The sequence below is a fragment of the Oleiagrimonas sp. C23AA genome (assembly GCF_011759385.1).
GTDB lineage: Bacteria > Pseudomonadota > Gammaproteobacteria > Xanthomonadales > Rhodanobacteraceae > Oleiagrimonas.
Window position 1 is genome coordinate 286488 of the sequence record NZ_JAARLY010000001.1, and the last position, 57671, is coordinate 344158.

Annotated in this window: 43 protein-coding genes, 1 tRNA gene and 1 pseudogene (1 of these 45 only partly in view); 26 read left to right on the forward strand and 19 right to left on the reverse strand. The window is 65.4% G+C overall.

The genetic code is table 11. From position 1 onward, the window contains the following. Positions 1-103: 103 nt before the first annotated feature. The 5 genes from HBF24_RS01270 to HBF24_RS01290 all read left to right on the forward strand — a co-directional run bounded on the left by HBF24_RS01270 (position 104) and on the right by HBF24_RS01290 (position 7660). The gene (locus HBF24_RS01270) at positions 104-655 is read left to right on the forward strand and encodes a GNAT family N-acetyltransferase (RefSeq protein WP_167167751.1); all 552 of its coding nucleotides are present in this window, start codon (positions 104-106) and stop codon (positions 653-655) included. A 122-nt stretch (positions 656-777) separates the two neighbouring features. Further along, entirely contained in the window at positions 778-4908 is a 4131-nt protein-coding gene (locus tag HBF24_RS01275) for a PAS domain S-box protein (RefSeq protein WP_167167753.1), read from the forward strand. A 57-nt stretch (positions 4909-4965) separates the two neighbouring features. Further along, positions 4966-5715 carry a ribonuclease I gene (locus HBF24_RS01280; RefSeq protein ID WP_167167756.1) on the forward strand — a complete coding sequence of 250 codons (750 nt, stop codon included), beginning with the start codon at positions 4966-4968 and terminating at the stop codon, positions 5713-5715. Positions 5716-5803: 88 nt separating this feature from the next. Further along, positions 5804-7075, forward strand: coding sequence for an MFS transporter (locus tag HBF24_RS01285; protein WP_167167759.1), 1272 nt, complete (start codon positions 5804-5806; stop codon positions 7073-7075). 99 nt (positions 7076-7174) lie between these two features. Beyond that, on the forward strand, positions 7175-7660 hold the full coding sequence (locus HBF24_RS01290) for a peptidylprolyl isomerase (RefSeq protein WP_167167763.1): 486 nt from the start codon (positions 7175-7177) through the stop codon (positions 7658-7660). A gap of 99 nt (positions 7661-7759) precedes the next feature. Here the strand turns inward: HBF24_RS01290 and HBF24_RS01295 are convergent, their stop codons facing one another. From HBF24_RS01295 to HBF24_RS01305, 3 genes are all read right to left on the reverse strand, one after another. Then, positions 7760-8182, reverse strand: a complete 423-nt coding sequence (locus HBF24_RS01295; RefSeq protein ID WP_167167766.1) for an organic hydroperoxide resistance protein — start codon at positions 8180-8182, stop codon at positions 7760-7762. A gap of 138 nt (positions 8183-8320) precedes the next feature. After that, the gene (locus HBF24_RS01300; protein ID WP_240922038.1) at positions 8321-8851 is read right to left on the reverse strand and encodes a C40 family peptidase; all 531 of its coding nucleotides are present in this window, start codon (positions 8849-8851) and stop codon (positions 8321-8323) included. 105 nt (positions 8852-8956) lie between these two features. Next, the gene (locus tag HBF24_RS01305; RefSeq protein WP_167167773.1) at positions 8957-9274 is read right to left on the reverse strand and encodes a hypothetical protein; all 318 of its coding nucleotides are present in this window, start codon (positions 9272-9274) and stop codon (positions 8957-8959) included. Between the two features lie 208 nt (positions 9275-9482). Here HBF24_RS01305 and HBF24_RS01310 point away from each other — a divergent pair, with 208 nt between their 5' ends. From HBF24_RS01310 to HBF24_RS01345, 8 genes are all read left to right on the forward strand, one after another. Then, positions 9483-10181 carry an ATP-binding cassette domain-containing protein gene (locus HBF24_RS01310; RefSeq protein WP_240922112.1) on the forward strand — a complete coding sequence of 233 codons (699 nt, stop codon included), beginning with the start codon at positions 9483-9485 and terminating at the stop codon, positions 10179-10181. Beyond that, entirely contained in the window at positions 10178-11701 is a 1524-nt protein-coding gene (locus tag HBF24_RS01315) for a glycine betaine ABC transporter substrate-binding protein (protein ID WP_167167776.1), read from the forward strand. Before HBF24_RS01310 ends, HBF24_RS01315 begins: the two co-directional genes overlap by 4 nt. Positions 11702-11710: 9 nt before the next feature. Beyond that, entirely contained in the window at positions 11711-12967 is a 1257-nt protein-coding gene (locus tag HBF24_RS01320) for an FAD-dependent oxidoreductase (protein ID WP_167167779.1), read from the forward strand. Positions 12968-13078: 111 nt separating this feature from the next. Continuing rightward, the gene (gorA, locus tag HBF24_RS01325; protein ID WP_167167782.1) at positions 13079-14422 is read left to right on the forward strand and encodes a glutathione-disulfide reductase; all 1344 of its coding nucleotides are present in this window, start codon (positions 13079-13081) and stop codon (positions 14420-14422) included. Positions 14423-14470: 48 nt separating this feature from the next. Further along, the gene (hutG, locus tag HBF24_RS01330; RefSeq protein ID WP_167167785.1) at positions 14471-15268 is read left to right on the forward strand and encodes an N-formylglutamate deformylase; all 798 of its coding nucleotides are present in this window, start codon (positions 14471-14473) and stop codon (positions 15266-15268) included. Between the two features lie 154 nt (positions 15269-15422). Continuing rightward, positions 15423-15611 carry a hypothetical protein gene (locus HBF24_RS01335; RefSeq protein ID WP_167167787.1) on the forward strand — a complete coding sequence of 63 codons (189 nt, stop codon included), beginning with the start codon at positions 15423-15425 and terminating at the stop codon, positions 15609-15611. Positions 15612-15691: 80 nt separating this feature from the next. Then, complete coding sequence (locus HBF24_RS01340) at positions 15692-16585, forward strand: NAD(P)-dependent oxidoreductase (protein ID WP_167167790.1); 894 nt, start codon at positions 15692-15694, stop codon at positions 16583-16585. A gap of 248 nt (positions 16586-16833) precedes the next feature. Then, on the forward strand, positions 16834-18666 hold the full coding sequence (locus tag HBF24_RS01345; RefSeq protein ID WP_167167793.1) for a GGDEF domain-containing protein: 1833 nt from the start codon (positions 16834-16836) through the stop codon (positions 18664-18666). A 5-nt stretch (positions 18667-18671) separates the two neighbouring features. On the opposite strand, the gene HBF24_RS01350 is transcribed toward HBF24_RS01345, so the two are convergent. Then, positions 18672-19853, reverse strand: a complete 1182-nt coding sequence (locus HBF24_RS01350) for an acetate/propionate family kinase (RefSeq protein WP_167167796.1) — start codon at positions 19851-19853, stop codon at positions 18672-18674. A 5-nt stretch (positions 19854-19858) separates the two neighbouring features. Next, positions 19859-21286: a bifunctional enoyl-CoA hydratase/phosphate acetyltransferase gene (locus HBF24_RS01355; RefSeq protein ID WP_167167799.1), complete on the reverse strand. Its 1428-nt coding sequence runs from the start codon at positions 21284-21286 to the stop codon at positions 19859-19861. Positions 21287-21508: 222 nt separating this feature from the next. Here HBF24_RS01355 and HBF24_RS01360 point away from each other — a divergent pair, with 222 nt between their 5' ends. From HBF24_RS01360 to HBF24_RS01385, 6 genes are all read left to right on the forward strand, one after another. Further along, complete coding sequence (locus HBF24_RS01360) at positions 21509-23917, forward strand: phosphoketolase family protein (protein ID WP_167167802.1); 2409 nt, start codon at positions 21509-21511, stop codon at positions 23915-23917. Positions 23918-23936: 19 nt separating this feature from the next. Next, entirely contained in the window at positions 23937-25448 is a 1512-nt protein-coding gene (locus HBF24_RS01365; RefSeq protein ID WP_343162681.1) for a thymidine phosphorylase family protein, read from the forward strand. Continuing rightward, entirely contained in the window at positions 25445-26365 is a 921-nt protein-coding gene (locus HBF24_RS01370) for a ribose-phosphate diphosphokinase (RefSeq protein ID WP_167167807.1), read from the forward strand. Before HBF24_RS01365 ends, HBF24_RS01370 begins: the two co-directional genes overlap by 4 nt. Further along, positions 26362-27792: an MBL fold metallo-hydrolase gene (locus tag HBF24_RS01375; protein ID WP_167167810.1), complete on the forward strand. Its 1431-nt coding sequence runs from the start codon at positions 26362-26364 to the stop codon at positions 27790-27792. The genes HBF24_RS01370 and HBF24_RS01375 overlap by 4 nt, the downstream gene beginning before the upstream one ends. Next, entirely contained in the window at positions 27776-30283 is a 2508-nt protein-coding gene (locus HBF24_RS01380) for a plasma-membrane proton-efflux P-type ATPase (protein WP_167167090.1), read from the forward strand. Before HBF24_RS01375 ends, HBF24_RS01380 begins: the two co-directional genes overlap by 17 nt. Before the next feature lie 89 nt (positions 30284-30372). Further along, positions 30373-34125, forward strand: a complete 3753-nt coding sequence (locus HBF24_RS01385; RefSeq protein ID WP_343162682.1) for a diguanylate cyclase — start codon at positions 30373-30375, stop codon at positions 34123-34125. Between the two features lie 59 nt (positions 34126-34184). Here the strand turns inward: HBF24_RS01385 and HBF24_RS01390 are convergent, their stop codons facing one another. Both HBF24_RS01390 and HBF24_RS01395 read right to left on the reverse strand, forming a co-directional pair. After that, a complete protein-coding gene (locus HBF24_RS01390; protein WP_167167813.1) occupies positions 34185-35456 on the reverse strand; it encodes a DUF4010 domain-containing protein in 1272 nt (423 codons plus the stop codon). A gap of 159 nt (positions 35457-35615) precedes the next feature. Continuing rightward, positions 35616-35690, reverse strand: a tRNA-Val gene (locus HBF24_RS01395). Positions 35691-35845: 155 nt separating this feature from the next. Here HBF24_RS01395 and HBF24_RS01400 point away from each other — a divergent pair. After that, positions 35846-36217 (forward strand): lipid-A-disaccharide synthase N-terminal domain-containing protein, encoded by a 372-nt coding sequence (locus HBF24_RS01400; protein ID WP_167167816.1) that lies wholly within the window; start codon positions 35846-35848, stop codon positions 36215-36217. Here the strand turns inward: HBF24_RS01400 and metH are convergent. The 3 genes and pseudogenes from metH to HBF24_RS01415 form a co-directional block, all read right to left on the reverse strand. After that, positions 36202-38913, reverse strand: a pseudogene (gene metH / locus HBF24_RS01405) (methionine synthase); the annotation flags it as partial. The gene HBF24_RS01400 and the pseudogene metH overlap by 16 nt on opposite strands. 132 nt (positions 38914-39045) lie before the next feature. Beyond that, a complete protein-coding gene (locus HBF24_RS01410; protein WP_167167821.1) occupies positions 39046-40134 on the reverse strand; it encodes a homocysteine S-methyltransferase family protein in 1089 nt (362 codons plus the stop codon). A 31-nt stretch (positions 40135-40165) separates the two neighbouring features. Continuing rightward, on the reverse strand, positions 40166-41092 hold the full coding sequence (locus HBF24_RS01415) for a metalloregulator ArsR/SmtB family transcription factor (RefSeq protein ID WP_167167824.1): 927 nt from the start codon (positions 41090-41092) through the stop codon (positions 40166-40168). 192 nt (positions 41093-41284) lie between these two features. Between HBF24_RS01415 and HBF24_RS01420 the strand changes: the two genes are divergently transcribed. Then, complete coding sequence (locus HBF24_RS01420; RefSeq protein WP_167167827.1) at positions 41285-42448, forward strand: acyl-CoA dehydrogenase family protein; 1164 nt, start codon at positions 41285-41287, stop codon at positions 42446-42448. Between the two features lie 85 nt (positions 42449-42533). On the opposite strand, the gene HBF24_RS01425 is transcribed toward HBF24_RS01420, so the two are convergent. The 7 genes from HBF24_RS01425 to HBF24_RS01455 all read right to left on the reverse strand — a co-directional run bounded on the left by HBF24_RS01425 (position 42534) and on the right by HBF24_RS01455 (position 49002). Further along, positions 42534-43043, reverse strand: a complete 510-nt coding sequence (locus HBF24_RS01425) for a hypothetical protein (RefSeq protein WP_167167830.1) — start codon at positions 43041-43043, stop codon at positions 42534-42536. Next, positions 43033-44103 (reverse strand): amidohydrolase family protein, encoded by a 1071-nt coding sequence (locus HBF24_RS01430; protein ID WP_240922040.1) that lies wholly within the window; start codon positions 44101-44103, stop codon positions 43033-43035. The genes HBF24_RS01425 and HBF24_RS01430 overlap by 11 nt, the downstream gene beginning before the upstream one ends. Positions 44104-44131: 28 nt before the next feature. Continuing rightward, positions 44132-46240 carry an FUSC family protein gene (locus tag HBF24_RS01435; protein WP_167167833.1) on the reverse strand — a complete coding sequence of 703 codons (2109 nt, stop codon included), beginning with the start codon at positions 46238-46240 and terminating at the stop codon, positions 44132-44134. 135 nt (positions 46241-46375) lie between these two features. After that, the gene (yeiP, locus tag HBF24_RS01440; RefSeq protein ID WP_167167835.1) at positions 46376-46939 is read right to left on the reverse strand and encodes an elongation factor P-like protein YeiP; all 564 of its coding nucleotides are present in this window, start codon (positions 46937-46939) and stop codon (positions 46376-46378) included. A 126-nt stretch (positions 46940-47065) separates the two neighbouring features. Continuing rightward, positions 47066-47833, reverse strand: a complete 768-nt coding sequence (locus HBF24_RS01445; protein ID WP_167167838.1) for an SDR family NAD(P)-dependent oxidoreductase — start codon at positions 47831-47833, stop codon at positions 47066-47068. Positions 47834-47933: 100 nt separating this feature from the next. Continuing rightward, positions 47934-48500 (reverse strand): GNAT family N-acetyltransferase, encoded by a 567-nt coding sequence (locus tag HBF24_RS01450; protein ID WP_167167841.1) that lies wholly within the window; start codon positions 48498-48500, stop codon positions 47934-47936. A 10-nt stretch (positions 48501-48510) separates the two neighbouring features. Beyond that, positions 48511-49002 (reverse strand): GNAT family N-acetyltransferase, encoded by a 492-nt coding sequence (locus tag HBF24_RS01455; protein WP_167167843.1) that lies wholly within the window; start codon positions 49000-49002, stop codon positions 48511-48513. A gap of 270 nt (positions 49003-49272) precedes the next feature. Here HBF24_RS01455 and HBF24_RS01460 point away from each other — a divergent pair, with 270 nt between their 5' ends. The 5 genes from HBF24_RS01460 to HBF24_RS01480 all read left to right on the forward strand — a co-directional run bounded on the left by HBF24_RS01460 (position 49273) and on the right by HBF24_RS01480 (position 55247). Further along, the gene (locus HBF24_RS01460; RefSeq protein ID WP_206064115.1) at positions 49273-50595 is read left to right on the forward strand and encodes an APC family permease; all 1323 of its coding nucleotides are present in this window, start codon (positions 49273-49275) and stop codon (positions 50593-50595) included. An 83-nt stretch (positions 50596-50678) separates the two neighbouring features. Next, positions 50679-51848 carry an acyl-CoA dehydrogenase family protein gene (locus HBF24_RS01465; protein WP_167167849.1) on the forward strand — a complete coding sequence of 390 codons (1170 nt, stop codon included), beginning with the start codon at positions 50679-50681 and terminating at the stop codon, positions 51846-51848. A gap of 7 nt (positions 51849-51855) precedes the next feature. Then, entirely contained in the window at positions 51856-52392 is a 537-nt protein-coding gene (locus tag HBF24_RS01470; RefSeq protein WP_206064116.1) for a GNAT family N-acetyltransferase, read from the forward strand. Beyond that, positions 52389-52913 carry a cupin domain-containing protein gene (locus tag HBF24_RS01475; RefSeq protein ID WP_167167852.1) on the forward strand — a complete coding sequence of 175 codons (525 nt, stop codon included), beginning with the start codon at positions 52389-52391 and terminating at the stop codon, positions 52911-52913. Before HBF24_RS01470 ends, HBF24_RS01475 begins: the two co-directional genes overlap by 4 nt. Before the next feature lie 54 nt (positions 52914-52967). Then, the gene (locus HBF24_RS01480) at positions 52968-55247 is read left to right on the forward strand and encodes a thiamine pyrophosphate-dependent enzyme (protein WP_167167855.1); all 2280 of its coding nucleotides are present in this window, start codon (positions 52968-52970) and stop codon (positions 55245-55247) included. Here the strand turns inward: HBF24_RS01480 and ubiM are convergent. Together ubiM and HBF24_RS01490 are read right to left on the reverse strand one after the other, a co-directional pair. Continuing rightward, positions 55244-56497, reverse strand: a complete 1254-nt coding sequence (ubiM, locus tag HBF24_RS01485; RefSeq protein WP_167167858.1) for a 5-demethoxyubiquinol-8 5-hydroxylase UbiM — start codon at positions 56495-56497, stop codon at positions 55244-55246. The two genes, HBF24_RS01480 and ubiM, sit on opposite strands and share 4 nt — an antisense overlap. Positions 56498-56599: 102 nt before the next feature. Next, on the reverse strand, positions 56600-57671 hold the 3' portion of the coding sequence (locus HBF24_RS01490) for a methyl-accepting chemotaxis protein (protein WP_167167861.1). It continues 548 nt past the right edge of the window; 1072 of the gene's 1620 nt are visible here — the last part of the coding sequence; the start codon falls outside the window, past its right edge; it ends in the stop codon at positions 56600-56602.

Genomic DNA, 57671 nt, shown 5'->3' on the forward strand with positions numbered 1-57671 from the left:
GGGAGGTTGGGCGCATAGTGTAATCGATCTGGCGTCTCGCCGCTGCGGAAATTTTCCCCCCGCCATCAGCGCTTGGCGCTGCGACCACGCTACAATCGTGTGCATGATGATCCAGAGCGAATACCGGACCGAGCGCACCCTCATCGCCCTGGCCGGGCCGGAGGATGCGCCGGCCGTGCAGCGCCATCGCCGGGCCAATCGCGATCATCTGGGGCCGTGGGAGCCGGCGCGCGAGGAAAGCTACTATTCGCTGGAGGCCTGCCGGCGCACCATTGCCGCCGGCATCGAGGCTGCACGCACCGATCGCGGTTATCCGCTGGTGGTGTTCGACTCGGCACGCACGCGTGTGCTGGGCACCTTCACCTTCGCCAACATCGTGCGTGGCGTGTTTCAGGCCTGTCACCTGGGTTACGGTGTGGCCGTCGACTGCCAGGGCAAGGGGCTGATGTTCGAGGCGCTGACGCGCGGCATGGGCATCGCCTTTCACGATCTGGCGCTGCGCCGGGTCATGGCCAACTACATGCCGCGCAACCAGCGCAGCGCACGTCTGCTGGAACGCTTAGGGTTCGAACGCGAAGGCTATGCGCGTGAATACCTTTGCATCAACGGAGCCTGGGAAGACCACGTGCTTACTGCGCGAATCCGTGATCGCTGACAGGTTTGAGACCCCGCGGGGTGGCCGTCGCTTACCTCAGCATGTAAAACCTTAGAGGTCATCGTGCGGCCTGTGCCGGGTCGGCGCGTTGATGCACGCAGCTGTATAGGAGACGCATCACGATGGATGCGCCGTTTCCCGACGACGAAGCCGAGCGCCTTCGCGCCTTGTACGCCCTGGGAGTTCTCGATACCGACGATGAGCCCGAATACTCGGCGCTGGCGCGTATTGCCTCCCTGACCACCGATATGCCTGTGGCCCTGGTGACCTTCATCGACGCGCGACGTCAGTGGCTCAAGGCCAATGTCGGTCTTCCCGGGGTGCAGGAGACCCCTCGCGATGTCGCTTTCTGCGCTCATACGATTGCACAGGAGGGTGTCTTTGAAGTGGTCGATGCCAGCGCCGACCCGCGTTTTGCCGACAACCCCATGGTCGCCGGTGATGCTCATGTCCGGGCCTACGCCGGTGCCCCGATCACGCTAAGGAATGGTCAGCGCGTCGGCGCGGTTTGTGTCATCGACCGTCAGCCCAAGCAACTGAGCGACCATCAGAAGGACGTGCTCCTTCAGCTGGCGGCCTCGGCCGCCAGCACGCTTGATGCGCGTCGCACCGCCTTGCAGTCGTCGGGTGGCCGTGGCGCGCATCTTCGGCGATTGCTGACGGCCAGCAACGATGCCGTGCTCAGTTGCGATAGTGTCCACCGCATCAGTTTCGTCAATGACAGTGCCTGCCAATTACTGGGCCTGAAAGAAAGCCAAATGCTTGGCCGTGGCCTGGACGCGGTGCTGTCCGAGGAGGTTCAGGCCGACCAGTTGGCCGAACACGATGAATGGCTGCAAAGCGGCACCGCCACGCGATATGAGGCATTGCTGGTGCCGCTCGATGGCCATTCCATACCCGTGACCGCCACCCTGGTGCCACATGTTTCCGGGGGCGGCAAGATCGATGGCGGATATACCAAGATCTATCGGGACCTTCGCCCCAGTCACAGCGTCATTCGCCAGATCGCGCAAAGCGAGGCCCGTTTCAAGACCTTGAGCGCGGCCTCGCCACTGGGTGTTTTCCAGTGCAATGCCGAGGGTGACTGCGAGTACGTCAATGCCCGTTGGCTGGAGATGGCGCAGCTACAGCGCGAGCAGGTGATGGGGCGCGGCTGGTTGTCACCGCTGCACCCTGACGATGCCCAGCGGGTACGTGAACGCTGGCGTCGGGCACGGGATGCGCGAGAGGAGTTTGCCGACGAGTTCCGTATTCGCCGGATCGATGGCGATGAGCGCCATGTGCGCGTACGCGTGCGCCCCTTGCTTGAGGAGACCAGCCAGCTCAGCGGCTTTGTGGGTACCGTTGAAGACATCACCGAGTCGCGCCGGGTGGCGCTCGAGTTGGCCCAAGCCAAGGACAGCCTGCGTCGCTTCTATGAAAGCACGCCGGCGATGCTCTACGTGATGGATCACAACGGCCATCTGGTATACGTCAGCGACACTTGGTGCGAGCGACTGGGCTACTCGCGCGAGGAAGTGCTGGGACGTCGATCCGTGGAGTTTTTCACGCAGCGCTCGCGAGAACACGCCGAATCGGTGGGGCTGCCGCATGTCTTCGCGCAAGGGTATGCCGAACGTCTGCCTTACCAGATGCTCGACCGCCAGGGCCGATGCCTGGATGTCGAATTGTCCGCCGTGCTGCATCGCGATGCCGAGGGCCATCCTCGTCACGTGGTGACCATCCTGGATGACGTGACCGAGCGCAAGCGCGCGGAGCGCGCGCTGAAGAGCAGTCACGAGCGGCTTGAATACATCATTGATGCGACCCGGGCCGGTACCTGGGAGATCAACCTGCGCACGGGCGAGGTGTTCTGCAACCATTACTGGGCGCAGTTGGCCGGTTACAGCCTTGAGGAACTGAGCAGCCTGACATTCCCCGATGGGTGGGCTGCGCTGATGCACGAGCAGGACTACGGGCTGGTGCGAGAGGTGTTCAACAAACATGTGGTGGAGCGCACCGACTTCTATGAGTGCGAGTTGCGTCTACGCCACCGTGACGGTCCCATGGTCTGGGTACTTGAACGTGGCCGCGTGGCGACGTGGTCGGCCGATGGCTGCCCCGAGCGGGTGTTCGGTATCCACCTCAACATTGATCAGCGCAAGAAGCAGGAAGCCCAATTGCGCAAAAGTGAGGCTCTCCTTGATCGTACCGGTCGCGTTGCCGGCATTGGTGGCTGGGAACTGGATCTGGACAGCCGGGAAGTGCAGTGGTCGGAACAGACCTATCGTATCCATGGTCTGGAACCGGGCTCACGTGTGCAGGTGAGCGAAGCCCTGCAGTTCTATGCCCCCGAAGCGCGCCCGGTGATCGAGCAGGCCTTGACCCGTTCCATGGAGACCGGCGAGGGCTGGGATCTGGAGTTGCCTTTCATCAAGGCCACCGGGGAGCGCGTATGGGTGCGCGCCATGGGGCAGGTACAGATGGAAAACGGCAGGCCGTCACGGTTGATTGGCGCCTTGCAGGATATCAGCGCCAGTTACCTGATGCGTCAGGAGCTGGCCCGCCAGCACGAACTTCTTGACGTGACATTGGCGTCCATTGGCGACGGTGTGGTGACCACCGACGCCAAGGGCCGCATCACCTGGATGAACCCTGTCGCCGAGCGGCTTAGTGGCTGGGTCCTGGATGATGTAGTCGGCCGTCCTCTCAATAGCGTGCTGCACATGATCAACGAGGAAACCCGTCGCGCAGCGTTGAATCCGGTGGATGTGTGTTTGCGCGAGAATCGTGCGGTCGGACTGGAAGAAATGACGGTGCTCATCGCGCGTGATGGCAGCGAATACGGCATCGAGGATTCGGCGTCGCCGATTCGCCGAGCCGATGGCGAGGTACTGGGCGCGGTGATGGTGTTCCACGACGTGACCGAGCAGCGCCGGCTGTCACGCGAGATGAGCCATCGCGCGCAGCATGATGCGCTCACCGGACTGCTCAATCGCACCGAGTTCGAGGCCCGCCTGGCCAGGCTTTGGAGCGGCATCGAGAGTGATTCGGCTACGCATGCACTGGCCTTCATAGACCTTGACCAGTTCAAAATCGTCAACGATACCTGTGGCCATGCCGAGGGCGATCGTCTGCTGCGACAGGTGGCCAAGTTGCTTACCTCGGCCGTGCGCCAGTCCGATACCGTGGCACGCCTGGGCGGCGACGAGTTTGCGGTGCTGATGCCGCGGTGCCCCCTGGAGGGCGCCGAACGGGTCGCGGCCACCATCTGCACCTTGGTGGACAACTACCGCTTTGCGCACGAGGAGCGTGTGTTTCGTGTCGGTGCCAGTATTGGTCTGGTCAGCGTCGACGCGCGTTGGGCCAGCGTGGCCGCCATCCAGCAGGCGGCGGATGCGGCCTGTTATACGGCCAAGGAAAACGGTCGTAATCGCTATGAGGTGTGGCGGGAGAGCGAGCAGTCACTGCGGGCGCGACATGGGGACATGCAATGGACCTCGCGTATCGAGCAGGCCTTGCAGGGCAACGCGTTTGAGCTCTACGTGCAACCCATTGTCGCCGTCGATGCGCTACATGGGCGCAAGAAACCCGGCGCCGATGCTTCGCGCATGGCCGAGGTTCTGTTGCGCCTGCCCGATGGCGAGGGTGGAGTGGCCGCGGCCGCCGCCTTCATGCCCGCCGTGGAGCGATTCCATTTTGCCTCTCGGGTCGATCGCTGGGTATTGAGCCATGTGCTGGAGTGGCTGGCTGCCGGCGACAGCGTCGAGGCGGTAACCATGCTGACGGTGAACATTTCCGGTCAGTCGTTGGGGGATCGGGCGTTCCACGCTTGGGCCCTGCAGATGCTGCGGGAGGCCGGAGCGGCCACCTGCCGGCGGCTGTGCATCGAGATCACCGAAACCGCAGTGGTGACGCATTTGGCCGATGCGGCGGAGTTTTTCTTGCAATGCAAGGAGCTGGGCGTTCGCGTGGCGCTGGATGATTTCGGCGCCGGTTCATCCTCGTTTGGCTATCTCAAACGACTCAAGGTGGATTTCCTTAAGATCGATGGCCAGTTCGTGCGCGGCATGGTGGACGACCCACTGGACGAGGTGGCCGTGCGCTGCTTTGCCGAGGCGGCCCGTGTCAGTAGGTCGCAGACCATTGCTGAATACGTCGAGACGCCAGCGGTGGTCGAGCGCCTGCATGCGGTCGGTGTCGATTTTGCGCAAGGGTATCTGCCGGGTCGCCCCATGCCCCTGACACAGTGGGCGCCGGGAGAGCAAGGCTGAGGCGTGGCGCTTTGTCCGGGGTGTTGTAACGTACGCCATTTGCAGCTGGATACGATCATGAACCGTGCCATTCGCGCCCTGGCGGCGCTCGCGTTGTGTTTCACCTTGGGTGTTGTGCAGGCGCAGCCGGACAAGGTGCCGATGCCGCGCCAGCACGGCGATTTTGATCACTACACGCTGGCACTGGCCTGGTTGCCGGGCATGTGCAATGGCCACTGCACCACCGCGCAGCCCACCGACGTGCGCCTGGGTATTCACGGCCTTTGGGCCTCGCGCCCGCAATCGCTGATTCGCGCCGGCGTGGTGCCGCCAACCTACTGGCGCCATGGCTGCGAGCTGCTCGGTGGTGATGCGCGTGTGGCGCTGCCGCTGGATGCCGCCCAGCGCAAGGCCATCAGCGCCCTGATGCCGCATTTTTCCGATAGCCTGCTGGAGCACGAATTTCACAAGCACGTGCAGTGCTTTGGCTTCAACGCGCCGCGCTTTTTCGCCTACGAAATCACCTTGCGCCAGCGCATTGCCGACAGCGCGTTTGGCCAGTATCTGGCCGCGCACGCCGGCAAGATGGTCACGCGCAAAGCCGTGCTGGATGCGTTCTCCAAAACCTTTGGCGTGCATACGCGGCGCGCCTTGCAACTGCGCTGCGAGCACGACAATGGCAACGCGCAGTTGGCGCAGCTGTGGTTTACCGTGCATCGTGAAAAGCTGGGCGATTTCCCCAAGGCTGCGGCCTTCATGATGTCGCCGCAGAAGCAGGGCAATTGTCCGGCACAGCTGCGCATTCCCGACTGGCCGTCGCGCGGCTGAGTGGCCGCCGATCATTGTTACCAGTGGCGCACAGCGCTTGCCGGGCGCTGTGCTAGCCTGCTTCGATCATCGACTTCAGGGGTAAGACGTGGCCTTGTTCTCGACCTTGCGTGAGCTTGACAGCGCGCAGCGCCACACCGTGCTGGCCAGCTTTCTGGGCTGGACGCTGGATGCGTTCGACTTCTTCCTGCTGGTCTTCATCATTGACAATATCGCGCACGATTTCGGTACCAAAACCACCGAGGTCACATTCGCGATCCTGCTGACACTGGCCGCACGCCCGATCGGCGCGCTGCTGTTCGGCCGGCTGGCCGATCGCTTTGGTCGCAAGCCGGTGCTGATGGTCGATGTGATCCTGTTTTCCGTGCTGGAACTGGCCAGCGCCTTTGCGCCCAGTCTGATGGTGCTGCTGGTGCTGCGCTTTTTGTTCGGCATTGCCATGGGCGGCGAGTGGGGTATCGGCGCCTCGCTGGCCATGGAAAGCATTCCCGCCAAGAGCCGTGGGCTGGTTTCGGGCTTGCTGCAAAGCGGCTACCCGTGCGGCTATTTCATCGGCGCGCTGGCCTACTGGCTGGTGGTGGGCGTGATGGGCTTCAGCTGGCGCGGCATGTTCGTGGTAGGCGCCTTGCCCGCGCTGCTGGTGCTGTATGTGCGCACCAAGGTGCCCGAGTCGCCGGTGTGGCAGGCCGGGCAGCGCCGGCGCGAGCGGCCCAATGTGTGGCAGGCCATGCGCGGGCACTGGGGCGTGCTGGTCTACATGATGATCCTGATGGGCGGCTTCAACATGTTCAGCCACGGCTCGCAGGACATGTATCCCACCTTCCTGAAATCGCAGCTGCACTTCGGCCCGGGCACGGTGTCGGCGCTGACGGCGATTCTTAACCTGGGCGCCATCGTCGGCGGGCTGACCTTTGGTGCGTGGTCGCAGCGCATCGGGCGACGCCGCGCCATCATCATTGCCGCGCTGGCGGCCTTGCCGACCATTCCGCTGTGGACCTACGGCAATGTCATCGGGCAGTGGCTGGGCCTGGCTGCGGGCGGGCAGATCGCTTTGCTGGCACTGGGCGCGTTCCTTATCCAGTTCATGGTGCAGGGCGCCTGGGGTGTGGTGCCTACGCATTTGAACGAGCTGTCACCCAACGATGTGCGCGGCACGCTGCCGGGCTTTGCCTATCAGCTGGGCAACCTGCTGGCCGCCGCCACGGCCACTGCGCAGGCGGCGCTGGCCGAATCCCACCACGGCAATTACGCCACGGTGATGGCGCTGTGGCTGGTGGGCGTGTCGCTGCTGCTGGCCATCCTTACCTGGCTGGGGCCAGAGCGCCACAACGCGCGCTTTGTGGAGTCGGTCGAAGCGTAACCTGGCGCCATCACGGCCGGGCAGGTGACGGCGCCCGCCGCGCCCGCTACCATGCCCGGCTTTAACGTTTCCCATAAGTTTCGGCGGAGAGTAAGCAGCATGAAGGCGTCCAAAGACAGCGTCGTTGAGTTCCATTACATCTTGAGCTCCGATGGCGAGCAGGTGGAGAACTCACGTGAATCGGGCCAGCCGCTGCTGCTGTTGCTGGGCCGCGGCCAGCTGATCCCGGGCATGGAGAAGGCGCTGGAAGGCCACGAAGGCGGCGATACCTTCACGGTGGAACTGGGCCCGGACGAAGCCTATGGCGAGCGTCAGGATGGCCTGACCCAGCGCGTGCCCAAGAAATACTTCCAGAACGCGCAGCGCCTGAAGGTGGGCGATGCCACCGTGCTGCACGTGAAGGAAGGCGGCCAGCGCATCGTCACCGTGCAGAAAGTCGGCATGACCACCATCGACGTGGACCTCAACCACCCGATGGCCGGCAAGACGCTGAACTTCGAGATCGAGGTGCTGAGCGTGCGCGAGGCCACCGAGGAAGAGCTCAAGCACGGCCACGCCCACGGCGTCGGCGGTCATCAGCACTAAGCATCAAGCGCTTCGCTGGCACACAGGTGCTGCGAAAAGCAAAAAAACGGGCGCCCGGCGTATGCCGCGGCGCCCGTTTTTATTGGCCTTGATGTCAGCCTATGGGGCCAGCGACACGTCCACATCGACATTGCCGCGTGTGGCGTGCGAGTACGGGCAAATATCCCGATGCGCCGCCTCGATCAGCGTTTGCGCCATGTCGTGGTCAACGCCGCCAATATGTACATCCAGGCGCACCGTCAACCCGAAACCCGAGGCTTCGCGCGGGCCAATGCCCACATGGCAGGTCACGCTGACATCGTCATGCTTGATGTTGCGCTGCGCCGCCTCGTAGCGCACCGCGCTCTCAAAGCACGCCGCATAGCCGGCGGCAAACAGCTGCTCCGGATTGGCTCCCTCGCCACCGGCACCACCCAGTTCACGCGGCACGGAAAGGTCCAGGTCAACACGGCCATCGTCACTGCGGACATGGCCCTCACGCCCGCCCTTGGCGGTTGCAGTCGCGGTATACAGCACCTTCATCACACAGCTCCTGACAGTGGACTAGGGGCCGAGCATAGCGCTGTCGGGTGGTCGGGTGCTTTGGTCGGGGTCAAGTCGGGGGCATGACGGCTAGAATTGGTCGCATCGTCCATGTCCGACCGATTCGGGCCATATGACTCACTCAATAATCCTTCGCGCGAAGGCGAAGTGCTTGCCCCAGTAGCGGTTGGTGAGGGTGTCCAGGCGCACGGTGCCGCCGCTGTTGGGGGCGTGCACGAAACGGCCGCGGCCGACGTAGATGCCGACGTGGCTGATGCGATGGCCTTCGGTGCGGAAGAACAGCAGGTCGCCGCTGGCCAGGCGGTTCAAGCGGTGCACCTTTTGCGTGTCCATGCGTGACATGGCGTGCGAGGTGCGCGGCAGCTTGATGCCGGTCATGGTGCGGTAGACGTAATCGACCAGGCCGCTGCAATCAAAGCCCGAATCGGGCGTGTTGCCGCCCCAGTGGTAGGGCGTGCCGACCAGGCTGATGGCGCGAAACAGCACGTCGTTGGCCTCTTTGGGCGAGGCGGCGGCGTGATCGGCGTGGGTGAAGGTGCGTTGCGGTGCGCGCGCGGCGTGATGGCGCGGTGCGCTGGCGCAGGCGGCCAGCAACAGGCAGGCGCCGGTGGCAGCCAGGCGCAGGACAGTCCCGGCACGCGCGCTCAAGAAGGGGCGAGTGGGGACGGTCGGGCCAGCTAACATCGCATCGATCCGGTGAGGGCTCAATGCGATGTTAGCTCCATCAGCGACTTACGGCAAACAGGTGGGGTATTACGCGAAGTTGGTTTCGCGTGCCGGGCTTTCCACCAGCGTGAGCTTGGGGCGGGACGCTGCGGGCGCTTCCATCATGGCGGCCTGGTTCTGCGCCATCAGCTCGTTTTCAAAATGATCGGCGCGCTGACGCGCTGCATCCAGCACCGCCGCCGGCAACGGCTCGCCGGAGACGATCAGCTGCGCCAGCAGACGCCGCTGATGGGCATCGAATTCCGGATCGCGACTGGCCTCGTCCAGCACACAGGCAAGCACGGCCAGCCATCCCGATTCGGGGTTGCGCAGGGCGAGCAGGGTTTCAAAAGTGGTCGCGGACATGGGCAGTGCTTGCTTGGGATCGTGGTGTAAGAAAAGCATAATGCATGCCATCGACGAATGATATGCATTCTTTGGCGCGTGGTTGTGCGCACCGGGCGGGCTCGGGATGATGCGGGAATGGAACCTGGACGGCGCCGCCATGACTGACAATGCATCGAGCGTGCCGATGTTCGAGCTGCGCGATGCCGGCAAGCGCTATGCGGGCCAGATGGCGCTGGCGCCGATGGATCTGCGCATCGAACGCGGGCGCACCACGGCGCTGATTGGCTCCAGTGGTTCGGGCAAATCCACCGTGCTGAAACTGCTGATGGGGCTGATCTGGCCCGATCGCGGGCAGGTGTGCATGGAGGGCTCGCCACTGACGCGCCGCGCACTGACCGCGCAGCGCCGGCGCATCGGCTATGTGATCCAGGAAGGCGGCCTGTTTCCGCACCTGACCATTGCGCAGAATCTTTCTCTGCAGGCACGCTCGGTAGGCTGGGCGGCGACGCGCATTCAGGCGCGTGTGACGTCGTTGCTGGACCTTGTGCGTCTTCAGGCTGACGTATTGCGTCGCTACCCGGCCGAGCTTTCCGGCGGCCAGCGCCAACGCGTGGCGCTGGCGCGCGCGTTGATGCTTGATCCACCCGCCTTGCTGCTGGATGAGCCGCTGGGCGCGCTCGATCCGGTGGTGCGCCACGACTTGCAGGACGAGCTGGCGCGCATTTTTGCCGAGCTGAAAACCACCGTGGTGCTGGTCACGCACGACATGGCCGAGGCTGCGTTTCTGGCCTCGCGCCTGGTGCTGCTGGAGGGCGGCCGTGTGCGACAGGATGGCAGCTTTGCCGATCTACGCGACCGGCCGGCCGATGCGTTTGTCAGCCGTTTTGTCGCCTCTGGGCGCGGCCTGCCGCAGGCGGACGCATGAGGCGCGCGCTGCATTGGGTGCTGGCGGCGTGCCTGGCGTTGGGTCTGGCTCTGGCGGCATCGGCGGCGACGGCGGCCGGCGCGCCGGTGCGCATCGGCTCCAAGGCGTTTACCGAATCCATTGTGCTGGGCGAAGTGGCGCGGCTGGAGCTGAAAGCGCACAGCATTGCGGCCACGCATCAGCGCAACCTGGGTGGCACGCGCATTCTGTGGAAGGCACTGCGTCGCGGCAGTATCGATGTGTACCCGGAGTACACCGGCACGCTGGTGCAGGAGCTGCTGCCCGGTGCGCCCTCCGATGCCTCACTGGCGCAGTTGCGGGCACGGCTGAAACGGTTGGGTCTGGGCATGTCCGCCCCGCTGGGCTTCAGCGACAGCTATGCGCTGGGCATGCCGCGCAAGACCGCTCGCCAGTTGGGTATCGAGCGCATCAGCCAGCTGCGCGCGCATCCGCAGGTGCGTTACGGGCTATCCAACGAGTTCATGGATCGCGAGGACGGCTGGCGTGGTCTGGCGCGCCGCTATGGCTTGCCCACCGACCACGTGCGCAGCCTGGATCACGACCTGGCCTACAAGGCACTGGCGGCCGGCGCCATCGACGTGACCGACGTCTACACCACCGATGCGGAAATTCCCTATCAGCACCTGCGCGTGCTCACCGACGACCGGCATTTCTTCCCGTCATACCGGGCGGTGTTTTTGTATCGGCTGGATTGGGCTGCCTCGCATCCGCAGGCCTTGGCCGCGCTCAACGGCCTGGGTGGGCGTATCGACGAGGCGGCGATGCAGCGCATGAATGCGGCGGTGAAGTTGGATGGGCGCAGTGAAACGGCGGTGGCCGGGGATTTTCTGGGCGTGAAGGCGGCCTCGGGCGAGGCCGGTTTCTGGACCCGGCTGGGGCGGCGCACGCTGGAGCATCTGGCGCTGGTGGCCAGTTCACTGGGCCTGGCGATCGTGATTGCCTTGCCGCTGGGGCTGGTGGCGGCGCGCTACCGGCGGCTGGGGCAGGGCGTGATGGCGCTGACCGGCGTGTTGCAGACAGTGCCGTCGCTGGCGTTGTTCGTGTTCATGATCCCGCTGTTCGGCATTGGCGCGGCGCCGGCGATTGCCGCCTTGTTCCTCTACAGCCTGCTGCCGATCGTGCGCAATACGCATGTGGGTTTGACCGGCATTGATCCGGCGCTGCTGGCCTCGGCCGATGCGCTGGGGCTGCCGCGACGGGTGAAGCTGTGGCGCATCGATCTGCCGCTGGCGCTGCGCTCGATCCTGGCCGGCGTGAAGGTGGCCGCGGTGATCAACGTCGGCACGGCCACGCTGGGCGCGTTGATCGGCGCCGGCGGTTATGGTCAGCCGATTCTCACCGGCATCCGGCTGGATGACATGGGGCTGATCCTGCAGGGGGCGATTCCGGCGGCGGTGCTGGCACTGGCGGTGCAGGGCATCTTCGAGCTGGTCGAACGCGGCCTGGTGCCGCGCGGTTTGCGACCAGCTCGGCCACGGCGTGCCCGTGGAAGCGGGTAGAATGGCCGCATGAGCGATTCAACTAGCGATGTCATCGTCATTGGCGGTGGCGTCATCGGGCTGAGCTGTGCGCTGTACCTGCTGAAAGCAGGGGCCAGCGTGCGCGTGATCGAACGCGCCCAGGTCGGCGCCGGCGCCTCGCACGGCAATTGCGGCACCATCACGCCCAGCCATATTGCACCGATTACCGCACCGGGAGCGGTCGGGCGCGCCTTGCGTTCGCTGTGGCGTCGCGATGCGCCGCTGCATGTCAGCCCGTGGCCCGATCCGGCACGCTTTGCCTGGCTGGCCGGTATGACCAAGTTCTGCAACTGGGCCGAGTTCTCGCGCATTGCCGAGGCACGCTCGGCGCTGCTGCAACGCTCGCGCACGGTGCTGGACGAGTTGCTGGAGATCGAGCAGATCGACGCCGGCATGCAGCGCACCGGCACCTTGTACGTGTACCGCGACGGCCGCCAGCTCCAGTCCGAGCAATGGCACGCCGAGTGGCTGCAGCGCCTGGGCACCGCCGTGCAGGTGCTCGATGGCGACGAACTGGCGGCGATGGAGCCGGCGTTGGCCGATGGCGTGGCCGGCGGCTTTTTCCACCCGGATGACGCCAGCCTGCGCCCGGAAAAACTGGTGGCGGGCCTGGCCGAGCGCGTGCGTGTGCTGGGCGGGCATATCGAGGAACGCATGCCGGTGCGCCACCTGCAGACGCGCTCGCGGGCGATCACGCGGGTCGATACCAAGCGTGGACGCTTCCGCGCCGAGCGCGTGGTGCTGGCCGCCGGTGCCTGGTCGCCCAAACTGGCGCGTCAGCTCGGGCTGCATTTGCCGATGCAGCCGGGCAAGGGCTATTCGCTGACGTTCTCGCCTTCCAGCCAGATGCCGCAGCGGCCCTTGTCACTGCGCGAGGCGTCGGTGTGCGTCACCGGCTGGAGCGATGGCCTGCGCCTGGGCAGCACCATGGAGTTTTCCGGCTATGACAAGCGCATGAACACGCGGCGGCTGGAGGCAATCCGACGCGCGGCGGCCACCTATCTGAAGGTGAGCGAAGGGCCCGAGTTGACCGAGCGCTGGTGGGGCTGGCGGCCGATGGTGCAGGACGAACTGCCGCTGATCGGCCCCAGCGCGCGCTGGTCCAATCTGATGCTGGCGACCGGTCACGGCATGTTGGGTATGAGCATGGCCGCTGCCACGGCCGAGCTGGTGGCCGGCTTGTGCGCCGGACCGGCGCCGCTGCTGGACCCCTCGCCATACGCGCCGTCACGCTTCGGGCTGTGACGCGGCGCAGGGCGACTTCACGCTGAATCGTCGCATCGGTTTGACTTCGCGCCTTTTAGCCTGCCTGCTGCATCAGTCAGCTGAGCCAGACGCAACGAGGAGCTTGAAAGGATGTCAGACCGCTTTGACCTGATTGTGCTGGGCGCCGGTTCCGGTGGCCTGGCCGCCGCTTTCCGTGCCGCCCGCCATGGCGCGCGCGTGGCCTTGCTGGAGCCCAACCAACTGGGCGGCACCTGCGTCAATGTGGGATGCGTACCGAAGAAGGCCATGTGGCACGCCGCGCAGATGGCCGAGGCGCAGCAACTGGCGGTCGATTACGGTTTCGACGTCACCCCTGGTCCGCTGGACTGGTCGGCTTTTGTGAAACGGCGCCAGGCGTATATCGCCAACATCCATGCCAGTTACCACAGGCGGCTGGCCGAGGCCGATATCGAGGTCATCGCATCGCGCGGTCGTCTGTTGGGGCAGGGGCGTGTTAAGGCTGGCGAGCGTACCTTGCAGGCGCCGCATATCGTGCTGGCCACCGGGGCGCATCCCAAGCGCCTGGATGTGCCCGGTTTCGATCTGGGCATGGTTTCGGATGACTTTTTCGATCTGGATGCCTGTCCGGGCAAGGTGGCCATCGTCGGTGGTGGCTACATATCGGTGGAACTGGCCGGCGTAATGCACACGCTGGGCGCTCAGGTGGACATCTACGCGCGCGGTCATCTGATGCATGGCTTCGATGCGGAAATGGCGCTGGCGCTGGGCGAATGCATGCGCGCGCAGGGCATCGACATCCACTACCAGTGCCAGGTCAGCAAGCTGATGCGCGAGGGCGATCAGTTGTTCATGAATTGCACCGCTGGCAACCGCCTGGGGCCGTATGACAAGGTGCTATGGGCGGTGGGGCGCGTGCCCAACAGCGACAACATCGGCCTGGAGAAAGCCGGTGTCGCCTGCGATGATCAGGGCCATGTGTTGATCGACACCTTCCAGAACACCGAGGCCCATGGCATCTACGCCATCGGTGATGTCACCGACCGGCTGGCGCTGACGCCAGTGGCCATTGCCGCCGGTCGGCGTCTGGCCGACCGCCTGTTTGGCGGCCGCCGCCAGGCGCACCTGGATTATCAGAACATTCCCAGCGTGGTGTTCGCTCACCCGCCACTGGCCGGTTGTGGCATGGCCGAGGAGGATGCGCGCTCGGTCCATGGCGAGGCGGTGAAGGTGTATCGCTCGCGCTTCACCCCGATGCATCTGTCATTGTCCGACCACGGCTACCAGAGCGTGTTCAAGCTGGTCTGCGTGGGCGAAGACGAACGCGTGGTCGGCGTACATGCGCTGGGCGCCGGAGCCGAGGAATTGATCCAGGGCTTTGCCGTGGCCGTGAAGATGGGCGCGCGCAAGGTCGATCTGGACGATACCGTGGCCGTGCATCCCACCTCGGCCGAAGAAATGGTGCTGATGCGCTGACGCACCGCATCAGGACGATGGTTGCCTGTCTGGTTAGACTTTATGCCCATGAACGACATCTACCACCTGCATCGCGGCACCGCGCCGCTGTTGATCAGCCTGCCGCACGACGGCAGCTTCATTCCCGAGGCCATCGCCGGGCGCATGCGCCCGGCGGCGCGGCGCTCGCCCGACACCGACTGGCATGTGGGCCAGCTGTATGCCTTCGCGCGGGAGCTGGGCGCCAGCATCATCGCGCCGACGCATTCGCGTTATGTGATTGACCTCAACCGCCCGGCCGATGGCCATGCGCTGTATCCGGGGCGGCAGGAAACCGGGCTTGTGCCCACGATCATGTTCGATGGCGAGCCGATCTATCTGGACGGCAGGGCACCCGATGCCGAGGACATCCGTCACCGTGTGGCGCACTACTGGCAGCCCTATCACGCCGCACTCGCCGGCGAGCTGACCCGCCTGCGCGCGCTGCATCCGCGCGTGGTGCTGTGGGAAGGCCATTCCATCCGCAGCCGCGTGCCGATGCTGTTCGACGGCCAGTTGCCGGACCTCAATCTGGGCTTTGCCGATGGCGAGGCCAGCGCCATGGACCTGCGTCAGGCGCTGCAGGACGTGCTCGATCACCAGCGCGGTTTCAGCCATGTCACCGATGGCCGTTTCAAGGGCGGCTACATCACCCGTCATTTCGGACGCCCGAGTGATGGGGTGAATGCCGTACAGATGGAAATGGCCCAGCTCAATTACATGGATGAAGAGTGTTTTGAGTATCTTCCCGAACGCGCGCAGAAGGTGCAGCCACTGCTGGGCGAGTTGCTGAAAACCTGTCTGAGGGTGATGGCAAGGCCGGCATGACAACAGCTTGAGGATTTGGTTCAACGACGGCGTGAAATTGGCGTGAATTTCGTTCAGCGCCGGTTGCCGATCAAGGCGCACATTAGCGGCGCCGCGCTACCCGAGACGTCGGGTTCCGACCGGGTCCGCGGCTCAACCTCGAGAGGTTTCAATCATGCGCAAGATTGCTCTGGCCGCCGCCCTGCTGATCGCGGGCCTGTCCCTGTCCGCCGTCTCCGTGGCCGCTCCGGCCGCCAAGACCGGCACCAAGGCGACCACGCATCACGTGGTGAAGAAGCATCATCACACGCACAAGCATCACGCCAAGAAGGCCGTCAAGGCCAAGACCGCGAAGAAGAAGTAATCGCGTAAGGTGTGAAAAAGCCCCGGGTGCCGCGGCGCCCGGGGTTTTTTTGTGCCTGATGGCCGGTCTATCCTGCGCTGATGATGAAAAGGAGCGGCATCGTACTGGTCACCGGTGCGGCCGGCCGGTTAGGCCAGGCGATGCTGATGCATGGTCTGGGTGGCTCCAGGCTGCATGGTGCCGATCTGGAGCCATGTACGGCCGGGGTAGAGCGTTGCGATATCACCCGTAGCGAAGATGTGGCGGCGGCGCTGGATGGCGTGCAGGCGGTGGTGCATGCGGCGGCGCTGCATGCGCCGCACGTGGGCCTGGTCAGTGAGCGGCGTTTCATGCAGGTGAATGTCGATGCCACGCGGCGTCTGTACGAGATGGCGGCCGAGCGTGGCGTGTCGCGCTTTGTCTTCCTGAGCTCCACGGCCGTTTATGGCGCCGCGGCCACGCCGACCGGGCGTGCCGGCTGGGTGGATGAGTCGCTCGATCCCAAGCCACGCACCATCTATCACCGCAGCAAACTGATTGCCGAAGCGTGGCTGCAGGCGCAATGCAGGAGCGGTGGACCTGCCGTGCGTATTCTGCGGGTAGCGCGATGTTTTCCCGAACCGGCCCATCTGATGGCGGTGTATCGTCTGCACAGGGGCGTGGATGCACGCGACGTGGCGCGCGCCTGTGCCATGTCGCTGGGCGATACGCTGGGTCCATTCCGGCGCTGGATCATCGCCGCGCCAACGCCGTTGCAGCGCTCGGATGTGCTCGAGCTCCACGCCGACGCGGCCACCGTGTTGGCACGTCGCGCACCGCGCCTGGTCATCGCCATGCAACGTCGCGGCTGGCCGCTTCCAGTCTCGATCGACCGCGTTTACGACGCCTCTCGGGTAGGGCGCGAGCTGGGCTGGCGCGCGCGTCATGGTGCCATTTCCGTCCTGCGTGATGCCGATCACTCAAACCCTCGTGTGCTGCCGCCGGTCGCGTGTTGACGCCGTTCTGTCATCACGCACCCGATGTTCTGTCATCGCCGCGACGCATACTCGCCACCGCACCACCCAAGCACATGGAAGGCCGGTTCCGGTGTTGTCCAAACGTTTTCAGCCGGGATCGAAAATGGCCGCCGAATGCCACCTTCAGATCGCGTCAGCGCGCGGTCAAGAAAGCGACTGGGTCCAAAAAACCACGCTGGACCTGCGTAACGACCACAACACCGCATGCCTGCCACAGGATGCTCTGCATGAGTCGGTTGCCGTCCAAGCCTATGGCACAGGGGCGTTCCATGCTTGACCGGGCACTGGATCCGGGGGCACTGACCGCTCATTTCCAACCGGTGATGCGCCTTCAGACCCGGGAGGTGGTGGCTTATGAAGGGCTGATCCGTTCCACACTGGCCGGCGCCACGCTGACGCCGGTCGATCTGCTGGATCTGGCGCGTTCGCGTGGTCGTCTGGCCGAGTTCGAGTTGACCGCGGTGCAGTGCATCGCCCACGCCTTTGTTGAACGCGCGTTGCCGGGCCGGCTGCTGGTCAACCTGAGCGCGCGGGTGATCCTGCGCGATGACCTCTGCGCTGAGGACGTGTTGGAGGCACTGCGTGTACCAGGCCTTGATGCCAGCCGGGTGACCATTGAGCTGACCGAGCGCGACGTGGTCGAAAATGCCGCCGAGCTGGCCCATCGCCTGGGCTTTCTGCGCGCACGCGGTGTGCGTGTCGCGCTGGATGATTTCGGCAATGGCCATTCCAACTTCGAGATGTGGAACGAGATTCATCCGGAGGTGGTGAAGATCGACCGCTACCTGATCCACGGCCTCTCGCGCAGTGCCGAGAAACTGGCCATCGTGCGTGCGCTGTGCAGTGTGGCCGAGACGCTGGGCGCGGACCTGATTGGCGAGGGCGTGGAGGACCCGGATGATCTGCGCATGCTGGCGGAACTCAAGATTCCTTACGCGCAGGGCTTTTTCATTGGTCGCCCGGCGAAGTTTCCGACCACGCTGACCGATGCCGAGGTGGCGCAGGCATTGTTGGCCGACAGCGTACCTGTGCCGCCTCGCCATCGCGGTCCGGTGACGGTGCGGCCACTGAAGGCCGAACACCTTTTGATCCGTGCGCCAGCGGTGACCGTGCGCCAGTGCAATCGCGAGGTCGCGGACATTTTCGTCGGCAATCCCAGCCTGCACGCGCTGGCGGTGGTCGACGAGGCGCAGCGTCCGGTCGGGTTGATCAACCGGCGCTATTTCACCGAGCGCATGGCGCAGCCGTTCGCGCGCGAGCTGTTCGATCGCAAGAGCTGTAGCGCCTTCATGCAGGCGCGACCCTTGGTGTGTGATGTCGAGCAGTCGCTGCAAAGCATGGAGGCGATCCTGCGCGGTGAGGACCAGCGCTATCTGTCCGATGGCTTCATCGTCACCCGGCAGGGCGGTTATGAAGGCCTGGGCACGGGGGAATCGCTGGTACGCCGGGTGACCGAACTGCGCATCGAGGCGGCGCGCTACGCCAATCCGCTGACCTTCCTGCCGGGCAATATTCCGCTGACCCAGCATCTGGCGCGTCTGTTGGCCGCGCGCCGGCCGTTTGCGGTGGCCTATTTCGACCTCGACCACTTCAAGCCCTTCAACGACCAGTACGGTTATTTCCGCGGCGACGAGATGATCCGCCTGCTGGCCGAGACCCTTACCGGACAGCACGTGGGGCGCGATTTTGTCGGCCACGTCGGCGGTGACGACTTTGTCATGCTGTTTCAGAGCCGCGACTGGCTGGAGCGTTGCCGGGCCATGCGCGAGGCGTTCAACGCGCGTGCGCTGGACCTGTTCGACGAGGCCGATCGCCAGCGCGGCGGCATCGAGGCCGAGGATCGCCACGGTCGCGGCAGCTTCTTTCCGCTGACCACGGTGTCGGTGGGCGCGGTATGTGTGAGCGATGTCTACCCGGACAATCCAGAAGCGGTCGCCAGCATGGCCGCGCAGGCCAAGCGCATTGCCAAGCGGCGTGATGACGGCATCCACATCGTCAGCCTGCGCAGCGAACTGCACGAGGATGCCGAGCCAAACGGCGCTGACGCGCTGGAAGTCTGACTGCGCTAGAGTGCCAGCACGCGGCGCGTCTCGGCGGCGATCATGTGCTCTTCGTCGGTGGCCATCACGCGGACCTGCACGCGTGAGTCGGGCGCGCTGATCAACACCTTGTGCGCTTGATTGGCCGTCTCGTCCAATTGCACGCCAAAGGCGCCCAGTGCGGCGCAGGTGCGCGCGCGTATCGGCGCGGCGTGCTCGCCGATGCCGGCGGTGAAGACAAGTCCATCCACGCCACCAAGCACCGCGACCAGGGCACCGATCTCACGCACCAGTCGGTACACGAAAAGATCCACGGCGCGTTCGGCGGCCGGATCGTGCGAGGCCAGCAACGTGCGCATGTCGGCATCGATGCCCGACACGCCGAGCAGGCCGCTGCGCTTGTAGAGCAGCTCCTGCACGTCATCGGCCGAGAGGCCTTCGTGCTGTAGCAGATACAGCACCACGCCGGGGTCGAGCCGTCCGCAGCGCGTGCCCATGACCAGCCCGTCCAGCGCGGTGAAGCCCATGCTGGTGTCCTGGCTGTGTCCATGGCGCATGGCGCAGACGCTGGCGCCGTTGCCCAGGTGCGCGACGATGACTCGCCCGGCCGCCAGCTCGGGCGCTTGCTGGCGCAGGCGTTCGGCGATGTAGGCATAGGAAAGGCCGTGGAAACCATAGCGACGCACGCCGTCCTGGTACATCGGGTCGGGCAGCGCGAAGCGCTTGGCGTGCTCGGGCATGGCGTGGTGAAAGGCGGTATCGAAACAGGCCACCTGCGCCAGTTTCGGGCGATGCGCGGCCACCGCGCGCACCGGCTCCAGGTTGTGCGGCAAGTGCAGCGGCGCCAATGGGACAAGCGCCTGGATAGCGGCGATCAGCGCCGGCGTCAGGCGTTGTGGGCGATCATGTTCGGGGCCGCCATGCACGATGCGATGCCCCACGCCGACCAGCCGGTCGCCGCCCAGGTGGCTGTCGCACCAGTCCAGCACGTGGCCGAGCAGGGTGTGAAAGCCGCTGCCGTGGTGGGCCCAGCGCTGCTCGTGCACGCAATGGCCATCGCGGTCGTGAACAGTCAGGTGCGGCGCCTGCGTGATCGATTCCAGCTGGCCGCGTGCGTGCAGGTCCAGCGCGTCGTTTGCGCCCAGTCCATACAGGGCGAATTTCAGGCTGGATGAGCCGGCGTTGAGGGTGAGCAGGGCGCGGGTCATGGGCGTCATGCCGCCTGCGGGGCGCGGTCGGCCCGGTAGGCCAGCATCACGCCGACCGCGCACGAGGCGATGCGGGTGCGTTCGTTGTCGGCGCGGCTGGTCAGCACGATGGGTACGCGCGCGCCCAGCACGATGCCGGCGGCGTCGGCGCCAGACAGCAGGATCAGCTGCTTGGCCAGTGAATTGCCGGCCTCCAGGTTGGGCACCAGCAGAATGTCGGCCTGACCGGCGACGGGCGAGATGATGCCCTTGTCGGCGGCCGCTTCCGGACTGACCGCGTTGTCGAAGGCCAGCGGGCCGTCCAGTACCGCGCCATGGATCTGACCGCGCTCGGCCATCTTGCACAGCGCGGCGGCATCCAGGGTGGAACTGAGCTGGGGGTTGACCGTTTCCACCGCCGAAAGCAGCGCCACGCGCGGCCAACCGATGCCGATGACATGGGCCAGGTCGATGGCGTTCTGCACGATGTCACGCTTGGCGGCCAGGTCCGGCGCGATATTGATGGCGGCATCGGTGACCAGCAGCGGGCGCGGGTAGCGCGGCACATCCATCAGGTAGACATGGCTCAAGCGTCGCTCGGTACGCAGCGTGCTGTCGTGCGCCAGCACCGCGTGCAGCAGCTCATCGGTGTGCAGCGCGCCCTTCATCAGCATGGCGGCACGGCCCTCGCGGACCAGTTGCACGGCGCGCCGCGCAGAGTCGGGCGCATGCTCGGCATGGATGATCTCGAAGCGGCTGATATCCAGCCCCGCTTCTTTGGCCGCCTGCTCGATAGCCGGTCTTGGGCCGACCAGAAGGGGGATGATCAGGCCGGCAGCATCGGCATCGACAGCGGCACGCAAGGCATGTTCGTCGCAGGCATGGGCAATGGCCGTGGCCACCGCCGGTAGTTCCTCGGCGGCAGCCAAAAGGGCGCGGTAGCGACGATGACGGCTCAGGTGCAGCTCCGGCAGCTCGATGCGCGGCCGGCGGATTTTCTCGCGGGGAGCGCGTACGCGCGCGGTACCGGTGATCACCGGCAGACCGTGCTGGTTCACGCAGCGGCAGGCCAGGGTCAGGTCGCCGTGCTTTTCCTCGCGAGCGGTTACCGTCACCGTGGCGGTGATGGTGTCGCCCAGGCCCACCGGGTGCACGAACTTCAGGTCCTGCGAAAGGTAAATGGTGCCGGGCCCGGGCAACTGCGTGCCCAGCACGTTGGAAATGAGTCCGGCTTCCAGCATGCCGTGCGCGACGATGTGATGGAATGGATCGTTGCGGGCGTAGTCGGCATCCAGGTGAGCCGGGTTCACGTCCCCGGAGATCATGGCGAACAGTTCCACGTCGCGCCGGGTAACCGTGCGCGAGACGCTGGCACTGTCGCCCACGGCGATTTCGTCGAAGGTACGGTTTTCGATATAGGCCGGCGGCTGGGCCGGTGTTGAGACAAGGCTCATGGCAGGTCCTGACGGGCGGGGTGGCGCATGGCAACAGAGCCGGACTCCGTCGCGGCACAAAGCGTAGGCATCGCGGCATGTGGGCCGCTTGATATGGGTCAACCGGAGGCGCGGTGACATGTCCTCAAATGCTGGACGTCTTCACACGATTGACTTGCGTCAATACAGGCGCCGGGGTCGCTGCGAACAATGGTCAGCACGCCCTCACTCCAGGAAATGACGATGTCCAGTCAGTCGCACCACACGCTCGATAAAGACGATCTTGCCTGGGTGGAACGCTGGTGGCGGGCCACCAATTACGTGGCGGCCGCGCAGATTTTCTTGAAAGACAATGTGCTGCTGCGCGAGCCGTTGGAAGCCGAACACATCAAGCCGCGGCTGCTCGGTCACTGGGGCACCAGCCCCGGCCTGAACCTGCTTTACACCCATTTGCTGCGTGCCGCCCGCGAGCATCAGCTGCACCCGTTGTTCGTGGCAGGCCCCGGCCATGGCGCGCCGGCGGTGCTGGCCAACGTGTGGCTGGAAGGCAGCTATGCAGAGGTCGAACCGTCGCTGGAGCGCAGTGCGTTGGGTCTGCACCGGCTGTGCCGGCAGTTTTCCACGCCGGGTGGGGTGTCCAGCCATGTCGGCCCGCACATGCCCGGCTCGCTGCACGAAGGCGGTGAACTGGGCTATGGCTTGCTGCATGCCTTCGGGGCGGTGTTCGACCATCCCGAGTTGCTGGCGCTGGCGGTGGTCGGCGATGGCGAGGCCGAGACCGGCCCGGCCAGCGGCGCCTGGAAGTCGATCCACTACCTCAACCCCGGCCGTGACGGTGCGGTGCTGCCGGTGCTGCACCTCAATGGCTGGCGCATTGCGGCGCCGACCGTGTTCGGGCGCATGGACGATGCCGCGCTGGTCAAGCACTTCGAGGGACTGGGCTATCGCGTGCTGGTGGTGGCCGGCGAGGAGCCGCAGGCCGTACACCAGGCGCTGGCCTCGGCGATGGACAGCGCCATGGCCGATATCAAGGCCATCCAGGCGCGCTGGCGTGGCCAGCAGGATGCGCACGAATGCACGCCGGGCTGGCCGATGATCATCCTGCGCACGCCCAAGGGCTGGACCGGTCCCAAGCAGGTGGACGGGCACCCGGTCGAAGGCAGCTTTCGCTCGCACCAGGTGCCGTTGACGCGCGCACGCTCCGATGAAAAACAGCGCCAGCAACTGGCCGAGTGGCTGACCAGTTACCGGCCCAAGGAATTGTTCGACGAGCACGGGCGGCCCCGTCCGGAGCTGCTGCAGGGGCTGCCTGGCGCCTCCTATTTGCCGGGCCGTTGCGCGGCCGCCAACGGTGGACGGCGCCGCGTCGACCTGAACCTGCCGGCGCTGGATACGGCGGCAGTGCGCGTGGACGGACCGGGACAGGTCGATGCCGAGTCCACGCGGGCTTTGGGCGTATGGCTGCGCGAGCTTCTGGTGGCCAACGCGCGCCATCACAACGTGCGCATGTTCTGCCCGGACGAATGGGCGTCCAACCGTCTGGATGCGGTGTTCGAGGTGACCGCGCGCTGCACTATGCAGCCGATCCGCGCCTCGGACGAGGCGCTCAGCCAGGACGGACGCGTCATGGAGGTGCTGTCCGAGCACTGCTGCGAGGGCTGGCTGGAGGGCTACACGCTGACCGGCCGCTACGGTCTGTTCGCCTGTTACGAAGCCTTTGCGCCGATTGTCGACAGCATGATCAACCAGCACGTGAAATGGCTGAAGGCCGCCAGCGAGGTGGCCTGGCGACGGCCAGTGCCGGGTCTGAATATCCTTTTGACCTCGCACACCTGGCGCCAGGACCACAATGGCTACAGCCACCAGGGGCCGGGCTTCATCGACAACGTGCTCAACCGCAAGCATCGCCACGTGCGTGTGTATCTGGCGCCCGATGCCAACTGTCTGCTGTCGGTGGCGCGCCACACCTTCGCCTCCAGTGATCGCATCAACCTGATCATCGCCGGCAAGCAGCCCATGCCGCAGTGGCTGCCGATTGAGCAGGCCGATGCCCATTGCGCAGCCGGTGCCTCGCGCTGGCACTTTGCCGAGGGCGGCAACGCCGAGTATCCGGAAGTGGTGCTGGCCTGCGCCGGTGACCTGCCGACGCTGGAAGTGATGGCGGCTGCCGACCTTTTGCGCCGCCATGTGCCCGGCTTTTCGTTCCGCGTCGTCAATGTGGTCAACCTGCTGGCGCTGGCGCATCCGCTGGATCATCCGGACGGCCTGGCCGAGGCCGAGTACGAGGCTTTGTTCGGGCAGCGTGAGCCGGTGCTGTTCGCCTTCCATGGGTATCCGCACGTGATCGACGGCCTGGCGCAGACCCGTGGCCATGGTGCGCGTTTTCACAGTGAGGGCTATCGCGAGGAAGGCACCACCACCACCCCGTTCGACATGGTGGTGCGCAACCGGGTCAGCCGTTATCACCTGGCACGCCAGGCGCTGGACCTGGCCGGTCGCGACGACGCGCCGGCACAGGCGCTGCGCGAACACTGCGAGCACCTGCTGGCCACCCACGAGGCGTATATCCGCGAGCATCTGGAAGACATGCCGGCGGTGACCGAATGGCGCTGGCCGCGCCACACCACGGCCGATGGCGCCGGCCATGTCTGAGGCGAAAGTGGAGTCGGTCGTGAATGCGACAGGTACGCTGCGCCCACGCCGGCTGGGCGTCGATACGCAGCACGAGGCAGTGGTGGTGCTGCGCGCCGATGCGCCGGTGTGCCGCGCCGAAGGCTTCGAGGCGCATGCGCGCGTCGAGGTCAGTTCGCCGCGTGGCAGCATCCTGGCCACGCTGTACATTCTGCACGCCGGCCAGATGCTGGACGAGGACGAGGTGGGCCTCTCCGAATCGGCATGGACGCAGCTTGATCCGCAACCGGGCGAGCGCCTGAGTTTTCGTCATCCGGTGCCCAGCGAGGCGATGAGCCACGTGCGCGGCAAGATCTACGGTGCCACGCTGGGCGAGGGCCAATACGAGGCGATTATCGGGGAAGTGGTCGCCGGTCGCCTGAGCAATGTCGACATGGCCGCGTTTCTGGTGGCCTGCGCCGACGGGCGCATGACGCCGACCGAAGTGACCGCGTTGACCCGCGCCATGGTCCACGGCGGGAGCCGCCTGAGCTGGCCGCATCCGCGCGTGGTCGACAAGCACTGCATTGGTGGCCTGCCCGGTAACCGCACCACGCCGATCGTGGTCTCGATCGTCACCGCGCTGGGACTGATCATGCCCAAGACCAGCTCGCGTGCCATCACGTCGCCGGCCGGCACTGCCGACACCATCGAAACCATGACCCGCGTCGACCTGGATCTGGAAGCGATGCGGCGTGTGGTCGAAGCCGAGGGCGGCTGCATGGTCTGGGGTGGCGCCATGGCGCTCAGCCCCGCCGACGACGTGCTGATCCGCGTCGAACGCATGCTCGATCTGGACAGCGAGGGCCAGCTGGTGGCCTCGGTGTTGTCCAAGAAGGCCGCCGCTGGTTCCACCGACGTGGTCATCGACATCCCGGTGGGCGACACCGCCAAGGTGCGCAGCCAGGCCGAGGCCCAGGCGCTGCTGACCGCACTGCGCCGCACCGCACAGGACATCGGCCTGAATCTGCACGGCCTGATCAGCGACGGCAGCCAGCCGGTGGGGTGTGGCATCGGTCCGGCGCTGGAGGCCCACGATGTGCTCGCGGTGCTGCAGAACCACCCGGAAGCGCCGGCTGATCTTCGCGCGCGGGCGCTGGATGTGGCCGCGGCGGTGATCGAGATGGGCGGGTTGGCGCAGGGCGCGGCGGCGCATGGGCTGGCCTTGAACGTGCTGGCCGACGGCCGTGCCTGGCGCAAGTTCCAGGCCATCTGCATGGCCCAGGGCGGGCTTCGCGAGCCCGGTCGTGCCAGCCAGCGACATGCCGTTTGCGCACCGACCAGCGGCCACATCAAGGCCATCGACAACCGCCTGCTGGCGCGCGTGGCCAAGCTGGCCGGTGCGCCGCACGTGGTCACCGCCGGCGTGTATCTGCACGCGCATGTCGGTGACGCGGTTCAGGCCGGGCAGCCAATGTTCGATGTCCATGCCGAATCGCGCGGTGAACTCGATTACGCGCTGGACTTCATCGGCCGGCACCCGGCCATCTTACATCTGGAGAGCGTTGCATGATCTGTTTGTACACGATGCCCGGCAACGCGCCGACGGCAGGGGCGCTGGCCGCCCACCTGGACGGCGACTATGCCGTGCGCTGCGAGCCGGTATCGGTGCATGCATTTCCCGATGGCGAGAGCATGGTGCAACTGCCGCCGCCGGCGCCGGACACTGAGGCGGTGCTGGTGTGCACGCTGGACCGGCCCGATACCAAGACGGTGCCGCTGCTGGCGGCGGCCGCCACGCTGCGAGAACTGGGCGCGCGGCGGGTCGGGCTGGTCGCGCCGTACCTGGCCTATATGCGCCAGGACAAGCGCTTTGCGCCGGGGCAGGCGGTCTCGGCGCGCAGCTACGCCGCGTTGCTGTCGGCGCATTTCGACTGGCTGGTGACGGTCGATCCGCACCTGCATCGCATTAAGCAGCTGTCGGAAGTCTACGCGCTGCAAAGTCGCGTGGTGCACGCCGCGCCGTACCTGGCCGAGTGGATCAAGGCGCATGTTCCCAGGCCGCTGATCATCGGTCCGGATGACGAAAGTGAGCAGTGGGCGCGCGATGTCGCCGCGCGCATCAACGCGCCGGTGCTGGTGCTGCGCAAGCAGCGCTTCGGCGATACCGATGTACGCGTGACGGTGCCCGAATTGGGTCACTATCCCGAACATACGCCGGTGTTGCTGGACGACATCATCTCCAGCGGTCGCACCCTGGTTGGTGCGCTAGAGCATCTGCGCGAGGCGCACAGCGTGCCGGCGGTCTGCGTGGCCGTGCACGGCCTGCTCGCCGGGGATGCCATGGCGCAGATCCGCGCCGCCGGCGCCGCGCAAATAGTCTGCAGCACCAGCGTGGCGCATGAAACGGCGCTCATCGACATCAGCGCGGCGCTGGCCGAGGGTGTGCGTGAGCTTGTGGCGCCGCGCGTCACGGAGGTGACGGCATGATCCGCTTCAGCAGCCACGGTGCGGCCAAGCAGGTCACCGGCTCATGCCATCTGATCGAAACCTCCCGCGCGCGGGTGCTGATCGATTGCGGCATGTTCCAGGGCAGCCGCGAGCTGGCCGAGGAAAACGCCGAGGGCTTCGGCTTCGAGGCCAGCAAGGTGGATGCAGTATTGCTGACGCACGCGCATCTGGATCATTGCGGACGCCTGCCGTTGCTGGTCAAGCGCGGCTTTCACGGGCGCATCCACTGTACCGCTGCCACGCGCGAGCTGGGTCGGCTGGTGATGCTCGATTCGGCCGGACTGCAGGAAGAAGACGCGCGCCGTGCGCAGCACCATGCCCGCGGTCGCAGCGTGCCCGGTCCGCTATACGGCACGCTGGATGCCCTGCGTACCATGGATCATTTTGCCGATCCGGTGGCCTACGGTCAGCGCCGCGAAGTGGCGCCGGGTATCTGCGCCACCTTCGTCAACGCCGGGCACATCCTGGGTTCCTCGTCGGTGTTCGTGGAGATCGAGGACGACGGTGAGCGCGTCACGGTGCATTTCTCCGGCGACCTGGGCAGTCCCGGCCGGCCATTGCTTGATGATCCCGTGCCACCCCCGCATACGCCAGATTATGTGGTCATGGAAACCACCTACGGTGACCGCAACCATCGTCCCTGGCAGGCCTCGGTGGACGAGTTTGTCGACACCATCCATGGTGCCTACGAACGCGGCGGCAACGTGTTGATACCGAGCTTTGCGCTGGAACGCTCGCAGGACGTGCTTTACGTGCTTTACCAGGCCATTGAGCAGGGCCGCCTACCCAGGCATCTGCCGGTGTTCCTGGACTCGCCGATGGCCATTTCGGCCACGCAGATATTCATGGATCATCCCGAGGCGCTGCGGGCCGGTTTCCGCGAGGAGCTGGCCAAGCGCGACCCGATGCAGTTGATGGGGTTGCACATGACGCGCGAGACGGCCGACTCGATGGCCATCAACCGCATTCACGGAGGCGCGGTGATCATGGCCGGCTCGGGCATGTGCACGGGCGGACGCATCCGTCATCACCTGCGCCAGAATCTGGCTGATCAAAATAACAGTGTGATCTTCGTCGGCTATGCCGCCCAGGGCACGTTGGCGCGCATCATCGTCGATGGTGCACGCAGTGTGCGTCTGTTTGGCGAAGAGATTCCGGTGCGTGCGGCCATCCACACCATCAATGGTTTCTCGGCCCATGCCGGGCAGCATGAATTGCTGGCCTGGCTGGATGCGTGCGGGCATCCGCGCGAGGTGTTCCTCGTGCATGGTGACTATGATCGCGGCATGCGCGCTTTTGGCGAGCAGTTGGACGCGCGCGGCCAGGAATGGCGCATGCCCGGTCACGGCGAGCCGATACGCCTGCACGCCCACCGCAAGGGAGGCGTCCGTGCCCATCACGATTGACACCAAGAAGGCCGAAAGCGCCTCGGTCGAAGAGACGCTGGCTACCCTTCAAACCACCGCCGACGGCCTGGACGGCCAAACCGCCCGTGCGCGTCTTGACGAATATGGGCCCAATCGCCTGCCGGAAGACCGACGCAGCGGTTGGCGGCGCCTGTTGCATTATTTCTGGGGGCCGATACCGGGCATGATCGAGGCCGCCGCGGTGCTGTCGGCACTGGTGCGGCACTGGGCGGACCTGGTGATCATCGTGCTGCTGCTGCTGTTTAACGCCGCAGTTGGCTTCTGGCAGGAGTACAAGGCTTCCAGCGCGCTCGACGCGCTCAAGCAGCAACTGGCGATGAAGGCACGCGTGCGCCGGGACGGTCAGTGGCAGGCCATCGATGCGGCCGAGCTGGTGCCCGGCGACGTGGTCAGCGTGAAGCTGGGCGATATCGTGCCGGCCGACATCAAGCTGGTGGCGGGCGATTACCTGAGCGTGGACCAGTCTGCGCTGACCGGTGAATCGCTGGCCGTGCAGCGTCGGCGTAGCGAGGTGATCTATTCCGGCTCCATCGCGCGGCAAGGGCAGATGCAGGGCGTGGTATACGCCACCGGCGCGCACACCTACCTGGGACGCACCGCGCAGCTGGTGCAGAAGGCTGGCGCGCCCTCGCATTTCCAGAAAGCGGTGCTGTCGATTGGTGACTACCTGATCTATATCAGCCTGGCGCTGGTCATTGTGCTGGTGGGTATCGAGCTGATGCGCGGCCTGCCGTGGCTGGAGCTGGTGCAATTCGCACTGATTCTGACGGTCGCTTCGATCCCGGTGGCGATGCCGGCGGTACTGTCGGTGACCATGGCGCTGGGCGCGCTCAATCTTTCCAAGGACAAGGCCATCGTCTCGCGGCTGGAGTCGATCGAGGAAATGGCCGGTGTCGATGTGCTGTGCTCGGACAAGACCGGCACGCTGACGCGCAACCAATTGACGCTCGGCGAGACGCAGCTGTTCGGCGTCGACAGTGCCGAGTGGCTGCTGCGAGATGCGGCCATGGCAAGCGAGGCCGATAATCCCGACGCCATCGACAGCGCCGTGTTTGCCGCCGTCGCCGACGGGCGCGTGCCGGAGGGCTATACGCTGGATCACTTCGTGCCGTTCGATCCGGTCAGCAAGCGCTCGCTGGGCGCCTGGCAGACACCCCAAGGCGGCACGCGCGAGGCGGCCAAGGGCGCGCCGCAGGTGATGCTGGATCTGGCCGGCGTTGACGCCGAGACGCGCCAGCGCGCGCAGGCCTGGATCGACGCGCAGGCCGAACGCGGCTATCGCACACTGGGCGTGGCCCACCGCGAGGACGCTGGCGCCTGGGTCTTCGACGGCATGCTGGCGCTGTTCGATCCGCCGCGCGAGGACTCGGCACGCACCATTGCCGAGGCCCGCGCACACGGCATCGAAGTGAAGATGATCACCGGTGACAACCAGGCGATTGGCCGCGAGCTGGCAGGTCAGGTAGGCATCGGGCGCAACATTCTGGCGGCCAACCAGGTGTTCGGTGCCGATGGCGCGGCGCCGGCCGATCTTGCCGAGCGCATCGATGCCGCCGACGGCTTTGCGCAGGTGTTCCCCGAGCACAAGTACGGCATCGTCAAGGCACTGCAGGCGGCCGGCCATCAGGTGGCCATGACCGGCGATGGTGTCAACGACGCGCCGGCCTTGAAACAGGCCGATGTGGGCGTGGCGGTATCCGGTGCCACCGAGGCCGCGCGTGCGGCGGCCAGCTTGATCTTGACCGCACCGGGCCTGTCCACGGTGGTCAAGGCGGTAGAAGAGGCCCGGCGCATCTTCGAGCGTATGAACGCCTACGCCGTGTATCGCATCACCGAGACCATCCGCATCATGGTGTTCGTGGTGTTGGCGATGCTGGCCTACAACATCTACCCGATCACTGCGGTGATGATCATCCTGCTGGCCTTCTTCAATGATGTGCCGATCATGACCATCGCCTACGATCGCACCGCGCTGGACCCCAAGCCGGTGCGCTGGGACATGCGCCGTGTGCTGAGTGCGGCCACGGCAATGGGCCTGACCGGCACTATTGGCAGTTTCCTGATGCTGTACGTGGCCATCGATTACCTGCACTTGCCCACGCCCAAGGTGCAGACCTACATCTTCCTGAAGATGGCCGTGGCCGGGCACCTGACACTGTTCGTTTCGCGCACCCGCGGCGCCTATTGGCGCAAGCCGTGGCCGGCGCCGGTGATGCTGTGGTCGGCCATTGTCACCAAGGTGGCGGCCACGCTGTTGTGCGCTTGGGGCCTGGGCCTGGTGGCGCGCATTTCCTGGGCCGAGATCGGCCTGATCTGGGGCTACTCACTGGTCTGGTCGCTGCTGACCGACTGGGTCAAGCGCGTGGTCTACCGGCATCTGGAGCATGTCGCTCCACGACACCGCGAGTTTCTAAGGACCTTGCAACATCCTTTTCACGCCTATGTCGGAGCGCGCCGGCGTAGGTCCTGATCGACGCCGGAGGCGCGAGCGCGGCGGCTGATTTATGATGACGCAGGGGCGCAAGGCTGCCCGCACACAAACACGCGTCGGGAGAAGCCGTGGACAGGGGCATATCTTCGGTCAACAGCGCGCACCGCGAGCGATTCTATCGCAGCGTGGCCGAGACCTTGGCCTTGCTGCACGCAGCCAGAGGACGGGATCGTCGTCAGGCGCTCGGCGAAGTCGCCGATGCATTGGCTTCGACCCTACAGGTGCCCCTGGTCTGGATCGGCTGGATCGACGCCGCAAGCCTGGCCGTGGAGGTGATGGCCGCCGCCGGCTCGGCCAAGGGCTATGCCGAGACCCTGCATCTGAGCCTGCGAGAAGGTAGCCCGGACGTCAGCAGCCCGCTGGCACAGGCGCTACGTGACGCGCGTGTACAGTTGGTCTCGGTTGACTCGCCCATCTTCGCACCCTGGCAGGCGTCGGCCAGACATTACGGCCTGGTGTCGTCCATCGTGGCGGTATCGGCGACCAATGAAGGCGGGCATATTTCGCTGGCCGTATACGCCGATGACCACAGTTGGACGCAGTCCCCTGATCTTGCCGACTGGGCCCAGCGACTGGTGTCCGAGATGGCACGATTCTGGGACCATCAGGCCCTGCTGGAGCGCGATCTTCGGCTGGGTCGTTACCGCGAGGCACAGCGGCGTATCCAGCGTGCCTTGCTGCGACAACCCGATCCCGACGCGGTGTTTCATACACTGGCCGAGCAACTGGTCAAGGTGGCCGGTGCTGCCGCCGTGGGCGTGTTCGTCGCCGAGGAAGGTCGCGAAACACTGGTGCGACGGGCGCTTGCCGGTCCCATGGCCGAAGCCATGGCCGGGCTGCCCGAGCCCGGAAAGACCAGCACGGACGCGGTTCCCTACATGCCCACGCAGGCATTCATGAGCGGTCAGGCAGTCGTCCGGGTCCGTCCCGGTAGCCGTGACGATGTGTCTGAAACCTGGAAGCACAGCGCTCTCAATACGATGGGCGCGCTGGGCTGCTGGCCGTTCTCCGGCGGCACCAACGGGGAGCCCGCTGGCGTCTTTGCGGTCGCCACCTACGAGGCCGATGCGTTCGATGGCGAGATGCACCATCTGTTCGACGAACTGGCCGAAGCGGCGGGGCTGGCCCTGGAACGGCACCGGCAACACCATGCGCTGGCGCAGGAGCGTGAGCGTCAGACCCAGTTTGCCTTGCACGATCCGCTGACCGGATTACCCAACCGGAGGGCGCTTGAGATCCACCTGGATACGGCGCTGGCAGAGGTGACCGCCAGAGGGCATGCGCTGGCGGTGGGTCTGCTGGATCTGGATGACTTCAAGCCGATCAACGACACCTACGGCCATGCTGTGGGTGACCGGGTATTGATCGGCATTGCCAAACGCTTGCAGGCAGCGCTACCGGCTCAGGGCTATGCCGCGCGACTGGGTGGCGACGAATTTGTGCTCGTGTTCGAGCTTGTTCATGGTGAGCTTGACCTGGACGTGTGGCTGGCACCTATATGGAAGGCTCTGCATCGGACGATCAGCATTGACGACAAATCGTTCGAGCTCTCGGCAAGTCTCGGTATTGCCCTGTATCCGGACCATGCCAGCGGCAGTGGTGACCAATTGTTGCGGTTCGCTGACCAGGCGATGTACCGCGTCAAGGCGGACAAGCAGCACCGATCCCAGTGGTGGTCGTTGCCACACGCCGGGGCTTCCGTGCCTGACCCGGAAAACGTGTCCGAGCCTGTCACCACGCCGCATGGCGCACATGCAGCGGCGGCGTTGATGCCGTGGACGGCGTGTTTTGAAGCCCTCGTGCCAACGCTTGTGGGTGATCTGGTCTCCTGGCTGGAGGAGCATGCCGGTGCGCAACGCGTACTCAAGGTTCTTCCCGACGAGGATCTGCAGCGGCTGAAGGCGTTGTTCGCGCGGCGTGTGCGGCAACTGCTGGCCGCCCGCGTGAACCTCAGACAGCAGCGTCGCCAGGCTTTTATTCTCGGCTGCATGTTCGCGGCCAGTGGCGTGGAGGAAGTCACGCTGCTGGAAGCGGCCGAGTATCTTCGCGACCTGGTAGCCAGCGCTTTTGGCGCAGCCACGCATCGCGATCGCCGGCCTGTGGGGATCGTTCTGCAACGGCTGGCGATGGAGCGACAATGGCAGATTGAGGGCATGCGCCAGCTGCAGCGCACGCGCATGCGCCTGCTGTCGCAGGTCAGTGCGTTGGCCTGGTCGGCCAGCAGCTATCTGGAGTTGATCCGGGGCGTGGTGGATGTCCTTATCCGGGATCCGGAGGCCTGTGCATGCACGGTCGGTCGTCCCGACGAAGCTGGCTGCCTGGTATACGAGGCTGTTGGTGGTGATGTGTTCAAGGCTTATCTCAGGGCAGTAGCCGCCGGCCAGGCCGCACCCATCAGCGTCAGGGAGAGCCTGGCGGGTGGCAGTGGGCCCAGTGGTCGTGCCTGGCGCAGCGCCAGTATTCAGCGCACTGGACACTACGCCAGCGATGCTGCCGCCAGTCCCTGGCGCGATGTCGCGCTGTCTCTCGGGGTGCGTTCCAACGTGGCGGTGCCGCTGTTTCGCAGTCCAGGGAAGCCCGAGGCGCTGTTGACGCTGTATTCCTCGTTTCCGGGCGGCTTCTGCAGTGACGATCAGCAGGCCTTTCTGGAGCAAGTGAAGACTGTGCTGGATCTGGCCTTGGCCAGGCTTTCGCCACGCCGGCATGAGGCTCAGCTGCTTCCTTTTGTGGTGCGTGATCGCTGGCGCCGCCTGTTGCCTACGCCAGCGCTGCAAATGCACTACCAGCCGTTGGTATGTCTTCGCCGTGGCCAGGTGATCGAGCTGGAGGCGCTGGCGCGGCTGCGTGACGAGAACGGCCAGTGGCTGTTGCCTGGGCGCTTTCTTCATGCGTTCAGTGAGGACGACCTGCTACTGCTGTTCGAGCGGGCGTTGCAGCAGGCCACCGCGTGCCGGCAGCGGCAGTTCGCCGCCGGGCGCGAGCTGGATATCGCCGTCAACCTGCCGGCTTCGGCACTGCATGATCGTCGTTACGTGCAGGCCGCCGAGAGGGTGTTGTCCGCCACGTCCTGCCCTCCCGGCGCCGTGCTTCTGGAGGTGCTTGAGTCGCCACTCAGCATGGATGAGGGGCGTGGCGATGTTTTCGGTGATGCCCATGAGCGTGAGGGATTGCTGGCACTGAAAGCGCTGGGCCCCCGGCTGGTGGAGGACGACCTGGGTTCGGGCTACAGCTCGCTGATCCGCTTGCGCCAATGGCCGTTCGACCGGGTCAAGATCGATCAGGCGATCGTTCGCCAGGTTCGTGAGGAACCCTTGCAGACATTGCGCTTTATCAGGCAACTGGTGCGGCTGGGGCATGAGTTGGACATGGAGGTCACCTTGGAGGGGCTGGAGAGTGCGGGGCTGGTGGAGGCGGCGCTGATTCTGGATGCGGATACCGGTCAGGGTTTCGCGCTGGCCCGGCCAATGCCGGAAGAACAGCTTGACCACTGGTTGCCCAACTTTCGAGTTCCATGGCATACGCAGAGGCCGGTGACCGCGATGGGCGCGCTTGCCTCGGCCGTGGTCTGGGAGGAGCGCCTGGTGGCACTGGCCTCTGAATCGGATCTGTGGGGGCGCTTTGCCGCCTCCTCATGTGGTGTCAGCGCATATCTGCGCCATCATCCGAGCATGGATGACGCGTTCCTGCACGCCCATGACGAACTGCATGCCCGTGCTGCCCATGGCCCAATGCACCCCGACTTCCGGCGCGCGCGCGACACATTCATGGAGCATCTGGTCGCGCAGGTAATGGCCGAAGAGCACACCCCCTGTGCCGACTGAGGCATCGCGTCAACGGCCATACAAGGGGGCAATACACAGCCACGCAGGAGTGTGGCGGCTCAGGTCAGGGCGACCCACAGCAGTGACAGTGCCAGCGTGGCCGCCAGCCACAGCGCGGCCGGAAGCATGCTGCGCTGCCGCGACAACACCATGGCGTAGCAGGCCTTGAGCAGGTTGTTGCTGCCGGCCGCCAGCACTATGGCACCGGCAATCATGGGGGTGCTGGCCCGCCCTGGGCTTCCCAGCAGCGACAGCACGAAGGGATCGATATCGGTAAACCCCACCACGATGCTGAGCACACGCAGGCCGGCGTTGCCGAAGTGCGCCGTCACATAGTGCGTAATGGCGGCAAAAAGCACGAACAGGGCGGCGAACACGAACGCCACCGAAAGCTCCAGCGGGTGGCGGGATACGGCGGGAGGGGCGCTGGTTGCATGCTGCCTTGTACGGCGCCACAGCAGGCCCGATACCCCAGCGGTCATCACAATCAGCAGCGCAAATGGCAGCAGTACCCGGCGTGCCAGCACCCACGAGCCGAGCATCAGCACAATGCCCCACAGCCGGACGTACATTACCGCGCTGGCGATGAGCACGGCTGACGGCGCCTGGGCCGCAGCCACGGCATCGTTGCGGGCCTGGCGTGCCAGCACAACGGTGGTCGCCGTACTTGAATAAACGCCTCCCAGCACGCCGGTCAGCAACATGCCGGCACGTGGAAACAGGTAGCGTCGAGCAAGATAGCCGGCGTAGGAGATACCGCAGACCACGACCACGGCCAGCCATACGCTCGAGAAGCTCAGTCCCGGCAGGCCGGGTAGCGGCTCCCTGGGCAGCAGTGGCAAAACCACACCGGCCAGCAGCAGGAACTTGGCGAAGGTAGCGCCTTCGGCGACCGGCATGGCATCAGAGAAGCGCCGGATGCGTGGCATCTCGGCCATGGCCAGTATCGGCCCCATGGTCAGCACCGCGACCAGCCACACCGGCTGAGTCAGCACCAGCGGTCCCATCAAGTAGGTGATCAGGGCCACGCACAGCGGCATAGCCGTACCGGCCTGGGCATTGCGGCTTCGGCTTGGTGGGTAGGCGGCCAGCCCCAGCCATAGCGCGGCGGACAGAAGACCCGCTCCATACAATAGGTGCGCGGGTCCATTGTCCAGTTGCCACAGCACAAAGCCGATAAGGCCCAGCAGTGAGAGCGTGCGGGTGGTGCCAAAACCCAGTGGCTGATCCTGCGCGCGTCGATAGCCATGCAGCTCAAGTCCCAGCACGAAACTCAGGACCAGGGTGACCACGCAGGGCACGAGAAGGCCGGGCAGGGCAGTGGGTGTCAAGCGATGGCTCCAGTCAGAGCGATGCGCGCCATGCGTATCGTACGCCTTCCAGTCTCGGCCGGCACTGTTCGCGCTGTCTTGCGCCAGCGCAAATGCAGGGTGGATACGTGCACTGGAAACGAAAAAAGCCCGGCAATGCCGGGCTTTTTTCTTGAATCTTGGTGGGCGGTACAAGGATCGAACTTGTGACCCCTGCCGTGTGAAGGCAGTGCTCTACCGCTGAGCTAACCGCCCCAAGAGAGCGCGCTATGGTAGGGATGGATTGTCGATCCGTCAACACTTTTTTGCTTGAATGGCTGCTGCGCGCCACGATGTCGCCTGACTCGAGTGTGGGTGCAAGCGAGAGTTGCTAGAATCGCGCGTTATTTTTCGTTAGCCGACTTGAGCCCATGGACTTTCTGCACCACGAATGGCAGCACATCATCAATGCGCTGCGTACCTTCGAGATTACGCCATGGAAAGCCATCGGCTTTCTTGGCATGGCCCTGTTCACCAGCCGTTGGTTCGTGCAGCTCTATTACACCCGCAAGCACAAGCGGGTGGTCATGCCGCTGGCGTTCTGGTGGCTGTCGGTGTGCGGCAGCATGATGCTTCTGTCTTATTTCACGTTCGGCAAGAATGACTCGGTCGGCATCATGTCGAACGTGTTTCCCGCCTTTGTGTCGGTCTATAACCTGATCGTGTTCTACCGCAGCGAGCGCGAACGCAAGATGGTCACCGGTCATCCGCGCAACGACGACAACACTCAATCCGGGTCGTAGTCGAGGTTCGGCGCCAGCCAGCGTTCGGCTTGTTCCAGGCTCCAGTCCTTGCGCCGGGCGTAGTCGGCTACCTGTTCGCGGGTCAGACGCCCGACCACGAAATACTGGCTGTCCGGATGCGAGAAGTACCAGCCCGATACCGCCGAGGCCGGATACATGGCAAAGCCTTCGGTCAGTTCGATGCCGGTGTTGGCGGTGGCGTCCAGCAACTGGAACAGCGTCGCCTTCTCGGTGTGGTCCGGGCAGGCCGGGTAGCCGGGGGCAGGGCGGATGCCGCGGTACTTCTCGGCAATCAGCGCGTTGTTGTCCAGCGTTTCGTCGGCATCGTAGCCCCAGTATTGGCGACGCACGCGCTCATGCATGCGCTCGGCGAAGGCTTCGGCCAGGCGGTCAGCCAGGGCCTTGAGCATGATCGATGAATAGTCATCGTGTGCATCCTCAAAGCGCTTCACATGCGCCTCGATGCCGAGGCCGGCAGTGACCGCGAAGCCGCCCACCCAGTCTTCGACGCCGGTATCTTTCGGCGCCACAAAATCGGACAGGCAGAAATCCGGACGCTCGGCCGGCTTGTCGACCTGCTGGCGCAACTGGTGCAGGGTGGTCCGCACCTTGCCATCGTCGCCATAGACTTCGATGTCGTCGCCGACACCGGAAGCCTTCCAGAAGCCGATCACGCCGCGCGCGGTCAGCCACTTCTCGGCGATCAGTGTGTCGAGCATGGCCTGGGCATCGCGATACAGCTCGGTGGCCTGCGTGCCGACGATGTCGTCGTTCAGAATGGCAGGGAAGCGCCCGGCCAGTTCCCAGGCGTTGAAGAACGGTGTCCAGTCGATGTACCGGCGCAGTTCCGCCAAGTCGTAGTTGTCGAAGACGGTAAGGCCTTTTTTGCGCGGCTTGGGCGGCGTGTAGGCGTTCCAGTCGCCCTGCCAGCGCTGGCCGCGGGCATGCGCCAGACTGACCAGTCGCTTGCCGCTGCCGCGGTTCTTGTGGCGCTCGCGCACCTCGGCGTACTCGGCGCGGATCTTGGTCATGAATTCGTCGACCAGCTCCTTGCTGAGCAGCGACTGGGCCACGCCGACCGCGCGCGAGGCGTCCTTTACCCACACCGTGGGCGCCTGATAGTGCGGCTCGATCTTCAGCGCGGTGTGCGCGCGCGAGGTGGTGGCGCCGCCGATCAGCAGCGGCAGCTCCAGACCCTGGCGCTGCATTTCCTTGGCGACCTGGCTCATTTCTTCCAGTGAGGGCGTGATCAGGCCGGACAGGCCGATCATCTGCGCGCCGTGCGCACGCGCTTCTTCCAGAATTTTCTGCGTGGGCACCATCACGCCCAGGTCGATGACCTCGAAGTTGTTGCAGCGAAGCACCACGCCGACGATGTTCTTGCCGATGTCGTGCACGTCACCCTTTACCGTTGCCATGATGATGGTGCCGTTGTTCTTGCCGGCATCGCCGGTGCGGCGTTTTTCTTCCTCGATGTAGGGGATCAGGTGCGCCACGGCCTTTTTCATCACGCGCGCCGATTTGACCACCTGCGGCAGGAACATCTTGCCGGCGCCGAACAGGTCGCCAACCACATTCATGCCGGCCATCAGCGGGCCTTCGATCACATCCAGCGGGCGGCTGGCGGCGACGCGTGCTTCCTCGGTGTCTTCGGTGACGTAAGCGTCGATGCCATGGACCAGCGCGTGCGAGAGGCGCTCGGCCACCGGCTTTTCGCGCCAGGCCAGGTTCTCGACCTTGACCTCGCCCTTTTTGGCCTTGAAGCGCTCGGCGATCTCCAGCAGGCGCTCGGTGGCGTCGGCGCGGCGGTTCAGCACCACGTCCTCGACGCGCTCGCGCAGGTCGGCGTCCAGGTCGTCGTAGATGGCCAGCGCGCCGGCGTTGACGATGCCCATGTCCATGCCGGCGGCGATGGCGTGGTACAGGAACACCGAATGGATCGCCTCGCGCACATGGTTGTTGCCGCGGAACGAGAACGACACGTTGGATACGCCGCCAGAGACATGGCTTTCCGGGAAGCGCCTGCGCAGTTCGCGCGTGGCCTCGATGAAGTCCACGGCGTAGTTGTCGTGTTCCTCGATGCCGGTGGCGATGGCAAAGATGTTGGGGTCGAAGATGATGTCTTCGGACGGAAAGCCCAGCTTGTCGGTCAGCAGGTTGTGGGCGCGCGTGCAGATCTCGATCTTGCGCTCGCGGGTGTCGGCCTGGCCGGTTTCATCAAAGGCCATGACCACCGCGGCCGCGCCGTATTGCATGATGGTGCGCGCGTGGGCCAGGAACTGTTCTTCGCCTTCCTTCAGCGAAATGGAGTTGACCACGCCCTTGCCCTGCAGGCAGCGCAGGCCGGCTTCGATGACTTCCCACTTGGACGAATCGACCATCACCGGCACGCGGGCAATATCCGGCTCGGAGGCGATCAGATTGAGAAAGCGCACCATGGCTTTCTCCGAATCGATCAGGCCCTCGTCCATGTTCACGTCGATGATCTGTGCGCCGTTTTCGACCTGCTGGCGCGCCACCTCGACGGCTTCTTCGTAGCGGTCTTCCTTGATCAGCGTGCGAAAGCGCGCCGAGCCGGTGACGTTGGTGCGCTCGCCGACGTTGATGAAGTTCAGGTCCGGGGTCAGGACCAGGGGTTCAAGGCCGGACAGTCGGGTATAGCGGGTCATGCAAGATTCCATGCGTTGAACGGACTGCGCGACGGCAGCGTGTAGCGATAGGGCAAGGGGTTTACCCCCTCCCGGCCTCCCCCTGTAAACAGGAGGAGGAGATGTCGCGCGTGCGCGGCGCGGTCGCGTGCTTGCCGTCGCGCCAAAGGGGCCATGGCCTCAAGCCGCCTCTGAGATGGCGCCGGGGGCCTTGCGCGGCGCATGATGCTTCACTGCGCCGGCGATGGCTTCGATGTGGCCGGGCGTGGTGCCGCAGCAGCCGCCGACCATGTTCAGAAGGCCGTCACGGGCGAAGCCTTCGATGGTATGGCCCATCTGCTCGGGGGTTTCGTCGTACTCGCCAAAGGCATTGGGCAGGCCGGCATTGGGGTGCGTGCTGATGCGGCAGTCGGCGATGTCGGAAAGCGCCTGGATGTGTGGGCGCAATTCCTCGGCGCCCAAGGCGCAGTTGAGGCCAATCGACATCGGCCGCACGTGCGCCAGCGAGACGTAGAACGCTTCGGCGGTCTGGCCGGAAAGCGTGCGTCCGGAGCGGTCGGTGATGGTGCCGGAAATCATCACCGGCAGGCGCGCGCCGCGCTCGCCGAACAACTGGTTGATGGCAAACAGTGCCGCCTTGGCGTTGAGCGTGTCGAAGACGGTTTCCACCATCAGCAGGTCGGCGCCGCCGTCGAGCAGACCGGCCGCCGCCTCGGTGTAGTTGTCCACCAGCTCACTGAAGCTGACGTTGCGAAAGCCCGGGTCATTCACGTCAGGCGAAATCGAGGCGGTGCGGCTGGTCGGTCCGAGCACGCCGATGGCAAAGCGCGGCTTGGCCGCATCCTTGGCCTCTTCGGCGGCGCAGGCAGCACGTGCCAGCTGCGCGCCCTCGCGGTTGAGCTCGTAGACCAGATGCTGCAGCTGATAATCGGACTGGCTGATGCGCGTGGCATTGAAGGTGTTGGTTTCGACCAGGTCGGCGCCGGCCTGCAGATAGGCACGGTGGATATCGGTGATGATGTCCGGCTGGCTGAGGCTCAGCAGATCGTTGTTGCCTTTCAGCTCGCAACCGCAGTCGGCGCCGTGCTGATGGTGCTGACTGTCGTAACCGTCGGCAAAACGCTTGCCGCGGTAGCCGGTTTCGTCCAGCTTGTGGCCCTGCAGCATGGTGCCCATGCCGCCATCCATGATCAGGATGCGTTGGTCCAGGGCCGCCAGTAGCGTGTTGGCGCGTTCCGGGCGGAGCCAGGGCAGTTGATGGTCGCTCATGGGAGAAGTCCGTCGGCGATAAAGGAAGGCGTTACTGCGGCTTTTGCGCCAGCAGGCACAACACTTCGAAATAGGGCGGCTTGCGCTCGCGCGAGATGCGCCCGCACTGCACCACGTGAAGGCCGGCCTGCGTGGCCAGCCCGGACAGTTCGTCCTCGGTGAAGCCCAGGTTGGTGTGATCGAACGGCTCGATGGCGGTGCGGTGGTCGTGTCGGGCCAGGGTCACGGCCAGCAGCCGCCCGCCCGGGCGCAGCACGCGCGCGGCCTCGGCCACGGCGTCGGCCGGGCGTTCGGCATAGGTGAGGGCGTGCAGCATCAGCACCAGATCGAAATCGCGTTTCAGATCCAGCGCATGCATGTCGCCCTGGTGCACCTGGACATTGGCAAATGGCTTCAAGCGCCGGCGTGCTGCCGTGGTGACGCGTTCGCTGGCGTCGATGCAGGTGATCGAGTGCGCATGCGGTGCCAGCAGTTCGGCGGTGACGCCATCACCCGAGGCGATATCCAGCACATCGCCGGTAGCCAGCAACTGCAGCAGCGCGCGGGCCAGGGTTTCCCAGGTGCGGCCCGGCGAGTAATGGCGCTCCATGTCGCCGGCCACGGTATCGGCCCAGCCTTGTTCGCTGGCGCGCTGGGCCAGCACCGCCGGCAGGCGCTCTTCGTCGGCGCGCAGCAGGGCGTCGTCGATGCTGGTGCGCAGCGCGACCAGCAGGGCGTTCTGGCTGGGGTCGAACTCGGCGTTGGCGCGATAATAGGCCGACACGCCGGCGCGGCGGTCACGCACCAGTCCGGCCTCCTTGAGCTTGGCCAGATGTGTGGACACGCGCGGCTGGGCCAGTTGCAGTACGCTGGCAAGTTCGGCCACGGTCAGTTCCTCGCGCTCAAGCAGCGCCAGCAGGCGAACCCGGGTCGGGTCGGCCAGCAGGCGCAGCAGCGCGGAGGCGGCAGACAGGTCCATTCGCATCCTTTTATCGCGATGTAGAGATATGAAAGGCTAGGCCGCGCGCGAAGCCCCGTCAAGCGACGTTTTGCCGACATGCATGGGCAGATGATCAAACGCGCGTTAGAATGGGCGGCTCCGACGCATACGTCGGATTCCAATAACGACTACCTGTACCTCGCCGCATGCCTTGCGGCGTCGGAGGACCCTATGGATTTCCGTTTTACCGACGACCAGCTTTCGATCCAGTCCATTGCGCGTGATTTCGCGCAAAAGCGCATTGCGCCGGTGGCCGCGAAATTCGATCAGTCCGGCGAATTCCCGCTGGAGAATATCCAGGAAATGGGTCAGATGGGCCTGATGGGCATCGAAGTGCCGGCCGAGTACGGCGGCGCCGGCATGGACCCGGTGTCCTACGCGCTGGCCATGATCGAGGTGGCCGCGGCCGATGCCGCGCATTCGACCATCATGTCGGTGAACAACTCGCTGTTCTGCAACGGCATCCTGACGCACGGCAGCGAAGAGCAGAAGCATACCTATGTGAAGGCCATTGCCTCGGGCGAGGCCATTGGCGCCTACGCGCTGACCGAGCCGCAGTCTGGTTCGGATGCGTCCAACATGCACACGCGTGCGGTCAAGAGCGCCGATGGCAGCCATTATGTGATCAACGGCAAGAAGAGCTGGATCACCTCCGGTCCGGTGGCCCGCTACATCGTGCTGTTTGCCATCACCAAGCCGGGCATCGGCGCCCGCGGTGTCAGCGCCTTCATCATCGATACCGAGGCCGAAGGCTTCCATCGCGGCAAGACCGAACCGAAGCTGGGCATTCGCGCCTCGGCCACCTGCGAGATCGAATTTACCGACTACAAGTGCCCGACCGCCAACCTGCTCGGCAACGAGGGCGAGGGCTTCAAGATTGCCATGGGTGTGCTCGATGCCGGTCGCATCGGCATTGCCTCGCAGGCGGTGGGTATTGCCCGTGCCGCCTATGACGCCACGCTGGAATGGGTACGTGAGCGCAAGGCCTTTGGGCAGCCGATCGGCTCGTTCCAGATGACCCAGGCCAAGATTGCCGACATGAAGTGCAAGCTGGACGCGGCCACCTTGCTCACGCTGCGTGCCGCCTGGACCAAGGGTGAGGCGGCGAAGAATGGCGGGCGCTTTGGCGCCGAGGCGTCGATGGCCAAGCTGGTGGCCTCCGAAGCGGCGATGTGGATTACGCACCAGGCGGTGCAGATCCACGGCGGCATGGGTTACTCCAAGGAAATGCCGCTGGAGCGCTATTTCCGCGATGCCAAGATCACCGAAATCTACGAGGGCACCAGCGAAATCCAGCGCATGGTCATCGCCCGCGGTGAAACCGGTCTGCGCTGACGTTGTACGGCTCCATATAAGTGCACGCAAAACGGCGAGCCTTCGGGCTCGCCGTTTTGGTATCGGCCGCGCGCAAAAAAGGGCGTTAGCGCGCCAGCGCCGCCGCCACCTGATCGCATCCGGCGTCGAAGTGGCTGGCCCATTTGTCCGGGCTTTTCAGCGGCCGGATGCAGGTCAGCTGCACAGCGTGGCCGGCGCGCAGGTAGTAGCGCTCGCGATAGATCTGCTCGACGCCGTTTTCGGTGGCTTGATAAACCAGCAGGTGGCGTTGCTTGCCACTGGCGCTGCGCTTGAAACCGGGCAGGGCCTGGGCGTGTTCGTGGGCGCTGGCGATGAAGTTCTGAAAGGCCGCGCGGTTGGGCGCGGCTTCGGCCTGCACGGTAATGCGCGGCAGCGTTTTCTGGCTGGCGCCGGACGGATCGGGTATCTGGAAGGCCATCATTTCTTCCTCGCCGTGGCTTTGCAGGATCAGCGTCCAGTCATCGGGCGTGGAAAAGTGCACTTGGTTGTCGACCATCGACCAGTCGTGCGCCAGCGTCAGCGGGCTGACCAGCATCAGGGCAACAACGGCGGCGAGCTTAGCGCTACGAGGCATCGGCAAGATTCCGGGAAGAGACGAAGCGGGAAGGATCCAGGCCCAGCCACTCGAGCGCCGTCCCGCTGAAAAGGCGCTCGCGGCCGCGTTGATTCAGATCGAGCGCCTCGATGCCCTGGCCGGGGTTCTGTTCGCCCAGCGGGAACGGATAATCCGTGCCCAGCATGACGCGATCTTCCCCCACGGCTTCGATCAGCCATCGCAACGCCCGATTATCGTGCACGCACGAATCGAAATACAGCCGTTGCAGATACTCGCGTGGATCGCGGTCGTTGTCGACTGCCACCAGGTCCGGCCGCATGGCAAAGCCGTGCGCAATGCGCCCCAGCGTGAACACGAAGCTGCCGCCACCGTGGGCCAGCATCACGCGCAAGCCGGGCAGGCGCTCCAACACGCCGCCAAAAATCAGGCTGCAGGCGGCGCGTGCTTGTTCGGCCGGCATGCCGACCAGCCACGGCAGCCAGTACTTGGGCATGGTCTCGCGGCCCATCATGTCCCATGGATGCACCAGTACCGCGGCGCCCAGTTCGGCGGCGGCCTGGAAAAACTCGAACAATTCCGGCGCGTCCAGGTTCCAGTCGTTGCAGTGCGAGCCGATCTGCACGCCGGAAAGTCCCAGCTCGCCGATGCAGCGTTGCAGCTCACGTATGGCCAGCGTCGGCGCTTGCAGCGGCACGGTGCCCAATCCGGCGTAATGATCGGGGTAATCGGCGCACACCTGAGCCATGTCGTCATTGAGAAAACGATGCAGTTCCAGTGCCTGTTCGCCGCGCGCCCAGTAGGAAAACAGCACCGGCACGGTGGACACCACCTGCACGTCGACACCGTGCTTGGCGTAGGCGGCGATGCGCAGTGCCGGATCGAAGGCGCTGTGCCACACTTCGCGGAAGAACTGGCCGTTCTTGTAGATCAGGTGGCGGCCATCGCGATGATGCATGACCGGAAAGCGCGGCTCATCGAAGCGGCGGGCCAGGTCCGGCCAGTCCCTCGGCAACAGGTGCGCGTGGGTGTCGATCTTGAGCATGCCATCGAGTGTAGGGGCAAGGACGCGCCGACTCATGGCGCAGCGCCGCAATTAAAGGGGCGTGTCAGTGCACCGCCTGCGAGGCGGGCAGAGGACTGTCGGCCGTATCCGGCGCGTGGCTGCGCGCCAGCACGTGGCCCAGGGTATTGATATTGTCGGTAAGGCGATCGCACAGGCCGCGCAGGGTGCCGATGTGTTCGTCGTCATCGAGTGCTTCGTCATCGTGCAGGGTGCGCGCCAGCTTGCGCTGACGGCTGCGAAGGTCCGGCAAGTTGGCCGCGTGACCGTCCACCAGGGCGTTGGCCAGCTCGCGTGTGGCCTCGACGCAGGCATCAATGAATGCCTGTGTGGCCGGGTGCCAGGGAACCTCGTCGGCCTCCTGGTGCAGCGCTTCCAGGTGCATGGCGGTGCGCACCAGGCGGTTGCCGTTGGCCAGCAGGCTTTGCGCCAGTTCCAGTGTGCGCGGCGGGGTACCCGGCTCATTGCGCAGCTTGCCCAGCGAGGCCTCGGCCTGGCTGCGCGCGGCGCGGGCGGCAGTGCGTGCCTCGCGCCGCTCTTCGGCCGGATCGGGCGCGGCCAGTGTGGCCAGGTAGTCGGCGTAGGCGCGCAGCATCTCGGCCAGCACCACGCGGATGCGTCGGCGCTCCCAGGTGGGCCACACGAGGTAGGCGGTCAGTGCGGCGATGCTGCCAAGCACCGTGTTGAGCGCGCGATCGACCACCGCTTCACCCGACGGTACGCCCTCGAAGGCCAGCAGGATCACCACGGTGCCGGTGAGTGCGGCCACGCCCACGCCGTAGTGTGCGGTGGCCAGGTAACGGAAGGCGAAACACAGCAGCGCCATCAGCGCCAGGTGGGCCCAGACATCGTGCGGCGACAGCGCCAGCATGGCGGTCGTCAGCAGCAGGCCGCCAATGGTGCCGACCACGCGCAGCAGGCCGAAGCTGAAGGTGGCGCCAAAGTCTGGGCGCAGCACGATGGCGGCGGTCATCGGCATCCAGTAGCCGTGCGGCAATTGCAGGATGCGCCCGGTAATAAGTGCCAGCCCCACACAGACCGCGCAGCGCAGCGCATGGCGAAAGGCCGAGGACTGCAGATGCAGATTGGCACGCACGGTGGCCTGCGCCGAGGTCATGCGCAGCGCCTTGGGCAGGCGCCGCTCGGCGGCACTGGCGCGCAGCTCGCCGCGGCTGCCGGCCCAGCGGCTGTTGCGCACCGCGGCGCCAAGCTGGCCGATCAGCGTATGCAGATGTCGGCCCAGCGGTCGGGGCAGCTGTTGCGCGTTACCCGCTTCCAGACGTTTCAGACGCTCCAGGGCGCGCTCGGCATGATGCGGCGGCTCGGCTTCGGTCAGCGCCTTGGCAATGCCCAAAAGCACGCGAGCGACGGCCAGATCCACCCGCTGGCGCGTACGCGTCTGGTGCGGCCCGATATCGGCCATGGCCAGCAGTTCCAGGCGCATGCGCTCGGCAAGTTCCAGTAGTACCACGAACGCTTCCATGGCGCGCCCGCGACCACTGCGGCCGAGCAGGGTCTGCTGCAACTCGGTCATGGACTCGGTCAGCGGCGGCGCGTCGCCGTCGCCGGGGCGCTGGCGCGCCATCGTCGCCAGGTCTTCATAGACGCGGGCCAGCGCATGACGTTCGGGACGGTAGCGTTGTAGCGGCCAGGCCATGATCGCCAGCACCGCCTGCAGCAGGCCACCACCCAGAATCAGCGCCGAGGCGCCCAGCGCGCGGGTGCCGGCCAGTGGTTCGGCGGCAGCGATGACCAGCAGGATCACGCTGATCATGCCGACGCGGGCAATGTTGGGGCCGAACAGCACCAGCAGCCCGCCCAAAAAGCTCCAGATCATCACCACCGGCAGCAGCCACAGGCTGTGCGTGCCGATCAGAAACCCGACCAGGCCCGACAGCGCGCCGGCCAGCGAGGCCAGGCCGATCATCAGCAGGCGCTGGCGATAGGGGCCGGGCTGATCGGAAAACATCACGTTCAGCGCACCGGCGCCCAGGCCCACGCCCACCTCGGCGTGGCCGCTGGCAAAGCCGAGGGCCAGCGGCAGCACGACCGCCAGCGTATTGCGCAGCGCTACGCGCAGCGGCACGTCCGGGCGCTTGAACTGGGTCAGTGAGGTGAGAAATGCAGTGCGAAGCGAATAGGAGCCGGCGGCCATGGGCGGCGAATGTCGTCGTCGGTGGGCTGGGGGAAGTGGCTTAATTGTGCGCCACCGCGGCTGTCTGTGCGCTGTAGATACGCAAAAGGGCCGGCCTTGCCGGGCCAGCCCTTTTGCGTGCGTGGTGGGCAGCGCTCAGGCGCGACCGGAGAACTCGCCCGTCAGCGTGTTCACGTTCACGCGCTCGCCAGTGGTGATGTATTCGGGCACCTGGATTTCCAGGCCGGTTTCCAGCGTGGCCGGCTTGGAGCGCTTGGTGGCGCTGGCGCCCTTGAGCTCCGGGGCGGTCTCGGCCACGGCGAGCACCACGGTGGAGGGCACCTGCAAGCCCACCGGCGCATCGTCGATCAGCTGCACGTAGCAGTCTTCCAGACCGTCGGTGATGTAGCCGGCGTTATCGCCCACCAGTTCCGGGGGCAGCATGTACTGAGTGTAGTCCTCCTGGTCCATGAACACGAACAGCTCGCCTTCCTTGTAGGAGAAGTTGGCCAGTCGGCGCAGCAATTCCACTTCCTTCAGGTCGTCGTCGGCACGCAGGCTGAGGTCGAACTTCTGCGCCCCGGGAATCGAATACATGGTGAAGCGGAAGGTGACATTGCCGCCGCGCGCGGTCGGAGCGCTGCGCTCGATGTCGCGAACCTGATACACGCTGGCGTTGTATTCGACGACGTTGCCTTTCTTGATATCGGAAGCTTTCATAGGAGCGAGGAGTGAGTAGAGAGAAGTGTGGAGTGAGAGGATAAGCGTGAAGAGCAGTGACGAGTGAGGGAGCGTGGGGGCAGCGAGCTTTCTCCCACTTCTCACTCCTCGCCACTCACTCCCGCTCTATTTGGGCGCCAGCCGAACCGCGCCGTCCAGGCGAATGGTTTCGCCATTGATATAGCGGTTGCCGAGTATAAAGGCCACCGTGTCGGCGTATTCCTCCGGCTTGCCCAGGCGCGAGGGGAACGGGATGGAGGCCGACAGCGATTCCTGCACCGCTTCAGGCATGCCATCGACCATCGGTGTCCAGAAGATGCCCGGAGCGATGGTGGCCACGCGGATGCCAAATCGCGACAGTTCGCGCGCCATCGGCAGCGTCATGCCGACCACGCCGCCCTTGGAGGCTGAATAGGCGGCCTGGCCGATCTGGCCTTCGTAGGCGGCCACGGAAGCGGTATTGACGATGACACCACGCTCGCCGTCCTCTCCTGCCTCGTTGTGCTGCATCTGGTCGGCGGCGGCCTTGGCCACGTTGAAGCTGCCGATCAGGTTCACGGTGACGGTGCGCGAGAAGGTGTCCAGCGGCATCGGCCCCTGCTTGCCCAGCACGCGCCCGGCGCCCAGGATGCCGGCGCAGTTGATCACGGTATTGAGCCCGCCCATGGCGTCCTTGGCGGCAGCCACTTGCGCGACCACCTCGGCTTCGCTGGCGACATCGGTGCGCATGAAGCGCGCCGCATTGCCCAGTTCGGCGGCCGCAGCCTCACCTTTTTCCTGGTTGACGTCGAACAGCGTCACCTGGCCGCCGTTGGCGACGAAGTGGCGCGCCACGGCAAAGCCCAGTCCCGAGGCGCCACCGGTGATGATGGCCTTGACCTTGTCGAGCTGCATGCGGACCTCCAATCAATTGCGGGTACGAGAAAGCCGGCCATTGTAGCCGTTTCATGCCAAATCGCGATGACGAGCATTCCAGTCGTGTGGTGCCGGTGGCTCAGCGGTTCAGGCTGGCTTGCCAATCCTCGCGTTCGGCCAGTTCGGCAAAGGCGATCACCGGTGTCGGCGGTGTGGCCGGCTCGGCCAGCTGCTTTTGCCACACGCCGACATCGTGCCATTGGCCCAGCTTGTAGCCGGCCTTGTACCAGGTGCCGGTGTGCACGAAACCGAAGCGCTCGTGCAGGGCGATGCTGACCTGGCCGGGCAGGGTGATCACGCTCAACGCCTGGGTGATGCCCTGCATGGCCAGGGTATCGAGCAGGGCGGTGTAGAGCCGGCGCGCCACCCCACGGCGGCGCGCGTCCGGATGCACATAGACAGAGGTTTCGCAGATCCAGTCGTAGGCGGCGCGGTCACGAAAGCGCGAGGCATAGGCGTAACCGAGCACGCGGCCCTGGTCTTCCAGCACCAGCCACGGATAGTGCGCCAGGCGATCGGCAACGCGTTGGCGCATGGCCTCGGCATCGGGCACCTGCGTTTCGAAGGTGATCACCGAGTCGGTGACGGTGGGCGCGTAGATGGCGGCGATGGCGGCGGCGTCGCCGTCGCGGGCAATGCGGATCATGCGGGCAGTCTCAGGCCAGTTCGCGCAGGTAATAGCGGTCGCAGGCAAAGTGCCCGGTATCGCCCAGCGGCGCTGCGATGGGCGTGAAGCCGGATTTCAGATACAGCGCCTTGGCGCCGTCCATGCCGGTCAGTGTTTCGATGTAGCAACGCGTGTAGTCCATGGCGCGGGCGGCTTCCAGGCAGCGCGCCATCAGCGCATGGCCGGCTCCCAGGCCCCGCAGTTCGCGCAGGAAGTACATCTTGCGCAGCTCGCAGGTGCCGTCACCTTGCCCGTCAAGCGGCGCGATGCCGGCGCCGCCCATGACCCGGCCATCCTTTTCCACCACGAAGTAGGCGCGACCGGGTACCTCGTAGGCGCCGTGCAAGGTGTCCACTTCCGGGTCGTGGATGGCAAACCCTGGGCCGTCGGCACCGAACTCGGGCATCACGGCGCGGATCACCGCGGCCATGGCGGCCTCGTCGGCGGGACGGATCGGGCGAATGGTGAAGGTGTCGGACATGGCGATTTGGGTTGTGCGGTGAATGTCGGCGGATGATGCGTGGGCCTGGCCTGTCGCGCGTCATCCGGAAAGGTCGAGGATCGGCATCATACGCCCGCCGCTGGCCGAGTGGGTGGCGTTTTTGCAGCTTGAACTTGAGAGCTCGGGCAAGATGTTGCGCGCGCCCAAATCACCGCGCAAATGCGCGAGTTTCTGGGGAACGTTGGCGTATCATGCCCGGCTTCGGCGCGCGTTCCTGGCGTGCCTGTGGAGCGGAACAAGGAGGCAAGCGTGTCGCAGCAGGCTGGACGGTCGGTGGGCCTTTGGGGCGCCATCGCCATTGGCGTGGGCGGCATGGTCGGCGGTGGCATCTTCGCGGTGCTTGGCGAGGCGGTGTCCATCGCCCACGGCGCCACGCCGCTGGCGTTTCTGGCCGGCGGCCTGCTGGCCTGGCTGACCGCGCTGGCCTACGCACATCTTTCGGTGGCGTTTCCCAGTCGCGGCGGCACGGTGGTGTTCATCGACCAGGCATTTGGCAACAACCTGCTTTCGGGCAGCGTCAACCTGATGCTGTGGTTGAGTTACCTGGTGACCATCGCGCTGTACGCCACGGCGTTTGCCTCGTATGCGGAAACCTTTTTCGCCTCCCCGCGTGCGCCGTGGCTGCATCATGTGCTGATTACCGCGGCCATCGCCTTGCCGATGCTGATCAACATCGCCAACGCCGGTCTGGTCAGCCGTTCGGAGACGGCCATCGTGGGCCTCAAGGTGGCCTTGATCGCGCTGGTGATCGTGGCCAGTGCGCCGTACGTGAAGCTAGGCCCGATGACGGCCACGCCGCCGTCGGCCTGGGGCGCGGCCATTCCCGCCGGACTTATTATCTTCGTGGCCTACGAGGGCTTTGAGCTGATTGCCAATTCGGCCGAGGACATCACCGCGCCGTCACGCACCTTGCCGCGCGCATTCATGGCCTGCGTGCTGTTCGTGGTCGCACTTTACGTGCTGATTGCGGTGATTACCGTGGGTACCGTGCCGGAAGCTCAGCTGCTCAAGGCCAAAGACTACGTGCTGGCGGTGGCCGCCGAGCCGGCGCTGGGCCACGCAGGTTTTATCATCGTGGCGCTGGCCGCCTTGCTGGCCACGTTCTCGGCCATCAACGCCACCATTTACGGTACCGCGCGACTGGGCTACGTGCTGGCCAAGGATGGTCAGTTGCCGCAGCGCTTTGCGCGCCAACGGGCCAGCACGCCCGTGACCGGCGTCATTGCCACCGCGCTGATCGCCATGGTGCTGGCCAACCTGATCGACCTGACCGACATCGCCATCATCGGTAGTGCCAGTTTCCTGCTGGTGTTCGCGCTGGTCGGGGCCAGCGCCTGGCGCCTGCGGGCGCGCATTGGCGGGCCGTCGTGGGTGTATGCACTAGGTGCACTGAGCTGCGCCGGTGCATTGGTGGTGCTGCTGATTCACACCTGGCGCGGCAATGCCTTTGGCGTGGTGGTGTTTGCGGCCTTCGCGCTGATTTCGCTGTTGTTCGAGTGGCTCTACGGGCGTTACGTGCGCGGGCATTTTCTGGGGCGTGCCTACGTGGGCTCAGACGACGCTGCCGCCTGAACGCGTGCTGCAGGGCGCCATGACCGCGCCCGGAGCGGGCGTCTACAATGGCGCGCTCGGCATACATCGAATGGGAATGACGCATGGCTGCACGGCTCGATCCGCTGGACCTGTACAACGTTCGCGCGCTGCTGACCGACGAGGAGCGCATGGTGCAGGACACCGTGGGGCGCTTTGTCGATGAGAAGGTGCTGCCGATCATCGGCGACTGTTTCGACCAGGGCCGTTTTCCGTCCGAGCTGATCCCCGAGATCGCCGGGCTGGGCCTGCTTGGCGCCACCATCCCCGAGGAATACGGCTGCGCCGGCATGAGCGGGGTCAGCTACGGCCTGATCTGCCAGGAGCTGGAGCGTGGCGACTCGGGCCTGCGCAGCTTCGCCTCGGTGCAAAGCTCGCTGTGCATGTACCCGATCTACGCCTATGGCAGCGAGGAGCAGAAGCGCCAGTACTTGCCGAAGATGGCTACCGGCGAGGTGATTGGCTGCTTCGGCCTGACCGAGCCGCACGGCGGTTCGGACCCGTCCAACATGAAGACCCATGCCAAGCGCGATGGCGGCGACTGGGTCATCAATGGCGCCAAGATGTGGATCACCAACGGCAATCTGGCGCACATCGCCATTGTCTGGGCACAGACCGACGATGGCATCCAGGGCTTCATCGTGCCGACCGACAGCAAGGGCTTCAGTGCGCAGGAAGTGCACAAGAAGATGAGCCTGCGCGCCTCGGTGACCAGCGCGCTGTATTTTGATGACGTGCGCATTCCCGACAGCCAGCGCCTACCCAGCGTGAAGGGCCTGAAGGGGCCGCTTGGCTGCCTGACCCAGGCTCGCTACGGCATTACCTGGGGCCCCATCGGTGCCGCGCAGGCCTGCCTCAAGGAGGCGCTGGACTACACCGCCGAGCGCATGCTGTTCGGTCGCCCGCTGGCCGCCAACCAGGCCGTGCAGTTGAAGCTGGCCGATATTGCCCGGCGTATCACCTCGGCGCAGATGCTGTCACTACAGCTGGGTCGCCTGAAGGATGCCGGCAAGCTGGCACCGACGCAGGTCAGCCTGGCCAAGTGGAACAACGTGCGCATGGCACTGGATGCGGCTCGCGAGTGCCGTGACATCTTGGGCGGCGCCGGTATCACCACTGAGCACGCGGCCATTCGCCATGCGCTGAATCTGGAATCGGTGATCACCTACGAGGGTACCGAGACCGTGCATCAGCTGGTGGTGGGCCGCGAGCTGACCGGCATCAACGCGTTCTGAGATCGCCATGCCGGCGCCACGCATCGATACCGAACGTCTGGTTCTGCGCCCGCCGACAGCGCAGGATTTTGAGGCGTGGGCGGCGTTTCAGGCCGACCCGGTGGCCATGGCCTTCATGGGCGGCGCCAGATCGCGCGCCCAGGCCTGGCGGCATTTCATCGCCGCGGTCGGCGCCTGGGTCGTGCAGGGGCACTCGTTGTTTTCGATCATCGAGCGCGAGAGTCGGCAGTGGATCGGCACCACCGGCGCCTGGCAGCCGGAAGGTTGGGCCGGGCTGGAAGTGGGTTGGTGTATCGCGCGCCGCTTCCAGCGTCGTGGCTATGCCTTGGAGGCTGCCGGCGCGGCGCGGGACTGGGCGTTTGCGCACCTGCAGGTGGACGAGGTGGTGCACTACATTCCGCCTGGGCACGATGCCTCCCGGGCCGTTGCCACGCGCCTGGGTTCACAGTGCCGGCAACGGGTCGACATGCCCGAGCCATTCGCTGGCACCGAGGTGGAGTTGTGGTCGCAGTCTCGCCGCGACTGGCAGGCTGCTCGCCCATGAACGACGTGCTTCCCCATGCGCTGCAACTGGCGCCAGGTCGGGATGTACCCAATCACCCGCGCTATCCGTTGCTGCTTTACCGCCAGGTGCTGCCGGTAAGCACGGCTGATCTGGCCGCAGCGTTCGAGGCCCGCTTCCGGGCGCATGACTGGCCGGCGCAATGGCGCGCGGGCATCTACCCGTATCACCACTATCACGCCAGCGCCCACGAGGCGTTTGGCATCGCCGCCGGGTCGGCACGCGTGCGCCTGGGTGGTGAGGACGGTATTGATGTGGAACTGACCGCCGGCGATGTGCTGGTGCTGCCCGCCGGTACCGCGCACCGCGGGCTGGAGGCGAGCGCCGATTTTGTTGCCGTCGGCGCGTATCCGCGCGGAGCCGGGGTGGACATGCATCGTGCTGGCGGCGGCATGGCCAGGCAACGAGCGCAGATCGCCAACGTGCCGCACCCGGGGGCTGACCCGGCCTATGGCGCCGCCGGTGCCTTGATGCGCTTGTGGCCCACGTCGCCCGATTCCTGACTGACGCGCGCGCTGGTGCGCGTGGACATTCCTCTTTTTCGAAACTGGTACGACATGACCGCAAGCAAGCGACCCATCGCCGCCCGCCACAAGGGCTTCAACCGCGCCGACATCGTCGATACCAACTTCACCGAATTCGTGCGCCAGTGGCACGGCAAGGTGCGCCAGCGGTCATCTGAGGACGCCCCGGTGAGCGAAGACAGCGCGCTGGATGTGGCCGGTTTTCGCGAACTGTTCGAATCGCAGCTGATCAGTCGCCATCTGGACCTGATGGCACGCGTGCTGCGCGTCAAAAACAAGGTGTTCTACACCATCGGTTCGTCCGGCCACGAAGGCAACGCCATGGTCGCGCGCGCCACGCGGCATACCGACCCGGCCTTCCTGCATTATCGCTCCGGTGGCTTCATGGCCGAGCGCTTTCGCAAACTGCCGGGCACCGATGGCAAACCACGTGACCCGGTGATGGATTCGGCGCTGTCGTTCGCCGCCTCCAGCGAAGATCCCGCTTCCGGCGGGCGGCACAAGGTCTGGGGCAGCAAGCCGTTGTGGGTGTTGCCGCAGACTTCGACCATTGCCTCGCACCTGCCCAAGGCCTTTGGCACCGCGGTGGCGATCGGCCAGGCGCGACGCATCGGCCATACGCTGCCCATTCCGGACGATTCCATCGCTCTGTGCTCGTTTGGTGATGCCTCGTCCAACCACGCTACCGCGCAGAGCGCGTTCAACGCGGCGGCATGGAGCGCTTATCAGGGCCTGCCGGCGCCGGTGCTTTTCATCTGCGAGGACAACGGCATCGGCATTTCGGTGAAGACGCCGCGCGACTGGGTGGCGGCCAATTTCAGCCAGCGGTCGAACCTGGATTATTTCTACGCCGACGGTCTGGATCTGGCCGGTGGTTACGCTGACGTGCAGCGTGCGGTCGAGCACTGCCGGCGCACGCGCCGACCCACCTTCCTGCATCTGCGCACCACGCGTCTGATGGGCCACGCCGGTACCGATTTCGAGATCGAATGGCGCTCGATCGAGGAGCTGGTCGAGCTGGAGGCGTCCGATCCGCTGCTGCGTTCGGCCGATATCGCGCTTTCGGCAGGGCTCTACAGCCAGGATGAATTGCTGGCGCTGTACGAAGCCACCCGCCAGCGCTGTTTCGAGGCCGCCGAGGCCGCCGATACACGGCCCAAACTCGTTTCGCTGGAAGAGGTCATCAAGCCGCTGGCCCCGTATACCCCCGAGGCCGTAAAGGCCGAGGCCGAGCGCGCCGATTATGCCGACGAGCGCGAGCGCGTGTTCGGCGGCGCCGACAAGCTGCCCGAGCGCCAGCCGCCCCGGCATCTGGCCATCCAGATCAATCAGGCGCTGCACGATGTGATGGCCAAGTACCCCGAGTCGCTGCTGTTTGGCGAGGACGTGGCGCAGAAGGGCGGCGTATATACGGTGACCCGTGGCCTCAACAAGGCCTTCAAGGGCGCGCGCGTGTTCAATACGCTGCTCGATGAAACCACCATTCTTGGCCTGGCCCAGGGCTACGCCAACATGGGCATGCTGCCGATCCCCGAGATCCAGTATCTGGCCTATTTCCACAATGCCTGCGACCAGATTCGCGGCGAGGCAGCCAGCCTGCAGTTCTTCTCCAATGACCAGTACCGCAATCCGCTGGTCATGCGCGTGGCCAGCCTGGGTTACCAGAAGGGCTTTGGCGGGCATTTCCACAATGACAACTCGATTACCGCCTTGCGCGATATCCCAGGCCTGATCGTCGGTTGTCCGTCACGCGGTGACGATGCCGCTTCGATGCTGCGCACGCTGATGGCGTTGGCCAAGGTGGACGGTCGCGTGTGTGCGTTCCTGGAGCCGATCGCGCTGTACATGACCAAGGATCTTTACGAGGCCGGCGATGGCGCCTGGCAGTTTGATTATCCGGCGCCCGGCACCGCCATGCCCCCTGGCGAAGGCCGCATCTACGGCGAGGGTGACGATCTGGTCATCCTCACCTTCGGCAATGGCGTGCCGATGGGGCTGCGCGCGGCGCGGCGTATCGAAGCCGAGCACAGTTGGAAGGTGCGCGTGGTCGACCTGCGCTGGCTGGTGCCGCTCAATGAAGCGTTTGTCGTCGAGCAGGTGCGCTCGGCGCAGCGCGTGATCGTGCTCGACGAGGGTCGGCGCAGCGCCGGGGTTGGCGAGGGCATCATCACCGCGATGGCCGAAGGCGGCTTCGGCGCCACGCCACTGCGGCGCGTGGTCGGCGCCGATACCTTCACACCGCTGGCCGGCGCCGCACTGACCGTGTTGCCGGGCGAAGACGACGTGGTGCGGGCGGCCGGCGAGCTGGCCTAGTCGACCGCACGCCGCCGCGGCAGCAGGGCGCCAAGCCTCTCACGCCCCTTGCTGCCGACGCGGCCCAGCACGCCGCGCTCGCCGTCGTCGACCAGCAGATGCGCCAAGGCGCTTCGGAACGGTGTCACGCGTTGGCTGAGTCGCAGAAGGCCTTCGCGCATGGCGCGTGCCGGTGCGCGTTCGTCGGTATACAGGCCGACGATGCCGCGGGTCACCTGATACAGCGGCCAGGTGCCCAGGCGGTGACGATGCTGGTAGCGCGCCAGCAGCGTGGGGTCGGCCAGATCCGTGCCGCGTGCCAATGCCTGACGCAGGCTATCGCCAAGACGGCGCACGCTGGCCAGACCGAAATTGAAACCATGTGCGGTGACCGGATGCATGCCCACCGCGGCATCGCCCACCAGCGCCAGCCGTGGTGCGACAAATCGATGCGCGTAAGTGCCCACCAAAGGGTAGGCGTGACGGCTGCTTTGCAGCGTCATGGCGCCAAGCCGGTCGGCGAAGCGGCGGCGCATATCGGCGTTGAAATCAGCCTCGTCCATCTCCAGCAGCGCCTGCGCTTGCATGTCGGGCACGGTCAGCACGATGGAGGCGTGATGCTCGGCCAGCGGCAGCAGGGCCAATGTCTGGCCATGGTCGAACCATTCCCACGCCGTGTGCGCGTGTTCGCCTTCGTGCTGCATGCGGCACACCAGCATGGTCTTGCCGAAATCCTGCATATGCGCGCCGATGCCGCGGGCACGCCGGGTTTCGGAGAAGCGACTGTCGGCGGCGATGACCAGATCGGCGTGCACACGTTGGCTATGGCCCAGCTGCACCCAGCCGCGCTCGTGATCGGCACCGGTGCCAGTGACCTCGACGCCGTCGTGCAGGTGGATATCGGGGTGCGCCTGGGCGGCAGTCCAGGCGGCGCGGCGAATGGCCTGGTTGGGAACCAGGTGGCCCAGCTGCTGACGTCGTGCCATGTGCGCATCGACGAACAGTCCCTGCTCCCCAGCGCCGTTCATGATGCGCGCGCGCTGCAGTGGGGAGATGTCCTCGTCGTCGAAGTGCGCGGCCACGCCCAGCGTGCGCAGTTGCTGCATGGAGGCCTGGGTCAGGGCAATTTCGCGACCGTCGAAGGCCGGCTCGGCCAGCGCTTTGGCCGGCTGTCGCTCGATCAGTGCGACCGACAGCGACTGATCGGCCAGCGCGCGGGCCAGACAAAGGCCCACCGGGCCGGCGCCGATGATGGCGACGTCATGATGCATGGACAAACCCTCGAATGATCCTGAGAGGGCAAGTCTAGGCAGCATCGCGATGCGGCGGCCTGACCTGAGTCAAATGCCAGGCCAGGCCGCACGCGAGGACTTTCAAACGGTGGCCAGTTCGGTCCCGGTATAGGTGGCGCGCTGCGTCGCCGTAGTCCGTGCCACCGATGAGGGATCGGAGGCGTCGATCTTGAAGAAGGCGATCTGTTCGGCCAGAGCGTCGGCCTGCTCATGCATGGATCGCGCGGCGGCGGCCACCTGCTCGACCAGCGCGGCGTTTTGCTGAGTGACCTCGTCGATCTGCATCACGCCGCGATTGACCTGGTCGATGCCCGAGGTCTGCTCCTGATTGGCGGCCGAAATTTCGGCGACCAGGTCGGTCACCTTCTGCACGCTGGCGACGATGGTCTGCAGGGCCTGCGCCGAGCGGCCGACCAGCTCACTTCCGGACTCGACCCGCGCTGAGCTTTCGCCGATCAGGGTCTTGATGTCCTTGGCGGCCGAGGCGCTGCGCTGCGCCAGTTGGCGCACTTCCGAGGCGACCACGGCAAAGCCCCGGCCATGCTCGCCGGCACGGGCCGCCTCGACGGCGGCGTTGAGTGCCAGCAGGTTGGTCTGGAAGGCAATTTCGTCGATCATGCCGACAATGTCAGCAATACGGTGGCTGGACTGGCTGATGTCGGCCATTGCCGACATGGCCTGTTCGACTACCTGGCCGCCTTCTTCGGCATGCTCGCGTGCGCCACGGGCCATCTGGTCGGCTTGCGAGGCGTGGTTGGCATTGTGTCGCACGGATGCGGTGATCTCCTCCATGGAGGCGGCCGTCTCCTCCAGGCTTGAAGCCTGCTCCTGGGTACGTTGTGACAGGTCGTCGTTGCCGTTGGAGATCTGCTGCGCGGTGCTCGACACCTGCTGGCTGCTCTGCTGCACATTGGTGACGATGCCCTTCAGGCGCAGGCGCATGTCGTGCAGGGCTCGCAACAGGCTGCCCTCGATGTACTCGTGTTCGGCACCGCTGGCACGCAGGTCGCCACTGGCAATGCGCTCGGCGATGCTCACCGCATAACCGGGTTCACCGCCGATAGTGCGGCGAATCGAGCGAATGGTCAGCCAGACCACCAGCAACGCCAGTAGCACGACTAAGCCGGTTCGGGTCAGGTCATAGATCAGCTGG

Bases quoted from the DNA above. Each gene is read 5' to 3' on its own strand.
- HBF24_RS01270 (WP_167167751.1), top strand. From the start codon at position 104: ATGATGATCCAGAGCGAATACCGGACCGAGCGCACCCTCATCGCCCTG.
- HBF24_RS01275 (WP_167167753.1), top strand. From the start codon at position 778: ATGGATGCGCCGTTTCCCGACGACGAAGCCGAGCGCCTTCGCGCCTTG.
- HBF24_RS01280 (WP_167167756.1), top strand. From the start codon at position 4,966: ATGAACCGTGCCATTCGCGCCCTGGCGGCGCTCGCGTTGTGTTTCACC.
- HBF24_RS01290 (WP_167167763.1), top strand. From the start codon at position 7,175: ATGAAGGCGTCCAAAGACAGCGTCGTTGAGTTCCATTACATCTTGAGC.
- HBF24_RS01295 (WP_167167766.1), bottom strand. From the start codon at position 8,182: ATGAAGGTGCTGTATACCGCGACTGCAACCGCCAAGGGCGGGCGTGAG.
- HBF24_RS01305 (WP_167167773.1), bottom strand. From the start codon at position 9,274: ATGTCCGCGACCACTTTTGAAACCCTGCTCGCCCTGCGCAACCCCGAA.
- HBF24_RS01310 (WP_240922112.1), top strand. From the start codon at position 9,483: ATGGCGCTGGCGCCGATGGATCTGCGCATCGAACGCGGGCGCACCACG.
- HBF24_RS01315 (WP_167167776.1), top strand. From the start codon at position 10,178: ATGAGGCGCGCGCTGCATTGGGTGCTGGCGGCGTGCCTGGCGTTGGGT.
- HBF24_RS01320 (WP_167167779.1), top strand. From the start codon at position 11,711: ATGAGCGATTCAACTAGCGATGTCATCGTCATTGGCGGTGGCGTCATC.
- gorA (WP_167167782.1), top strand. From the start codon at position 13,079: ATGTCAGACCGCTTTGACCTGATTGTGCTGGGCGCCGGTTCCGGTGGC.
- hutG (WP_167167785.1), top strand. From the start codon at position 14,471: ATGAACGACATCTACCACCTGCATCGCGGCACCGCGCCGCTGTTGATC.
- HBF24_RS01335 (WP_167167787.1), top strand. From the start codon at position 15,423: ATGCGCAAGATTGCTCTGGCCGCCGCCCTGCTGATCGCGGGCCTGTCC.
- HBF24_RS01340 (WP_167167790.1), top strand. From the start codon at position 15,692: ATGATGAAAAGGAGCGGCATCGTACTGGTCACCGGTGCGGCCGGCCGG.
- HBF24_RS01345 (WP_167167793.1), top strand. From the start codon at position 16,834: ATGAGTCGGTTGCCGTCCAAGCCTATGGCACAGGGGCGTTCCATGCTT.
- HBF24_RS01350 (WP_167167796.1), bottom strand. From the start codon at position 19,853: ATGACCCGCGCCCTGCTCACCCTCAACGCCGGCTCATCCAGCCTGAAA.
- HBF24_RS01355 (WP_167167799.1), bottom strand. From the start codon at position 21,286: ATGAGCCTTGTCTCAACACCGGCCCAGCCGCCGGCCTATATCGAAAAC.
- HBF24_RS01360 (WP_167167802.1), top strand. From the start codon at position 21,509: ATGTCCAGTCAGTCGCACCACACGCTCGATAAAGACGATCTTGCCTGG.
- HBF24_RS01370 (WP_167167807.1), top strand. From the start codon at position 25,445: ATGATCTGTTTGTACACGATGCCCGGCAACGCGCCGACGGCAGGGGCG.
- HBF24_RS01375 (WP_167167810.1), top strand. From the start codon at position 26,362: ATGATCCGCTTCAGCAGCCACGGTGCGGCCAAGCAGGTCACCGGCTCA.
- HBF24_RS01400 (WP_167167816.1), top strand. From the start codon at position 35,846: ATGGACTTTCTGCACCACGAATGGCAGCACATCATCAATGCGCTGCGT.
- HBF24_RS01410 (WP_167167821.1), bottom strand. From the start codon at position 40,134: ATGAGCGACCATCAACTGCCCTGGCTCCGCCCGGAACGCGCCAACACG.
- HBF24_RS01415 (WP_167167824.1), bottom strand. From the start codon at position 41,092: ATGGACCTGTCTGCCGCCTCCGCGCTGCTGCGCCTGCTGGCCGACCCG.
- HBF24_RS01420 (WP_167167827.1), top strand. From the start codon at position 41,285: ATGGATTTCCGTTTTACCGACGACCAGCTTTCGATCCAGTCCATTGCG.
- HBF24_RS01425 (WP_167167830.1), bottom strand. From the start codon at position 43,043: ATGCCTCGTAGCGCTAAGCTCGCCGCCGTTGTTGCCCTGATGCTGGTC.
- HBF24_RS01430 (WP_240922040.1), bottom strand. From the start codon at position 44,103: ATGAGTCGGCGCGTCCTTGCCCCTACACTCGATGGCATGCTCAAGATC.
- HBF24_RS01435 (WP_167167833.1), bottom strand. From the start codon at position 46,240: ATGGCCGCCGGCTCCTATTCGCTTCGCACTGCATTTCTCACCTCACTG.
- yeiP (WP_167167835.1), bottom strand. From the start codon at position 46,939: ATGAAAGCTTCCGATATCAAGAAAGGCAACGTCGTCGAATACAACGCC.
- HBF24_RS01445 (WP_167167838.1), bottom strand. From the start codon at position 47,833: ATGCAGCTCGACAAGGTCAAGGCCATCATCACCGGTGGCGCCTCGGGA.
- HBF24_RS01450 (WP_167167841.1), bottom strand. From the start codon at position 48,500: ATGATCCGCATTGCCCGCGACGGCGACGCCGCCGCCATCGCCGCCATC.
- HBF24_RS01455 (WP_167167843.1), bottom strand. From the start codon at position 49,002: ATGTCCGACACCTTCACCATTCGCCCGATCCGTCCCGCCGACGAGGCC.
- HBF24_RS01465 (WP_167167849.1), top strand. From the start codon at position 50,679: ATGGCTGCACGGCTCGATCCGCTGGACCTGTACAACGTTCGCGCGCTG.
- HBF24_RS01470 (WP_206064116.1), top strand. From the start codon at position 51,856: ATGCCGGCGCCACGCATCGATACCGAACGTCTGGTTCTGCGCCCGCCG.
- HBF24_RS01475 (WP_167167852.1), top strand. From the start codon at position 52,389: ATGAACGACGTGCTTCCCCATGCGCTGCAACTGGCGCCAGGTCGGGAT.
- HBF24_RS01480 (WP_167167855.1), top strand. From the start codon at position 52,968: ATGACCGCAAGCAAGCGACCCATCGCCGCCCGCCACAAGGGCTTCAAC.
- ubiM (WP_167167858.1), bottom strand. From the start codon at position 56,497: ATGCATCATGACGTCGCCATCATCGGCGCCGGCCCGGTGGGCCTTTGT.